At 65.8% G+C, this 53,515-nt stretch carries 60 protein-coding genes and 2 tRNA genes (2 of these 62 only partly in view); 37 read left to right on the plus strand and 25 right to left on the minus strand.

Annotated features, from left to right (window positions below; genetic code table 11):
* The 4 genes from rnr to rpiA all read left to right on the plus strand — a co-directional run.
* Window positions 1-1,295, plus strand: partial view of a ribonuclease R gene (gene rnr, locus SB764_RS30410; RefSeq protein ID WP_065063221.1) — the 3' portion only. 1,177 nt of this gene lie to the left of the window's left edge; only the last 1,295 of its 2,472 coding nucleotides appear in the window; its start codon lies off the left edge, out of view; the stop codon is at window positions 1,293-1,295.
* A 154-nt stretch (window positions 1,296-1,449) separates the two neighbouring features.
* Window positions 1,450-2,193 (plus strand): 23S rRNA (guanosine(2251)-2'-O)-methyltransferase RlmB, encoded by a 744-nt coding sequence (rlmB, locus tag SB764_RS30415; RefSeq protein ID WP_065063223.1) that lies wholly within the window; start codon window positions 1,450-1,452, stop codon window positions 2,191-2,193.
* 45 nt (window positions 2,194-2,238) lie between these two features.
* Window positions 2,239-3,144, plus strand: coding sequence for an N-acetylmuramoyl-L-alanine amidase (locus SB764_RS30420; RefSeq protein ID WP_410865895.1), 906 nt, complete (start codon window positions 2,239-2,241; stop codon window positions 3,142-3,144).
* Window positions 3,145-3,317: 173 nt separating this feature from the next.
* Window positions 3,318-4,013 carry a ribose-5-phosphate isomerase RpiA gene (rpiA, locus tag SB764_RS30425; RefSeq protein ID WP_065063226.1) on the plus strand — a complete coding sequence of 232 codons (696 nt, stop codon included), beginning with the start codon at window positions 3,318-3,320 and terminating at the stop codon, window positions 4,011-4,013.
* 307 nt (window positions 4,014-4,320) lie between these two features.
* Here rpiA and SB764_RS30430 read toward each other — a convergent pair whose 3' ends face one another.
* The gene (locus tag SB764_RS30430; protein ID WP_065063228.1) at window positions 4,321-5,055 is read right to left on the minus strand and encodes a Crp/Fnr family transcriptional regulator; all 735 of its coding nucleotides are present in this window, start codon (window positions 5,053-5,055) and stop codon (window positions 4,321-4,323) included.
* 841 nt (window positions 5,056-5,896) lie between these two features.
* Here SB764_RS30430 and SB764_RS30435 point away from each other — a divergent pair.
* From SB764_RS30435 to SB764_RS30445, 3 genes are all read left to right on the plus strand, one after another.
* Complete coding sequence (locus tag SB764_RS30435; protein ID WP_074984277.1) at window positions 5,897-7,483, plus strand: mannose-1-phosphate guanylyltransferase/mannose-6-phosphate isomerase; 1,587 nt, start codon at window positions 5,897-5,899, stop codon at window positions 7,481-7,483.
* 397 nt (window positions 7,484-7,880) lie between these two features.
* Window positions 7,881-8,603: a FadR/GntR family transcriptional regulator gene (locus tag SB764_RS30440; RefSeq protein WP_065063232.1), complete on the plus strand. Its 723-nt coding sequence runs from the start codon at window positions 7,881-7,883 to the stop codon at window positions 8,601-8,603.
* A 202-nt stretch (window positions 8,604-8,805) separates the two neighbouring features.
* A complete protein-coding gene (locus SB764_RS30445; protein ID WP_410865896.1) occupies window positions 8,806-9,783 on the plus strand; it encodes a Gfo/Idh/MocA family protein in 978 nt (325 codons plus the stop codon).
* A 66-nt stretch (window positions 9,784-9,849) separates the two neighbouring features.
* On the opposite strand, the gene SB764_RS30450 is transcribed toward SB764_RS30445, so the two are convergent.
* The 7 genes from SB764_RS30450 to SB764_RS30480 form a co-directional block, all read right to left on the minus strand.
* Window positions 9,850-10,509 carry an amino acid ABC transporter permease gene (locus SB764_RS30450; protein WP_065063236.1) on the minus strand — a complete coding sequence of 220 codons (660 nt, stop codon included), beginning with the start codon at window positions 10,507-10,509 and terminating at the stop codon, window positions 9,850-9,852.
* Window positions 10,510-10,667: 158 nt separating this feature from the next.
* The gene (locus SB764_RS30455; protein ID WP_065063238.1) at window positions 10,668-11,465 is read right to left on the minus strand and encodes a cystine ABC transporter substrate-binding protein; all 798 of its coding nucleotides are present in this window, start codon (window positions 11,463-11,465) and stop codon (window positions 10,668-10,670) included.
* Between the two features lie 153 nt (window positions 11,466-11,618).
* A complete protein-coding gene (locus SB764_RS30460) occupies window positions 11,619-12,653 on the minus strand; it encodes a quinone-dependent dihydroorotate dehydrogenase (RefSeq protein WP_065063240.1) in 1,035 nt (344 codons plus the stop codon).
* A 135-nt stretch (window positions 12,654-12,788) separates the two neighbouring features.
* A complete protein-coding gene (locus SB764_RS30465; RefSeq protein WP_110328016.1) occupies window positions 12,789-13,559 on the minus strand; it encodes an arginyltransferase in 771 nt (256 codons plus the stop codon).
* A gap of 282 nt (window positions 13,560-13,841) precedes the next feature.
* A complete protein-coding gene (gene aat, locus SB764_RS30470) occupies window positions 13,842-14,606 on the minus strand; it encodes a leucyl/phenylalanyl-tRNA--protein transferase (RefSeq protein ID WP_065063244.1) in 765 nt (254 codons plus the stop codon).
* Window positions 14,607-14,616: 10 nt separating this feature from the next.
* Window positions 14,617-15,162 carry an NUDIX hydrolase gene (locus SB764_RS30475; RefSeq protein WP_065063246.1) on the minus strand — a complete coding sequence of 182 codons (546 nt, stop codon included), beginning with the start codon at window positions 15,160-15,162 and terminating at the stop codon, window positions 14,617-14,619.
* 149 nt (window positions 15,163-15,311) lie between these two features.
* Window positions 15,312-15,388: transfer RNA gene (locus tag SB764_RS30480), tRNA-Met, on the minus strand.
* A gap of 249 nt (window positions 15,389-15,637) precedes the next feature.
* On the opposite strand from SB764_RS30480, the gene SB764_RS30485 reads away from it, so the two are divergent.
* Window positions 15,638-16,135: a heme-degrading domain-containing protein gene (locus SB764_RS30485; protein ID WP_065063248.1), complete on the plus strand. Its 498-nt coding sequence runs from the start codon at window positions 15,638-15,640 to the stop codon at window positions 16,133-16,135.
* A 4-nt stretch (window positions 16,136-16,139) separates the two neighbouring features.
* Entirely contained in the window at window positions 16,140-16,478 is a 339-nt protein-coding gene (locus SB764_RS30490; protein ID WP_065063249.1) for a DMT family transporter, read from the plus strand.
* A 50-nt stretch (window positions 16,479-16,528) separates the two neighbouring features.
* On the opposite strand, the gene SB764_RS30495 is transcribed toward SB764_RS30490, so the two are convergent.
* Window positions 16,529-16,741: a hypothetical protein gene (locus SB764_RS30495; RefSeq protein ID WP_065063251.1), complete on the minus strand. Its 213-nt coding sequence runs from the start codon at window positions 16,739-16,741 to the stop codon at window positions 16,529-16,531.
* Between the two features lie 205 nt (window positions 16,742-16,946).
* On the opposite strand from SB764_RS30495, the gene SB764_RS30500 reads away from it, so the two are divergent.
* The 3 genes from SB764_RS30500 to SB764_RS30510 all read left to right on the plus strand — a co-directional run bounded on the left by SB764_RS30500 (window position 16,947) and on the right by SB764_RS30510 (window position 19,207).
* A complete protein-coding gene (locus SB764_RS30500) occupies window positions 16,947-17,231 on the plus strand; it encodes a DUF1488 domain-containing protein (RefSeq protein ID WP_065063253.1) in 285 nt (94 codons plus the stop codon).
* A gap of 51 nt (window positions 17,232-17,282) precedes the next feature.
* Window positions 17,283-17,969: a TetR/AcrR family transcriptional regulator gene (locus SB764_RS30505; protein ID WP_074984274.1), complete on the plus strand. Its 687-nt coding sequence runs from the start codon at window positions 17,283-17,285 to the stop codon at window positions 17,967-17,969.
* 77 nt (window positions 17,970-18,046) lie between these two features.
* A complete protein-coding gene (locus tag SB764_RS30510; protein ID WP_321870458.1) occupies window positions 18,047-19,207 on the plus strand; it encodes an enoyl-CoA hydratase/isomerase family protein in 1,161 nt (386 codons plus the stop codon).
* 95 nt (window positions 19,208-19,302) lie between these two features.
* On the opposite strand, the gene SB764_RS30515 is transcribed toward SB764_RS30510, so the two are convergent.
* Window positions 19,303-19,728 (minus strand): hypothetical protein, encoded by a 426-nt coding sequence (locus tag SB764_RS30515; protein ID WP_065063257.1) that lies wholly within the window; start codon window positions 19,726-19,728, stop codon window positions 19,303-19,305.
* A gap of 270 nt (window positions 19,729-19,998) precedes the next feature.
* On the opposite strand from SB764_RS30515, the gene ssuD reads away from it, so the two are divergent.
* The 6 genes from ssuD to SB764_RS30545 all read left to right on the plus strand — a co-directional run bounded on the left by ssuD (window position 19,999) and on the right by SB764_RS30545 (window position 24,806).
* Complete coding sequence (ssuD, locus tag SB764_RS30520) at window positions 19,999-21,156, plus strand: FMNH2-dependent alkanesulfonate monooxygenase (RefSeq protein ID WP_074984272.1); 1,158 nt, start codon at window positions 19,999-20,001, stop codon at window positions 21,154-21,156.
* Window positions 21,157-21,223: 67 nt separating this feature from the next.
* The gene (ssuC, locus tag SB764_RS30525; protein ID WP_110328019.1) at window positions 21,224-22,075 is read left to right on the plus strand and encodes an aliphatic sulfonate ABC transporter permease SsuC; all 852 of its coding nucleotides are present in this window, start codon (window positions 21,224-21,226) and stop codon (window positions 22,073-22,075) included.
* Window positions 22,072-23,019, plus strand: coding sequence for an ATP-binding cassette domain-containing protein (locus SB764_RS30530; RefSeq protein WP_410865897.1), 948 nt, complete (start codon window positions 22,072-22,074; stop codon window positions 23,017-23,019). Before ssuC ends, SB764_RS30530 begins: the two co-directional genes overlap by 4 nt.
* Window positions 23,020-23,110: 91 nt before the next feature.
* Window positions 23,111-23,326, plus strand: a complete 216-nt coding sequence (locus SB764_RS30535; protein ID WP_028229590.1) for a molybdopterin-binding protein — start codon at window positions 23,111-23,113, stop codon at window positions 23,324-23,326.
* 172 nt (window positions 23,327-23,498) lie between these two features.
* The gene (locus tag SB764_RS30540) at window positions 23,499-23,741 is read left to right on the plus strand and encodes a hypothetical protein (RefSeq protein ID WP_065063265.1); all 243 of its coding nucleotides are present in this window, start codon (window positions 23,499-23,501) and stop codon (window positions 23,739-23,741) included.
* Window positions 23,742-24,080: 339 nt separating this feature from the next.
* Window positions 24,081-24,806 (plus strand): SOS response-associated peptidase, encoded by a 726-nt coding sequence (locus SB764_RS30545; protein WP_110328021.1) that lies wholly within the window; start codon window positions 24,081-24,083, stop codon window positions 24,804-24,806.
* On the opposite strand, the gene SB764_RS30550 is transcribed toward SB764_RS30545, so the two are convergent.
* The 3 genes from SB764_RS30550 to dusA form a co-directional block, all read right to left on the minus strand.
* On the minus strand, window positions 24,798-25,829 hold the full coding sequence (locus SB764_RS30550) for a glycosyltransferase family 2 protein (protein WP_410865898.1): 1,032 nt from the start codon (window positions 25,827-25,829) through the stop codon (window positions 24,798-24,800). The genes SB764_RS30545 and SB764_RS30550 overlap by 9 nt on opposite strands.
* Before the next feature lie 77 nt (window positions 25,830-25,906).
* Window positions 25,907-25,982: transfer RNA gene (locus SB764_RS30555), tRNA-His, on the minus strand.
* Between the two features lie 121 nt (window positions 25,983-26,103).
* Window positions 26,104-27,126 (minus strand): tRNA dihydrouridine(20/20a) synthase DusA, encoded by a 1,023-nt coding sequence (gene dusA, locus SB764_RS30560; protein ID WP_065060107.1) that lies wholly within the window; start codon window positions 27,124-27,126, stop codon window positions 26,104-26,106.
* A gap of 32 nt (window positions 27,127-27,158) precedes the next feature.
* On the opposite strand from dusA, the gene SB764_RS30565 reads away from it, so the two are divergent.
* Together SB764_RS30565 and SB764_RS30570 are read left to right on the plus strand one after the other, a co-directional pair.
* Window positions 27,159-27,359, plus strand: coding sequence for a hypothetical protein (locus SB764_RS30565; RefSeq protein ID WP_410865899.1), 201 nt, complete (start codon window positions 27,159-27,161; stop codon window positions 27,357-27,359).
* 247 nt (window positions 27,360-27,606) lie between these two features.
* Entirely contained in the window at window positions 27,607-27,864 is a 258-nt protein-coding gene (locus tag SB764_RS30570; RefSeq protein WP_065060106.1) for a hypothetical protein, read from the plus strand.
* A gap of 128 nt (window positions 27,865-27,992) precedes the next feature.
* On the opposite strand, the gene SB764_RS30575 is transcribed toward SB764_RS30570, so the two are convergent.
* On the minus strand, window positions 27,993-28,235 hold the full coding sequence (locus SB764_RS30575; protein ID WP_065060105.1) for a hypothetical protein: 243 nt from the start codon (window positions 28,233-28,235) through the stop codon (window positions 27,993-27,995).
* 271 nt (window positions 28,236-28,506) lie between these two features.
* On the opposite strand from SB764_RS30575, the gene SB764_RS30580 reads away from it, so the two are divergent.
* The 4 genes from SB764_RS30580 to SB764_RS30595 all read left to right on the plus strand — a co-directional run bounded on the left by SB764_RS30580 (window position 28,507) and on the right by SB764_RS30595 (window position 32,062).
* Complete coding sequence (locus SB764_RS30580; protein ID WP_065060104.1) at window positions 28,507-28,842, plus strand: RcnB family protein; 336 nt, start codon at window positions 28,507-28,509, stop codon at window positions 28,840-28,842.
* Window positions 28,843-29,043: 201 nt separating this feature from the next.
* Window positions 29,044-30,096 (plus strand): NADP(H)-dependent aldo-keto reductase, encoded by a 1,053-nt coding sequence (locus tag SB764_RS30585; protein WP_321902126.1) that lies wholly within the window; start codon window positions 29,044-29,046, stop codon window positions 30,094-30,096.
* Window positions 30,097-30,374: 278 nt separating this feature from the next.
* Window positions 30,375-31,463, plus strand: coding sequence for a permease (locus SB764_RS30590; protein ID WP_080180529.1), 1,089 nt, complete (start codon window positions 30,375-30,377; stop codon window positions 31,461-31,463).
* Window positions 31,464-31,639: 176 nt separating this feature from the next.
* Entirely contained in the window at window positions 31,640-32,062 is a 423-nt protein-coding gene (locus tag SB764_RS30595; protein ID WP_065060102.1) for a hypothetical protein, read from the plus strand.
* Window positions 32,063-32,073: 11 nt separating this feature from the next.
* Here the strand turns inward: SB764_RS30595 and SB764_RS30600 are convergent, their stop codons facing one another.
* Together SB764_RS30600 and nodI are read right to left on the minus strand one after the other, a co-directional pair.
* A complete protein-coding gene (locus SB764_RS30600) occupies window positions 32,074-32,910 on the minus strand; it encodes an ABC transporter permease (RefSeq protein WP_124261034.1) in 837 nt (278 codons plus the stop codon).
* A gap of 19 nt (window positions 32,911-32,929) precedes the next feature.
* A complete protein-coding gene (gene nodI, locus SB764_RS30605; protein WP_065060100.1) occupies window positions 32,930-33,838 on the minus strand; it encodes a nodulation factor ABC transporter ATP-binding protein NodI in 909 nt (302 codons plus the stop codon).
* 349 nt (window positions 33,839-34,187) lie between these two features.
* On the opposite strand from nodI, the gene SB764_RS30610 reads away from it, so the two are divergent.
* Window positions 34,188-34,655, plus strand: a complete 468-nt coding sequence (locus SB764_RS30610) for a universal stress protein (protein WP_065060117.1) — start codon at window positions 34,188-34,190, stop codon at window positions 34,653-34,655.
* Between the two features lie 95 nt (window positions 34,656-34,750).
* Here SB764_RS30610 and SB764_RS30615 read toward each other — a convergent pair whose 3' ends face one another.
* From SB764_RS30615 to lexA, 3 genes are all read right to left on the minus strand, one after another.
* Window positions 34,751-35,467, minus strand: coding sequence for a DUF2939 domain-containing protein (locus SB764_RS30615; protein WP_065060099.1), 717 nt, complete (start codon window positions 35,465-35,467; stop codon window positions 34,751-34,753).
* Window positions 35,468-35,636: 169 nt separating this feature from the next.
* The gene (locus SB764_RS30620) at window positions 35,637-35,996 is read right to left on the minus strand and encodes a hypothetical protein (RefSeq protein WP_065060098.1); all 360 of its coding nucleotides are present in this window, start codon (window positions 35,994-35,996) and stop codon (window positions 35,637-35,639) included.
* 63 nt (window positions 35,997-36,059) lie between these two features.
* On the minus strand, window positions 36,060-36,710 hold the full coding sequence (lexA, locus tag SB764_RS30625) for a transcriptional repressor LexA (protein WP_065060097.1): 651 nt from the start codon (window positions 36,708-36,710) through the stop codon (window positions 36,060-36,062).
* 269 nt (window positions 36,711-36,979) lie between these two features.
* On the opposite strand from lexA, the gene SB764_RS30630 reads away from it, so the two are divergent.
* The 6 genes from SB764_RS30630 to SB764_RS30655 all read left to right on the plus strand — a co-directional run bounded on the left by SB764_RS30630 (window position 36,980) and on the right by SB764_RS30655 (window position 43,226).
* Window positions 36,980-38,026, plus strand: a complete 1,047-nt coding sequence (locus SB764_RS30630) for a sulfate ABC transporter substrate-binding protein (RefSeq protein ID WP_065060096.1) — start codon at window positions 36,980-36,982, stop codon at window positions 38,024-38,026.
* A 113-nt stretch (window positions 38,027-38,139) separates the two neighbouring features.
* Window positions 38,140-39,054 carry a sulfate ABC transporter permease subunit CysT gene (cysT, locus tag SB764_RS30635; protein WP_110328091.1) on the plus strand — a complete coding sequence of 305 codons (915 nt, stop codon included), beginning with the start codon at window positions 38,140-38,142 and terminating at the stop codon, window positions 39,052-39,054.
* Window positions 39,051-40,031 carry a sulfate ABC transporter permease subunit CysW gene (gene cysW / locus SB764_RS30640; RefSeq protein ID WP_336752719.1) on the plus strand — a complete coding sequence of 327 codons (981 nt, stop codon included), beginning with the start codon at window positions 39,051-39,053 and terminating at the stop codon, window positions 40,029-40,031. Before cysT ends, cysW begins: the two co-directional genes overlap by 4 nt.
* A 2-nt stretch (window positions 40,032-40,033) precedes the next feature.
* Window positions 40,034-41,092 (plus strand): sulfate/molybdate ABC transporter ATP-binding protein, encoded by a 1,059-nt coding sequence (locus SB764_RS30645; RefSeq protein WP_074984256.1) that lies wholly within the window; start codon window positions 40,034-40,036, stop codon window positions 41,090-41,092.
* A 99-nt stretch (window positions 41,093-41,191) separates the two neighbouring features.
* Complete coding sequence (locus SB764_RS30650) at window positions 41,192-42,118, plus strand: CysB family HTH-type transcriptional regulator (RefSeq protein WP_065060092.1); 927 nt, start codon at window positions 41,192-41,194, stop codon at window positions 42,116-42,118.
* Window positions 42,119-42,185: 67 nt separating this feature from the next.
* Complete coding sequence (locus SB764_RS30655) at window positions 42,186-43,226, plus strand: asparaginase (protein WP_065060091.1); 1,041 nt, start codon at window positions 42,186-42,188, stop codon at window positions 43,224-43,226.
* 93 nt (window positions 43,227-43,319) lie between these two features.
* Here the strand turns inward: SB764_RS30655 and lysM are convergent, their stop codons facing one another.
* From lysM to gcl, 4 genes are all read right to left on the minus strand, one after another.
* Window positions 43,320-43,820 (minus strand): peptidoglycan-binding protein LysM, encoded by a 501-nt coding sequence (gene lysM, locus SB764_RS30660; protein WP_065060090.1) that lies wholly within the window; start codon window positions 43,818-43,820, stop codon window positions 43,320-43,322.
* Window positions 43,821-44,363: 543 nt separating this feature from the next.
* Complete coding sequence (locus SB764_RS30665; RefSeq protein ID WP_258365504.1) at window positions 44,364-45,470, minus strand: 2-hydroxy-3-oxopropionate reductase; 1,107 nt, start codon at window positions 45,468-45,470, stop codon at window positions 44,364-44,366.
* Window positions 45,358-46,155, minus strand: a complete 798-nt coding sequence (gene hyi / locus SB764_RS30670; protein ID WP_176079299.1) for a hydroxypyruvate isomerase — start codon at window positions 46,153-46,155, stop codon at window positions 45,358-45,360. The genes SB764_RS30665 and hyi overlap by 113 nt, the downstream gene beginning before the upstream one ends.
* 126 nt (window positions 46,156-46,281) lie before the next feature.
* Window positions 46,282-48,057, minus strand: coding sequence for a glyoxylate carboligase (gcl, locus tag SB764_RS30675; RefSeq protein WP_065060087.1), 1,776 nt, complete (start codon window positions 48,055-48,057; stop codon window positions 46,282-46,284).
* A gap of 167 nt (window positions 48,058-48,224) precedes the next feature.
* Here gcl and SB764_RS30680 point away from each other — a divergent pair, with 167 nt between their 5' ends.
* Window positions 48,225-49,136, plus strand: coding sequence for a substrate binding domain-containing protein (locus tag SB764_RS30680; RefSeq protein WP_065060086.1), 912 nt, complete (start codon window positions 48,225-48,227; stop codon window positions 49,134-49,136).
* A 21-nt stretch (window positions 49,137-49,157) separates the two neighbouring features.
* Here the strand turns inward: SB764_RS30680 and SB764_RS30685 are convergent, their stop codons facing one another.
* Together SB764_RS30685 and SB764_RS30690 are read right to left on the minus strand one after the other, a co-directional pair.
* Window positions 49,158-49,550 carry a cupredoxin domain-containing protein gene (locus SB764_RS30685; RefSeq protein WP_321856643.1) on the minus strand — a complete coding sequence of 131 codons (393 nt, stop codon included), beginning with the start codon at window positions 49,548-49,550 and terminating at the stop codon, window positions 49,158-49,160.
* A 64-nt stretch (window positions 49,551-49,614) separates the two neighbouring features.
* Complete coding sequence (locus SB764_RS30690; protein ID WP_110328128.1) at window positions 49,615-50,523, minus strand: metallophosphoesterase family protein; 909 nt, start codon at window positions 50,521-50,523, stop codon at window positions 49,615-49,617.
* A gap of 208 nt (window positions 50,524-50,731) precedes the next feature.
* On the opposite strand from SB764_RS30690, the gene SB764_RS30695 reads away from it, so the two are divergent.
* The 5 genes from SB764_RS30695 to rpsR all read left to right on the plus strand — a co-directional run.
* Entirely contained in the window at window positions 50,732-51,580 is an 849-nt protein-coding gene (locus SB764_RS30695; protein WP_321905766.1) for an RNA polymerase sigma factor, read from the plus strand.
* Window positions 51,570-52,502 carry an anti-sigma factor family protein gene (locus tag SB764_RS30700; protein ID WP_410865900.1) on the plus strand — a complete coding sequence of 311 codons (933 nt, stop codon included), beginning with the start codon at window positions 51,570-51,572 and terminating at the stop codon, window positions 52,500-52,502. The genes SB764_RS30695 and SB764_RS30700 overlap by 11 nt, the downstream gene beginning before the upstream one ends.
* A 225-nt stretch (window positions 52,503-52,727) precedes the next feature.
* Complete coding sequence (gene rpsF / locus SB764_RS30705; protein ID WP_028204897.1) at window positions 52,728-53,099, plus strand: 30S ribosomal protein S6; 372 nt, start codon at window positions 52,728-52,730, stop codon at window positions 53,097-53,099.
* A gap of 46 nt (window positions 53,100-53,145) precedes the next feature.
* Window positions 53,146-53,445 carry a primosomal replication protein N gene (gene priB, locus SB764_RS30710; RefSeq protein WP_028204898.1) on the plus strand — a complete coding sequence of 100 codons (300 nt, stop codon included), beginning with the start codon at window positions 53,146-53,148 and terminating at the stop codon, window positions 53,443-53,445.
* A 2-nt stretch (window positions 53,446-53,447) separates the two neighbouring features.
* Window positions 53,448-53,515 carry the 5' end (the start) of a 30S ribosomal protein S18 gene (gene rpsR / locus SB764_RS30715; RefSeq protein ID WP_028216787.1) on the plus strand. The gene runs 208 nt beyond the window's last position, so the window shows 68 of its 276 coding nt (coding positions 1-68); it begins with the start codon at window positions 53,448-53,450; the stop codon falls past the right edge of the window.

A 53,515-nucleotide genomic window follows, 5' to 3' on the forward strand; every position in this document is an offset into this window, starting at 1 on the left:
CCACGCTGCTGCCGCATCTGCAAAATCTCTATGGCGTCTACAAGTCGCTGTTCGCGGCGCGCCAGAAGCGCGGGGCGATCGACTTCGACACCACCGAGACCTATATCGTCTGCAACGCGCAGGGCAAGATCGAGCAGATCGTGCCGCGTCAGCGCAACGACGCGCACAAGCTGATCGAGGAGTGCATGCTCGCGGCCAACGTGTGCGCGGCGGACTTCATGAAGCGCAACAAGCACCCGGGTCTGTATCGCGTGCACGCGGGGCCGAGCGCCGAAAAGCTCGAAAACCTGCGCACTTTCCTGCGCGGCATGGGCCTCACGCTCGGCGGCGGCGATTCGCCGCACGCGAGCGACTACGCGGCGCTGATGGCGCACATCCGCGACCGGCCCGATGCGCAGATGCTGCAGACCATGCTGCTGCGCTCGATGCAGCAGGCCGTCTACAGCCCGGACAACATCGGTCACTTCGGTCTTGCGTATGAGGCGTATGCGCACTTCACGAGCCCGATCCGCCGCTATCCCGACCTGCTTACGCACCGCGCGATCTACGCGATCCTGCAGGGCAAGAAGTACCAGCCGGCCGCGCCGGACGGCGTCGAACTCAACACGGCGCTGTCGCCGCGCGCCCGCGCGCTGCAAGCCGAGGACGAAGAGAAGCGCGGCAAGCGCGCGCGTGGCGGCAACACGGCGATCTGGGAAGAACTGGGTCTGCACTGCTCGGCCAACGAGCGCCGCGCCGACGAGGCCTCGCGCGACGTCGAAGCCTGGCTCAAGTGCTATTTCATGCGCGACAAGCTCGGCGAAGAGTACGGCGGGATGGTGAGCGGCGTGACGTCGTTCGGCATCTTCGTGCAGCTCGATTCGCTGTTCATCGAAGGGCTCGTGCACGTCACGGAACTGGGCTCGGATTACTTCCAGTACGACGACATCAAGAACGAGCTGCGCGGCGAACGCACGGGCATCCGCTACCGCCTGTCGGACCGCGTGCGCGTGCAGGTGAGCCGCGTCGATCTCGACGCGCGCAAGATCGACTTCCGCCTCGTGCGCGATACGCCGATCAAGCCCGCGCTCAATCGCGGCGGCCAGGCTCAGCAGCACGAGCGCGGCGCGCAGGACGGCGGCCCGCGTGTGCGTTCGATGCCGCAAGGCGAAGAGTCGCGCCGCAAGAAAGCCGCACCCGCGCCCACGGCGGCCGTGAAGGAAGCCCGCGCGGCGCGTGGCGCCGCGAAAACCGCGAAGAAGCGCCCGGCGTCGAAGTCGGTGGCCAAGAAGGCGCCGCCGCGCAAGAAGCGTTGAAATCGCGTCGACGTCGTGGGCATTGCGCACCGGCGTCGCGCTGAAGCTGTTCCAGCAGGACCGCGCCGGTCACGACGACCGGCGCACTTATTTTTGTTCGCGATGCGCGCAGGCAGGCGCGTCGCGAGCCGTTCATCAGGGGTTGTAGCCAGTCATGTCACGTCTCAAGGTTCTTTACGGTTTTCATGCGGTGACCGCACGTATGCGGCACGACGCGTCCACGGTCGAAGATATTTACTACGACACGTCGCGGCGCGATCGCCGCATGCAGGAATTCCTGCACGCCGCGAAAGAAGCGGGCGTGCGCATCATTGCTGCCGACGAGACGCGCCTCTGGGGCCTCGCGCACACCGAGCGCCATCAGGGCGTGGTGGCGCGCGTGCACGACATGCCGCTCGCGCAGAACCTCGCGGAACTGCTCGACGGCATTCAGGGTTCGCCGCTGCTGCTGGTGCTCGACGGCGTGACCGATCCGCATAACCTCGGCGCGTGTCTGCGCGTGGCCGACGCCGCCGGCGCGCACGCCGTGATCGCGCCGCGCGACCGCGCCGTGGGCCTGAACGCCACGGCCGCGAAGGTCGCGAGCGGTGCCGCCGACACGGTGCCGTACATCACCGTCACGAACCTGGCGCGCGCGCTGCGCGAGCTCAAGGACGCGGGCGTGTGGATCATCGGCACGGCCGGCGACGCGCCCACGGGCCTTTATCAGACCAAGCTCGACGGTCCCGTCGCGCTGGTGATGGGCGCCGAAGGCGAAGGCATGCGCCGTCTCACGCGCGAAACCTGCGACGAAGTCATGCAGATTCCGATGGCCGGCACGGTCGAGAGCCTGAACGTCTCGGTGGCGTCGGGCGTCTGCCTGTTCGAAGCCGTGCGCCAGCGCGCGGTGGCGCGCTGATCGCGCATCGCGTTTCACCCGCGCCTGGATTCTGATCGACGCAGCATGACACTCTTGGGTTTGACCCGGCGATTTGCGCGGCATGGCGCGCCGTTCGCCGCGCTCGGCGCGGTGCTGGCGCTTGCCGCCTGCACGCCCGCCACGATGATCGACCGCGGCGGCTACGTCGCGGATACGCAATATCACGCGCGTAGCGCCGATTCGCGCATCCGCTTCCTCGTGCTGCACTACACGGAAGGCGACGAGCCGACCTCGCTCGAGGAACTCACGCGCGAGAATGTGAGCGCGCATTACCTCGTGCCCGAGCATCCGCCGCTGCGCGACGGCAAGCCCGTCGTGCTGCAGCTCGTGCCCGAAACGCAGCGCGCCTGGCATGCGGGCGTGAGCGAGTGGCAGGGCACGACCGAGCTGAATGCGGCGTCGATCGGGATCGAAAACGTCAATTCCGGACCGCACGATACGCCCGCCGGGCGCACGTGGGCGCCCTGGCCGCCCGATCAGGTGGCGGCGATCATCGCGCTCTCGAAGGACATCGTCACGCGTTACGGCATTCCGCCGACGCGCGTGGTGGGGCACAGCGACATCGCGCCCCAGCGCAAGATCGATCCGGGTCCGGCGTTCCCGTGGAAGCAGCTTTACGACGCGGGCGTGGGCGCCTGGCCCGACGACGCGACCGTGCAGGCGGATCTGGCGGGCCGCGCGCCCAATGCGGCCGCCGACGTGCGCGGCCTGCAGGTGAAGCTCGCGCGCTACGGCTACGAGGTGGCCACCGACGGCGTGCTCGACGAGCGCACGCGCCGCGTGTTCGCCGCCTTCCAGATGCACTTCCGGCCGAGCGACTATTCCGGCACGCCCGACGCGCAAACCGACGCGATCGCCCAGGCGCTGCTCGACAAATACGTCGACAAAACCGCGCCGGCGCTGCCCGGCACGACCGAAACGGCGCCCTGACGCCCGCGGCGATGCATGCCGCATGCCTTTCCGGCGCGCGGCACGACAGCCCGCACGACGGCCCGAATCCGGCGCATCTTCGCCGATAACCGCCGATCCCCGCAGGTCCAGGTCCGCAACTCCGGTAAACTAGGCGTTTTCCGCGTTTTTCTTTCCTCGGGCAGTTCCCCATCATGACTCAAGACGAACTCAAACAACTGGTCGGCCAGGCCGCGGCCGACTATGTCAACGCGAACGTGCCGGAAGGCGCCATCATCGGCGTCGGCACCGGCTCGACCGCGAACTGTTTCATCGACGCACTGGCCGCCAGCAAGGGCCGCTATCGCGGCGCGGTGTCCAGCTCGGTGGCCACCACCGCGCGCCTCGAAGCGCAGGGCTTCAAGATCTTCGACCTGAACGACATCGAATCGCTGCCCGTCTACGTGGACGGCGCCGACGAGATCGACGCGTCGGGCGCGATGATCAAGGGCGGCGGCGGGGCGCTCACGCGCGAGAAGATCGTGGCGTCGGTGTCGGAAGTGTTTGTCTGTATCGCCGATGCGAGCAAGCTCGTGGACGTGCTCGGCCAGTTTCCGCTGCCGATCGAAGTCGTGCCGATGGCGCGCACGGCCATCGGCCGCCGCGTGACGGCGCTCGGCGGCGTGCCGGTGCTGCGCGTGAAGCAAGACGGTTCGCCCTTCATCACCGACAACGGCAACGAGATTCTCGACGTGAAGGGTCTGCGCATCAGCGACCCGCGCACGCTCGAAGCGCATGTGAATGCGTGGCCGGGCGTGGTCACCGTCGGTCTGTTCGCGTCGCGCGGCGCCGATCTGTGCCTGCTGGGCGGCGCGCAAGGCGTCGAGCGCATCGAGTACCGCAAGGCTTGATCGCGATGTCCGGCTGATCGTCGGGATCGGCCGGCAGGGCGGTGGCGAGGCGTCAGTCACGCCGCCGTCCGCAAGATGGTGTTTTAGCGGTTCCGGCGGAGCGAAGTGTGCATCGATATGCGTCGATACGCGCCAGTTGATTCGGCATCCTGATGAATATGAGAGCAGCGGATGCGCGATCGTTGTGCCGTCAACATGCGGGGAAAAAACATGCGGGGAAAAAGGCGAAACGCGCCGTCCCGGGCACGTTTCGCGAAATCCTTCGGCTCACGAGAACCGCGCGCGGCCCGCGCCGCGCGCCCCTTCGTCACTCCACCGTTTCGGCCTGATGCAGACGCGGCAGCAGGCGGTCGAACTCGCGGCGCACGAGGCCGTAGCACTCGCACGCGCGGCCTTCGAGGCCCTTGCGGTCGAGGATGCGGATACGGCCGCGGCTATGGTGGATCAGGCCTTCGTCGTGCAGCTTGCCGGCCGCTTCCGTGATGCCTTCGCGACGCACGCCGAGCATATCGGCGATCAGTTGCTGCGTGACCGAGAGGTCGTTCGAGGCCACGCGATCGACTTCGATCAGCAGCCAGCGGCACAGTTGCTTGCTCAGCGAGTGATGACGATTGCAGGCGGCGGTTTGCGCGACCTGCGTGAGCAGTGCGTGCATGTACAGCAGCATCAGGCGACGCAGGAAGTCCGAACGCGCGAATTGTTGCTTGAGGCTTTGCGCGCTCATGCGGTAGGCGAAGCCCGCGCACTGCACCTGCACGCGGTTCGGCATGGTTTCGCCGCCCGTGAGCACTGGCACGCCGGTCATGCCTTCGCGGCCGACGGCGGCGATTTCCACGGAACTGCCGTCTTCCATCGTCGAGAGCATCGAGATGATGGCCGTGGTCGGAAAGTAGACGTGATGAATGCGCTGGCCGGAGTCACAGAGCAATTGTTCGGTGCGCAGATGAACGAGTTCGAGATGCGGTGCGAGAGCTTGCCATTCGTGCGACGGCAGGGCGCCGAGCAGGTGATTGCCGTGCAGGTCTGATTGAAGGGTCAACATGATTTGGTCCTCGTGCGAAGCGACTTTCGTCGCCCCATGTTTTTTCGTTCCGGCTGTCGAGCATGTTGTGTTTGCCGCTTCCCGTAGCGGCTCTGCGTTCGGCTTGCCGGCCCCATAGTCCCGAGTCGTTCGCGAGATCGTTGTCTGCGATACGCCTGTGTGGCGTACCTCTCAAAGCAGGGTGTGTGCCAGATGACCCCGAATCGTTCAGGCGCGTGGCTTTGCGGGCGATGCAATGCAAGAACGGGGGCATAAAGCGGGATTTTTGTTTCAATTCTGTACGACGACTACGCCTGCGCTTTGCGCGGTCCGCGCATTTTATATCGACGTAAATCCTTGAATTTATTGGGGTATTCGTGCTTCTGGCAGGGGGTGCGAAAAATGACTCCATGCTGAAACATGCGCGCATCGAAAAAGGGGGCGCGGCATCCGGGCGCAGGCAAAAGCGTGCGGATTTGATTCATCCGTGTTGCACCGCGAGGGCGGCGCGAGGAAACGTTCGGTCCTGAAACATGACCCGCGTAACGCCGCGTCACGTTACGTGGGCTAGCGCACATAAGCGCCTCGCATGCTGTGTGAGGCTCGCAACGTCTGCCATCTTTCTTCGTTCATTCATGACACGGACGCGCGGTTGCATGCGCAACGGCCTGACCGCCTCACGCGAACCGCGGCGATGGCATCGCCGGGTCATCAGCGCGCGATCAGTGTGGGTATGCGTACAGAATCGTCCGATGCGCTTTGTTCCAATGGAATCCGAAAACGGGGGTGCGAGGTGCACCCATAACCAGCGTTAACGGAAGTATCGGAACAACCGAAGCATTCGGAACGGGGAGCTTCTCGCATGAACCAGATCGTGACGCCGGCCGGCGTGATCGCCGCGGCCAATGAACCCGAAGTCGCGCTCGTCGTCCAGCCGGTGGTGCTGGCGGGCGGATCGGGCACGCGGCTGTGGCCGCTTTCTCGTGAGCACTGCCCCAAGCAGTTGATCGACCTGCTCGACGGCGAGTCCCTGCTCGAAGCCACCGTGCGCCGCCTCGACGGCCTCTATGCGCGCGCCGGCAGCAGCGTGCGCAAGGCCGCGCCGCTGGTGGTGAGCAGCGAAGAGTTGCGCCACATGACCGCCGACCGTCTTGGCCGCAGCGGCATGGCCGCGCGTGTCGTGTTCGAACCGGTTGCGCGCAATACCGCGCCGGCGTTGACCGTGGCCGCGCTGGCCGCCCACGCGACGCATGCCGCTCACGCCGCCAGTGCGGCGGCGACCGGCGCGGACGGTTCCGTCAGCGACAGCGATCCGATTCTCATCGCCATGCCGGCCGATCATCTGATTGCCGACCGTAACGCGTTCGCCGCCGCGCTCGAAGAGGCCGTGACCTACGCGGCGCGCGGTGCGATCGTCACGCTCGGCGTGCCGCCGACGCGCGCGGAAACCGGCTACGGCTATATCGGCGCCGGCGCGGCGCTGGGCGCGGGCGGCGCGCGCAAGATCGAGCGTTTCGTCGAAAAGCCCAGCGCGGACGTCGCCGAAAGCTACGTCGCGTCCGGCGATTACTGGTGGAACAGCGGCATCTTCGTCGTGCGCGCTTCGGTCTGGCTTTCGGCGATCGCGCATTGCCGTCCCGAGATCTCCGTGCATTGCGCGCAAGCCTTCGAGCGCGCGGCCGTCGACGCCGACGGCGCCGTGCATCTCGATGCGGCGACGCTCGCCGCCTGTCCGTCCGACTCGATCGACTACGCGGTAATGGAGTCCATCGGCGCCGACGCGCGTCTCGCGGGCGTGGTCGTGCCGCTCGTCGCGGGCTGGTCGGATGTGGGCGCGTGGGACGCCGTCTGGCAGGTCTCGCAGAAGGACGCGGCGGGCAACGTCGCGCGCGGCCGCGTGCTGTTCGAAGACTCGACCGAAACCTTCGCGCATTCGGACGGCCGGCTGGTCGCCTGCGTGGGCGTGCACGGCGTGGTGGTGGTGGAGACCGCCGATGCGGTGCTGGTCGCGGCCAAGGATCGCGTGCAGAACGTCAAGGCGATCGTCGGCAAGCTCAAGGCGCAGCGCGGCGAGGAAGCGCAGCACCATCGGCGCGTGGAGCGTCCGTGGGGCTGTTACGACTCGATCGATCGCGGCGAACGCTTCCAGGTCAAGCGCATCGTCGTGAAGCCGGGCGGCGTGTTGTCGCTGCAGATGCATCACCACCGCGCGGAGCACTGGGTGGTCGTGCGCGGCACGGCGCGCGTCACGCGCGGCGACGAGGTGTTCCTGCTTTCGGAAAACGAATCGACCTATATCCCGCTCGGCGTGAAGCATCGCCTCGAGAATCCGGGCAAGACACCGCTTGAAATCATCGAGGTGCAGTCGGGCGGCTATCTCGGCGAAGACGACATCGTGCGCTTCGACGATCAGTACGGCCGCGCGCCGGCTCTCGTCACGCGTAGCTGAGATTGAGCGGCGCACGCAACTCGCGTCGAGCAACGTGCATCAAGAAGGGCCCATGAATGAAGCCTCGCTGAGGACGGCGGCGCGCATCGCTGCATATGCACAGACGCGCGCCGCGTTGCCGCCCAGGTGTAAGCGAGTGCTTCATACAGACGACAGACGAAAACGACGACGAATAACTTCAAAACAAAACAATCGGGCAACCGAAGGGCCAATTGCAGTGTGCTTTCGAGATCTGGATCGAATAGGGCGTGAAACGTAGGCCTTTCATGTCAGGAAATATCCTGGCTGGCGAGATATGCAATACGCATGGCAACGTACGCTTGAGATCGACGCAGCTTGAGGGCCCGTGCAGTAACCGGCAAACAGGGCGATAACGCCGCATCGGGGGGGAGGGGTCATGGAACTGGGAAACAAAGAACGATCGCTGGTGAGCAAGGTCATGGATGGCCTGATCTCGGGCATAGTCGAGGAACGTTACGGCGCGATTCTGCCGCCGCAGGACGTGTTGTCGAAAGAGTTCGACGTAAGCCGCACCGTCATGCGCGAAGCGCTGTCGATGCTGCTCGCGCGGCACATGCTCGACGTGCGTCCGAAGATCGGCACACGCATACGGCCGATGCGCGACTGGCGCATGATCGACGAGGACGTGGTGAGCTGGCGCTTTCGCGCGAAGCCCGACAAGACGTTCTTGCGCGACGTGATCGAGTTTCGCGCGCTGATCGAGCCCGCAGCCTGTGCGCTGGCCGCCGAACGCGCGAGCGCCGCGGATCTCGCGGGCATTCGCGACGCCTACGAAGCGCTCAGCCAGACGAGTCCCGGCGACGCGGGCTGCCAGGCCGCCGACACGTTACTGCACACGCGCATTCTGGCGGCGAGCGGCAATCAGTTCTATCAGCAGATGGCGGCGATCATTCGCGGTGCGCTGTCGCTCGTGAATCCGATCGTCAGTGAACGCGACGGCGGCTGGGCGAACATCGTCGCCGGACATGGACGCGTGGTCGACGCGATCGAGCGGCGCGCGCCGCAGGAAGCGCAGGCCGCGGCCGCCGCGATGATCGAATTCACCGCCGACGAACTGCATCACGCGCTGACTCAGGAAGCGATCGAGCAGCCGCGCTGAACGCGGCCGTTTGAAGTTTCGCTTCACCTCGAACCCGGCCCCGCATCGCGCGGCCGGGTTTTGCGTCTTTTGCGTCTTTCCCGCGCGTGACATGCACGGCGCGTCGATTTGCTCTCCCGCGCGCGAGCCGGTATCGTCCTGAGCTTCGAGCGCGCGACATATCGACGCAGCGTTAGAGCGACAGAACGCGAGAGGGCGACGCATGAGCGAGATTCAGACGATCCGTTGGGGCATCGTGGGCGCGGGCCGCATTGCGCGGCGCTTCGCGCAGGGCGTGCAGCACGTGCGCGACGCGCGTGTGAGCGCGGTATGGTCGCGACGCGCGGCGCCCGCCGAAGCGCTCGCCGGCGAGTTCGGCGCAACGGCTTGCGAGAGCTTCGAGGCCTTGCTCGCGAGCGGCATCGACGCGGTCTATATCGCCACCATGCAGGACAGCCACGCGCACTACGCGATTGCCGCGCTCGAAGCCGGTGTGCCGGTGCTCTGCGAGAAACCCGCCACCGTGAACGTCACGCAGTTCGAGCGCGTGCTCGACGCCGCGCGCGCGGCCAGGCGTCTTTTCATGGAAGCGATGAAGCCGCCGTTCTATCCGCTGTATCGCGCCTTGCGCGCCCATCTGGAAGCGGATCCGATCGGTCCCGTCGGCCTCGTGCGCGCGGGCTGCTCGGTGGCCAACGTGCCCGCCGATCATCCGTCGTTCTCGTTCGAGCATGCAGGCGGCGCGCTGCTCGACATCGGCGTGTACGAGATGTTTCTCGCCGTGGACTGGCTCGGCGCGCCGCGCGAGGTGCAGACCTTCGGGCGGCTCGGCGCGACCGGCGTGGACACCTTCGCGAGCCTGAATTGCCAGCATGAAAACGGTATCGCGCAGCTTTTTTGCGGACTCGATCTGCACGGATACGGCGACGCGCTGCTGGCGGGCCCGCTCGGCAACGTGACGATCCACGCGAACTGGTGGAATCCGGTGCGCGCGACCATTCGTTACGTGGATGGCCGCGTGGCGGAGCTGGACGAGCCTTTCGACGGCGGCGGCCTCAACTACGAGACCGCGCACTTCTGCGAGCTGTTGCGCGAGGGCGCGCTGGAGAGTCCGATCCTGCCGCACGAGACGTCGCGGCGCATGATCGCGATGGCCGATTCGGCGCGCGCGGCGCTCGGCCTGAAGTTCGCCTGCGAGTGAGGCGAATGCGGAGGCGGGCGCGCCGCGCCGCGTGACATGCACGGCGCGTGCGTGTTGCGATGATCCTCAGTGCCGCGAAGGCAGCGCGAGGCGCTTTTCGTACCAGTGCTGGACCCATTCGAGGATCTGGCACAGCACCCAGTACACCGCGGCGGCGGCGAGATAGAGCGGCAGCGGCTGATAGGTCGAGGCGATGATTTCCTGCGCGCTGCGCAGCAGCTCCGTCACCGTGATCACCGAGACGAGCGAGGTGTCCTTGATCAGGCTGATGAGACTGTTCGAGAGGCTCGGCACGGCAATGCGCAGCGCCTGAGGCGCGATCACGTAACGCAGCGTCTGGCGGCGCGAGAGACCGAGACTGTACGCCGCGAGCCATTGGCCGTGATGAATGCCGAGAATCGCGCCGCGCATGCTTTCGGAGAGATACGCCGCGACATTCGCGGAGAGTGCGATCACGCCGGCCGGCGTCGGATCGAGCGAGATGCCGATGCTTGGCAATCCGTAGTAAATCACGAAGATCTGCACGAGCAGCGGGGTGCCGCGCATGATGCTCACGTACACGCGCGCGATCACGGGAAACGCGCGGTTCGTGCTGATGCCCATGAGCGCGAGCACGGCGCCGCCGATGAGGCCGAAGATCATCGACAGGATGGCGAATTTGATCGTCAGCACCGCGCCCTGCGCGAGCACCGGCAGCGACTGGATGATGAGCGTGTAGATGGGCATGGGGAAAACGCGCGCGAGACGCGGGTTAGGGGCGCGAGGAGCGCCGTGAAATAACAAGGGGCGGCATCGTGCGATGCCGCCCCGCGCGCATCACCTTGCGCACGATACCCGCGCGGCGAGCCGCACGTCGGGCACGTTGCGCAAGGCGCCGGACGCCGTTACTTCGTGACCGGTTTGGTCACGTCGATGCCGAACCATTTGTCGGAGATCTTCGCGAAAGTGCCGTCGGCTTCGAGTTGCGTCATCGCGTCGTCGATCGCCTTGGCGAACTTCGGATTGCCCTTCTTGAACGGAATGCCCGACGGGTTGCCGTCACCGACGATCGAACCCGTGCGCAGCGGCAGCTGCGAGTTCTTCAGCAGGTACGCGAGCATCAGGCGGTCGTTGAGCGCCGCGTCCAGACGGCCGGCGGCCAGGTCGCGCAGATACTCGGGCGCGCCCGGATAGGTCTTCACGTCGATGCCCGGCACCGACTTGGCCATGTCCATGTAGTTCGTGCCCAGACCGACCCCGAGCTTCTTGCCCTTGAGGTCGTCGAGCGACTTGAACTGGCGCGTGTCGTCCTTGCGCTGGATGAGCTGCGCCGCCGAGTACGTGTACGCCGGCGAGAAGTCGAGCACGGCCTTGCGCTGGTCGGTGATGCCGACCTGGTTGACGATCACGTCGAACTTGCCTGCCTGCAGACCGGCGATGATGCCGCTCCACTCGGTCGTGACGAACTCGGGCTTCAGGCCCATCTTCGCGGCCACGGCGCGCGCGATGTCGACGTCGTAGCCGACCAGCTCGCCGTTGGGCGCCTTCGAGTTGAATGGCGGGAAGGTGCCTTCGAGGCCGATGCGCAGCGTGCCGCGCGCCTTCGCCTGGTCGAGCAGGTCCTCGGCGTGGGCGCTCGCCGCGACAAACGAAACACCGACGAGAGCGACGGCAAGGAGCTTCTTCAGCAAGGATGCTTTCATTGTTTTCCTCTTGTTTTGCTGCGATGTGGCGGCCTTCCCGGCGCTGGATGGCGCGCGCCTGGCGAGGCGATCGGGAGGGCTGCCGCTTTCAGGCCGGGCGACGCCTCCGAAGCGCCGCGCATGGCCGGAAATACTGAGTCAGAAACTATAGCCTCAGGCGCGGCCCGAGGCCAGCGCCCGCGCGCATTCGGCAACGAGCGCCGGACCGCGATAGATGAAGCCGGTGTAGACCTGCACGAGCGCGGCGCCCGCGGCGATCTTCGCGCGCGCGTCCTCGCCCGAGAAAATGCCGCCCACGCCGATAATCGGCACCTGCTCGCCGAGTTCGGCGCGCAGCTTGCGGATCACCTCGTTCGACGCGTCGAACACCGGACGGCCCGACAGACCGCCGGTTTCGGCGGCGTTCGGCAGGCCCTCGACGGCCGCGCGCGAGAGTGTGGTGTTGGTGGCGATCACGCCTTCGATCTTGTGGCGCAGCAGCGTGTCGGCGATCTCCTTGACCTGTTCGTCGTCGAGATCGGGAGCGATCTTGAGTGCGAGCGGCACGAGCTTGCCGTGCATGTCGGCCAGACGCTGCTGCTTGTCCTTGAGCGCCGCGAGCAGGGCGTCGAGTTCGCCGCCGCCTTGCAATTGACGCAGATTCTTCGTGTTCGGCGACGAAATATTGATCGTCACGTAGCTCGCGAACGGATAGACGCGTTCGAGGCAGAACAGGTAGTCGTCGGCGGCGCGCTCGATCGGCGTATCGGCGTTCTTGCCGATGTTCAGGCCGAGAATGCCGCGATAACGCGCGGCCTGCACGTTCTTCACGAACTGCTCGACGCCGTGGTTGTTGAAACCCATCCGGTTGATGATGCCGCCCGCCTCGGGCAGACGGAAAATGCGCGGACGCGGATTGCCCGGCTGCGGACGCGGCGTGACCGTGCCCACCTCGATGAAGCCGAAGCCCAGCGCGGCGAATCCGTCGATGGCGGCGCCTTCCTTGTCGAGACCCGCGGCGAGACCCACCGGGTTGCGGAACGTGAGACCCATCACCGTGCGCGGCGAATCCGGGACGCGCGGCGCAAGCAGGCCGGCCATGCCGGTGCGGCCCGCGGCGCCGATCATGCGCAGCGAGAGGTGGTGGGCGTCTTCGGCGTCCATGCGGAAGAGCTGGTCGCGAACGAACGGATAAAGGGTACTGAACACGGGAGGAAGGCGCGCGCGCCGGAAAATGGGAACCCGCTATTTTAGCGAGAAAGCCGGGCGAGGGAGGCGGCTGAACGGGCGCAGGGCGCGCGTGGCGGCGAAAACGCGCGCGCGAGGCCGCGCGGCGGCCATCTCCTAACGCTCGGGCAGCGGATCGAGCGCGCGCCAGACGCCGTCGAAAAGCCCTTCGAGCGGCTGAAAACGCGCCTTGTACGCCATCTTGGGACTTTCGCGAATCCAGTAGCCGAGGTAGACGTAAGGCAGTTGAAGGCTGCGTGCCTGCTCGATCTGCCAGAGGATGTTGTAGGTGCCGTAGCTCGCGTGCGGATCGTCGGGCTCGAAGAACGTATAGACCGACGAGAGGCCGTCGCCGAGGATGTCGATCATGCTGACCATGCGCAGCGTGCCGGGCTCGTCGGGCTGTTGCGGATCGGGCTCGCGAAACTCGACGAGGCGCGAGTTGATCCGGCTTTGCAGCAGGAACTGCTCGTACTGGTCGCGGCTGTCGCGGTCCATGCCGCCGCCCGCGTGGCGCGCCGACTGGTAGCGCATGTACAGCGCGTAGTGCGCTTCGTCGTAATGCAGCGGCGCGACGGTCGCGACGAGCGCGCCGTGCTGCTTCCAGGTGCGCCGCTGCGTGCGGCGCGGCGTGAAGCGCTCGACCGGCACGCGCACCGGCACGCAGGCGCGGCAGCCGTCGCAATAGGGCCGATAGGTGAAGACGCCCGAGCGGCGAAAGCCCGCTTTCACGAGATCGGTGTAGACGTCGGAGTTGATCAGGTGGCTCGGCGTGGCGACTTGCGAGCGCGCGATGCGCCCCTCCAGATAACTGCAGGGGTAAGGCGCCGTTGCATAGAATTGCAGCGCGGAAAGCGGTGAAAGCGGCAGCTCGTTGGGATGCGTCACGTTGGCAGCTCTCGTAGCGGTTCGGATCGTCGCGGATCGGCGTGATTGCCGCGCGCGGGCGCAGGGGAGGCGCAGGACGCCGGGTTGCCGTGCCGGGCGCGCCGCAGAGCCGCGCAGCGTCTCGTTCTGCGGGCCGCGGATGCGACGTGTTCTGCTTGCATACTAACATCGACGCCAGGCGGGAATCCATCGAATTGCGCGGCGTTGTGCGAGGCGGACCGCGTGTTCGTCCGCTTGTTCGCGTGCTTCTCCGGCTTGCGCGAAAAGAGGGCGCGCGCGGTCTCAGACGGCCGGAACGGCGGACTCGGGCGCGCTGCGATGGCCGGTCCAGTCGGCGAGCACCTGCTTGTCGAAGCGCCAGCCGATGGCCGGCGCGCTCACGGTCGCGCGCACGTGCGCGAGGAAGCTCTTGCGGGCGATTTCGTGGCCGCCGAGCGAGGCGAGATGCGCGGTGTTCTGCTGGCAGTCGATCAGTGCGACGCCGCTGCGGCGCAAATGCGCGACGAGCGCCGCGAGCGCGATTTTCGAGGCGTCGGTCATGGCGGCGAACATCGACTCGCCGAAGAACATCGTGCCGAGCGAGACGCCGTACAGACCGCCCACGCGGCGGCCCTCGAACCAGGTTTCGACGCTATGCGCCTCGCCGATCCGGTGCAGCGTGGAATAGGCGTCGATCACATCGTTGGTAATCCAGGTGCCGCGCTGGCCGTGACGCGGCGCGCTGGCGCAGGCGCGCATCACGGCGGCGAAATCGTCGTCGACGCGGACTTCCCAGGCCGGATCGCGCAGCACGCGCTTGAGGGTTTTCTTGAACGACGGCGAGACCTTGAAGTCGTCCGGACGCAGGATCATGCGCGGGTCCGGGCTCCACCAGAGCACCGGCTGGCCGTCGGAATACCACGGAAAAATGCCGTGCCGATAGGCGTCGACGAGCCGCGAGGGCAGCAGGTCGGCGCTCGCGGCGAGCAGGCCCGGCGCGCCGCTCGACGCGCCAAGGGCGCGTTCGACGGGCGGAAACGGTTCGTCGGGCGAAAGCCAGGGCACCATGGCCGCGGGCTCAGCCGTCGCGCAGCGAGCGCAGGACGTCGCCGGTGTGCAGGCCGTAGCTGCCCGACTGGCGATCGGCGAAGAAAAAGCGCAGGGTCTGGCCGACCGTCGGAAAGGCGATGTCGTCCCAGGGAATTTCGTGCTCTTCGAAGAGGCGGACTTCGAGGCTTTCCTCGCCCGCCGCGATGTCGAGATCGAGCAGACGCGCGAGATAGAACAGATGCACCTGATGCACGCGCGGCACGTTCAGCAGCGAAAAGAGGCTCTGCACCTCCACGCGCGCGCCGGCTTCCTCTAGCGTTTCGCGTGAGGCGGCCTCGGCGGTCGTCTCGCCCATCTCCATGAAACCCGCGGGCAGCGTCCAGTAGCCGTAGCGCGGCTCGATCGCGCGCCGGCACAGCAGCACCTTGTCTTCCCAAACGGGAACGGTGCCCACTACGTTGCGCGGATTCTGATAGTGGATAGTGCCGCAGTGCGAGCAGACGTAGCGTTCGCGGTTGTCGCCGGGCGGAACGAGCAGGCTGACCGCCTGACCGCAAGTCGAGCAGAATTTCATGGGCACGATAGGGGGATGGGTGATGCGAGTGTATCACCGCCGCGTGCGATGACGGGGGCGCGAACCGGAGGGGAAGGGAGCGACAAAAACAAAAAAGGGTTACACGCCAATGCGTTGTAACCCTTGTTTGTTTCCGACGAACAGCTTGCTGGTTGCGGGGACAGGATTTGAACCTGTGACCTTCGGGTTATGAGCCCGACGAGCTGCCAGACTGCTCCACCCCGCGTCCGTCAGAGAAAGCTATTATGAGGGCTAGGATCGAAGCTGTCAACAGAAAATAACGAAAAGCCTGCCAGACGATTGCGGAAAGATTGCGGGGCCTTTGCGCAGGCCGCTTCAGGGGACCGGCGAGGCTCGGCGAAAGCGCGCACCCAAAGGCGCATTTGGACAAATCGAGGTGCCGCTAGCCACATCCAGCGCGCCAAACCGCCAGGCTAGAATCAGCGCTCAATTCCCTCAGTCTGACTCGCCCCCTATGGATATCGCCCACGATCTGCAAACGGTGACCGCGCAAGAGCGCGCGCTGGTGTTTCCCCGCTTCGACGCCGATCGCGCCTGGCAACTCGGCGCTCATCTGCGCGAGCTGGCCGTGGCGCGCTCGCATGCCGTCGCCATTGACGTGCGCACCTTCGGCCACACGCTGTTCTTCTGCGCGCTCGCCGGCACCTCGCCCGACAACGCCGACTGGGTGCGCCGCAAGTCGCGCGTCGTCGATCACTTCCGCCGCAGCTCGTACGCGATCGGCCTGCGCATGCAGCAAGCGGGCACGACGCTCGCCGAGAAACACGGTCTGCCGCTTTCCGAATACGCGACGCACGGCGGCGCGTTTCCGATCACTGTCGACGGCGTCGGCGTGATCGGCTCGGTGACCGTCTCGGGGCTGCCGCAGCGCAAGGACCACGAACTCGTCGTCGAGGCGCTGTGCGCGCAGCTCGGCGCCGACTACAGCCAGCTCGCGCTCGCGACGGTCTGACGCGATGCGCTCCTCTCCCTGGGTCCTGCTCGCGATCGCCATCGTCGCCGAAGTCATCGCCACGTCCGCGCTGCGCGCCTCGAACGGCTTTTCGCGGCTCGTGCCGTCGGCGGTCGTGGTGGTCGGCTATGGCGTGTCGTTTTACTGCCTCTCGCTGACGCTCAAGAGCCTGCCCGTGGGCATCGTCTATGCGGTGTGGTCGGGCGTCGGCATCGTGCTGATCACGCTCGTCGCGATGCTGTTCTTCAAGCAGGTGCCCGATCTGCCCGCGTTGCTCGGCCTCGGTCTGATCGTGGCTGGCGTGCTCGTGCTGAATCTGTTTTCGAAGATGCAGGCGCACTGATCAGCGTATCGATGCGCGCGCCCGCCGCATCGCGCTGTCTCGCGTGCCGCTCAGACCTCGGGCGGCACGATGCGGATTCCACATCCCGCCACCGTCGCGCGGCTTGTCTCGCCGTCGAGCGTGGCGGCGTCTTCCCAGACGCTGATCGCGCGCGCCACGTCGATGCCGTGCTGCTGTGCGTAGCTGAACCAGCGGTTCGCCGCCTGCGGTTCGGGTATCTCGTGGTCGTCCACGAAGTATCGGCCGTTCAGATGCGGTGCCATGTCGTGTCTGCTTGTCGGTTTGCCTGCTTGCGAAAGTGAAAGGGTGCGAGCGGCAAAGCGCGCCCCACCGCGGAGTGTTGGCAATTTTCGCACGTGCACCGTGCACGCAGGTGTCGAACCCGCTGCGCCACGAGTAACATAAAGCGCTCTTCCGTTTTCTGCCGGAGCGGATTTTCTTCTGCAAAATCGTCGAGCGGGGCCGCTTATGGATATCCGATTTCCCGGCGACGCGCCAGTCTGGCGCGACGCCAATCTCACCGTGGTGTTTCCCGCGCTGGTCGACGGCGCGCGCGTGCCGTGCGCGATTTCCGTCGAGGCGCTCGAGGATCACTTCGGCGCGAACGCCGCCGTCCGCGAAGCCTGGATGGAGGCGTTCGACGCGGGCCGCCCGCGCATCGAAGCCGTGGCGCGCGCGCATCTCGAACTGAGCAACGGCACGCCCGTGCTGCTCAAGAGCGGGCACTTTCCGCCGGGCAGTTTGCTGTCGTGACAGGGTCCTCCGGCAGTCCTGAATAGTTTCGCGCGCAGGAGGATCGGGCCGATGGGCCTCACCGAACCGAAAGTTCGCCGCGCCGCCGCGCAGCGTCTCGAACTGCGCGAACGGATTCTCGACGCCTCGCGCCGCATCGTGATGCGCGAGGGCCTGGCCGCGCTGTCGATGCGCAAGATCGCCGACGCCATCGGTTATTCGCCCGCGTCGCTCTATCTGCACTTCGCGAATCGCGACGATATCGTGCGCGCGCTGGGCCGCGAAGGCCACGCGCACCTGCTCGCGCATCTCGCGCCGTTTGCGCGTATCGACGATCCGCGCGCGCGTCTTGAGGCGCTCGCGCACGGCTACGTCGCGTATGGCTGCGATCATCCGCAGGCGTACCGGTTGATGTTCAGCGAAGCGGAAGCGGCGGCGACGGAGGCGGATCTCCCCAGCGAGCGCGCGCCGTCGTTGTTCGCGCCGACGCTGCAGACGCTCGCGGACGCGCAGCAACGTCGTATCGATTCCACATCGCTCGCGTGTGCGCTCCAGGCGATGCTGCACGGCGTGGTCGCGCTGGCGTCGCGCGATCCGGCGTTGGCGAGCGAGGCGCAGCGCAGGCAAACCGTCGACGTCGCGCTCGATGCGTGGTTCGGTCCGCGCGAGCCGGAACAGCACGACGGGCAGAACGGGCAGAGCGATCGCGACAGCGCCGCCGCGCCTGCCCGCAAGCCGACGAAAGCCGGCGCGACGTGATAGCCTCGCGAGGCGCTGCCGCGTGTCCGGATGGCCGCGCGCGTCATTTCTTCGTGCTTTCCGTGTTGCCGATCACCATGTCCCAGCCCAGCCCGTCGTCCAGCCCTGTTTCCGCCGATCACGAACAGCACGTGCGCACGCACGTCGCGAACCGCATCGGCTATATCGAACTCGATCGCCCGCAGGCGCTCAACGCATTGTCGACCGCGATGGTCGATGCCATGCAGGACGCGCTCGACCGCTGGCGCGATGACCCCGATGTGCTCGCAGTCGTCGTGCGCACGCCGCATCCGCGTGCGTTCTGCGCGGGCGGCGACATCCGTTTTCTCTACGAGTCATTTCGCGCGGGCGATCAGGCCGCGCTCGACACGTTCTTCATCGACGAATATCGGCTCGATCACACGATCTTCAGCTATCCGAAGCCGTATATCGCCTTGCTCAATGGCGTCGTGATGGGCGGCGGCATGGGCATTTCGCAGGGCGCGCATCGCACGGGCGGGCTGCGTCTGGTCGGCGCGACGACGCGCATGGCCATGCCCGAAACGCGCATCGGCCTCTTTCCCGACGTGGGCATGGGCTGGCTGCTCGCGCGCACGCCGGGCGCGCTCGGCCGCTATCTCGCTGTGACGGGCGAAACGATCGACGCGGCCAGCGCGCTTTACGCCGGGCTCGCCGACCTCTTTCTCGACGAGTCCGCGTGGCCCGCGCTGCTCGACACCTTGCAGACCGAGACGTTCGTGACGGGCGCCGACGTGGTCGAGCGCATCCGGCGCGCGGCGTTGCCGGCGCAAGAGGCGCAGCGGCGGGCGTCGGAGTCGGCGCTGGCGATTGCGCGTGCGTGGATCGACCGGCATTTCTCGCAGCCGGATGTGGGCGCGATCCTCGCCTCGCTCGACGCCGCGAGGCAGGCGGGGAAGGGCTCGGAAAGCGAGTGGGCCGAGCAGACGATCGGCGTGTTGCGCGAGCGCTCGCCGTTATCGATGGCGGTCTCGCTGGAGGCGGTGTCGCGCGCCGAAGGTTCGATGGCCGACGTGCTGCGCCGCGATCTCGATCTCACGCGTTCGAGCTTTGCGCGCGGTGACGTGATGGAAGGCATCCGCGCGCGCATCATCGACAAGGACAATCGTCCGAACTGGCGCTTCGCGCGCGTGGAAGACGTGCGGGCCGAGGACGTGAACGCGATGTTCGAGAGTCCGTGGAGTTTGACGGACCATCCGTTGCGCGCGTTGCCGGATTGAGTCCGGCGAGCCGGCGGAGCGGCCAAGGCAGGTAACGTAACAAAAGCCGCGAGACGAGCGAGCGGCGCGCGATGCGCCGCATACGACGGCGAGGCTCAGTCCTCGTCGGTTTCGCTCATGAAGGCGCGCATGAAGACGAGCGCGCCCCATCCCCAGACGGCATTCGACGCAAAGCCCGTGGCGAGGCGCGGCAGCATGTTGCCGCTCGGCCAGATGCCACGCAGCGGATCGATCGCGAACACCATCGCGGCCGTGAGCACGATGCCGCCGAACACGAACGCCTGCACCCAGGGCGCGGGCCGCGACGGCGACACACGCAGCAGCCACGCCATCAGGATCGCCCAGCACGCGCTGAAAATCGCATTGACGAGAAACTCGGGCAGGCCGAGCGGGGCGAACGGCTCGGTCGAGAAACCGGTGATGTCGACGACCTGTGCCGCGTGCAGCAGCGCCAGCGTGGCTTCGCGAAAGAACAGCGACGCGAGAAAGCCGGAAACGAACGGCAAAATCAGTTTTTGCATGTGAACGGGCGAGAGTGGCTGAGCCGCGCCAGGCACGCGTAAGGCGCACCGCACGGCTTGATTCTTGATCGCGCCATTATATCGGCGCGCGCTGCGCGACCGTATGCCGCGTACGCTAAAGCGTCGCGTAAAGCACGAAAGTGGAAAAACTAAGCTCAAAAAAATCGTTCGCAACCCCAGGGCCGATCCCTAGACTGAGTCCCCATGTAGACGGCGCGGCCGTCGTAATCCCTTTCGACTCACGTCTCGAACGATTAGCAGGAGCTTCGCATGAATGTGTTCTGGTTCATCCCGACCCACGGTGACAGCCGCTATCTGGGCACCACCGAAGGCGCGCGCGCAACGGATCTCGCTTACTTCCAGCAGGTCGCGGTCGCGGCCGACTCGCTCGGCTACGAAGGCGTGCTGCTGCCGACGGGACGTTCGTGCGAAGACGCGTGGGTGGTGGCATCGAGCCTGATCGCGGCCACGCGGCGCCTGAAGTTTCTCGTCGCCGTGCGCCCCGGTCTGTCGTCGCCGGGTCTGGCCGCGCGCATGGCCGCCACGTTCGACCGGCTGTCGAACGGGCGTCTCCTGATCAACGTGGTGACGGGCGGCGACACGGCCGAACTCGAAGGCGATGGCGTGTTCGTCGATCACGACACGCGCTATGAAATCACCGACGAATATCTGCACATCTGGCGCAAGCTGCTCGCCGCTTCGCATACCAACGAGGCGATCGATTTCGAGGGCAAGCATCTGCAATCGAAGGGCGGCAAGGCGCTCTACCCGCCGGTGCAGCATCCGCATCCGCCGCTGTGGTTCGGCGGTTCGTCGGCGGCTGCGCACGAGATCGCCGGCGAGCACATCGACACGTATCTGACGTGGGGCGAGCCGCCCGAAGCGGTCGCGAAGAAGATCGCCGACATTCGCGAGCGCGCGGCGCAGAAGGGCCGCAAGATCCGCTTCGGCATCCGCCTGCACGTGATCGTGCGCGAGACCGAAGAGGAAGCGTGGGCGGCCGCCGACAAACTCATCAGCCATCTCGACGATGAAACCGTCGCGCGCGCCCAGGCCGCGTTCGGCCGGATGGATTCGGAAGGGCAGCGCCGCATGGCCGCGCTGCACGGCGGCAAGCGCGGCTCGCGCAAGGATCTCGAGGTCTATCCGAATCTGTGGGCGGGCGTGGGCCTCGTGCGCGGCGGGGCCGGCACGGCGCTGGTCGGCAATCCGGAACAGGTGGCGGCGCGCATGAAGGAGTACGCGGATCTCGGCATCGAGACCTTCATTCTTTCGGGTTATCCGCATCTTGAGGAATCCTACCGCTTTGCCGAGCTGGTGTTCCCGCTGCTGCCGGGACGTCAGGCGAAGCAGTCGGACGGTCCGCTGTCGGGTCCGTTCGGCGAGGTGGTCGGCAATCACTATCTGCCGAAAGCCAGCCAGAGCTAAGGCCGTTTTCCGCGCATTAACCAGCTTCAATCGCGTTGCGGCGCGATGCAACAAGGAGAACGTTCCGATGACTCAATCCGCTGCAACCGCAACGGTGACCGCAAGCGTCGCGCCGCGCGGCGCGCGCGCCAATACCGCGCTGCTGCGCAAAGTGTTTGCGCGACTCGCGCCGTGGCTGCTGCCGCTCGCGATCCTCGCGGCCTGGGAACTGGCCGCGCGTGTCGGCGTGCTGTCGACGCGCGTGCTGCCCGAGCCGCTCGCGGTCGTGAAGGCCGCGTGGTCGCTGATCCAGTCGGGCGAAATGCTGCAGGACGTGCGCGTGAGTACGTGGCGCGCGGTCTCGGGTTTCGCGATCGGCGGCGGCATCGGTCTCGCGCTCGGACTCGCCACGGGCCTGTTCAAGCCGGTCGAAACCGCGCTCGATTCGACCATCCAGATGATCCGCAACATTCCCGCGCTCGCGATGATTCCGCTCGTGATCCTCTGGTTCGGCATCGAAGAGGAAGCGAAGGTGTTTCTCGTCGCGCTGGGCGTGTTCTTTCCGGTGTACGTGAATACGTTTCACGGCATCCGCTCGGTCGACCAGAACCTCGTGGAGATGGCGCGCAGTTATGGCCTCAAGGGTTTCGCGCTCTATCGCGAAGTGATCCTGCCGGGCGCGCTGCCTTCGATTCTCGTCGGCGTGCGCTTCGCGCTCGGGCTGATGTGGGTCACGCTGATCGTCGCCGAAACGATTTCCGCGCAGTCGGGCATCGGCTACATGACGATGAACGCGCGTGAGTTCCTGCAAACCGATGTGGTGGTGGTCGGCATTCTGCTGTACGCGGCGCTCGGCAAACTCGCCGACTGGCTCGCCAAGTGGCTCGAGCGCGTGGCGCTGCGCTGGCACCCCGCCTATCAACGAGGAAGCGACGCATGAACGCAAGTACCTTGACGTCCGGTCTGAGCGGCATCGCCGGACGCGATCTCGAAGCGGAGATCGAACAGCCGCGCGTACAGGCGCGCGAGGCGAACGAAACGGCACAGGACTTCGCGCGTGAAGCGACGGTGACGGCGCGCACGCAGACGCAGCCTCAGGATGCGTCGGTCGAATTGCGCGGCGTGGGCAAGCGCTACGGCGATCGCGTCGTGCTCGACGATTTCAATCTCTCCATCGAGCGCGGCAGTTTCGTCGCGATCGTGGGCCGCAGCGGCTGCGGCAAGTCCACGCTGCTGCGTCTCGTGGCCGGACTGGAGCAGCCGGATGCGGGCGAGCTGACGCGTCGCGGCGAAGCGGGCGCAGCGCTCGATACGCGCATCATGTTTCAGGACGCGCGTCTGCTGCCCTGGAAAACGGTGCAGCAGAACGTGATGCTGGGCCTTGGCCGTGGTGCTCGCGACGACGCCCGCGCCGTGCTCGACGAAGTGGGCCTGCTCGCGCGCGCCGACGAATGGCCCGCGCGTTTGTCGGGCGGCCAGCGTCAGCGTGTGGCACTGGCGCGTGCGCTGGTGCATCGCCCGAGCCTGCTGCTGCTCGACGAGCCGCTGGGCGCGCTCGATGCGCTCACGCGCATCGAAATGCATGCGCTGATCGAGCGTCTGTGGCGCGAGCATCGCTTCACGGCGTTGCTGGTCACGCACGACGTGCACGAAGCCGTCGCGCTCGGCGATCGCATTCTGCTGGTCGAGCAGGGGCGTATCGCGCTCGATCAGAACGTCCCGCTCGAACGTCCGCGTGCCCGCGCCGATGCGCGCTTCGCGGCGCTCGAAGAAAGCGTGTTGCAGCGTGTGCTCGGCAGCACGCCGGGCGCGGCGGCGCAGCTGCCGCAGGCGAACGCGCGACCGCACGGACTGCATCCGACCGACGTGCGCTGGGCGCTGTGAAGCCTTTGGGCCCGTTGAACCGGCTGAATCTGTCGAATCGTTTGAACCTCAATCACCCGTCATTTCAGAACGAACTTTTGGAGTCGAATTCATGAGCATTTCCGCCATCAACGTGCGCAACCAGTTCCGCGGCAAAGTGAAGGAAATCATTCGCGGACCCGTGGTGTCCGAAGTCGACGTCGACACGCCGTTCGGCGTGGTGACCTCGGTGATCACGACGCGCTCGATCGACGAGCTCGACCTCAAGGTGGGCTCGGAAGTGGTCGCGCTGGTGAAGTCGACCGAGGTGTCGATCGCGCGTCTTTGAGCGCGACGTGATCACTTCGGTGATCGCCGCAGTTGTCGTTCGTGTGTGATCGTTCCGGGCGGCTCGCGCGGGCATTGGTTTGTCTGCGTGAGCGCGAGCGTCGCGGGGCCTGGCCGGAGTGGAAGTGCTAGCATGGATCGGCCAGCCACGACAGCCACGAGGGAGAACGATCATGGAGCCGAAGGGCATCGACATGGGCGACTACGAGGAACGCTACAACGGCTACGACATCGAAGTGGCCGTCGAGCAGATCCTCACGGGCGTGAAGGCGCACTATCGCGTGCTCAAGGACGGCGCCGTGCGCAAGGATTGGGAACTGGTCCACATCGAGCGGCTCTGGCCGACCGAGCACGCCGCCGCCGAAGCGGGTTTTGCCGCCGCGCGCGCCTGGATCGACAGCGGGGCAGCGGCATAACCGCTCGCGCGGGTAGCCGAGACCGCGCACATCAACGAATTCTTCCGATTGCCCGGATGCGCAACCGCGCAAAAAAATGCCGCGCCCGCAAACGGGCACGGCCGAGTAAAAGCAGAGGGCAACCAGCAACGCGAGCGAAACTGGGGAGAGGCCCTTGCCTTCGATCAGGTTACAAAGTACCAAATCGCTCGCTCGCTGTATATAGACAGATATTTCGAATCGTTACTATCGGGTAATTACTACCGATAGGCGGATCGCTGTCTGACAGCGAAATTCCTGCTCGACGTGCTCCCATGCCGCACAGCGACTAAGATGGGCCGATCCGAAGGAGAGCCGCCCATGTGTACGAACTACGCCGCTGCGCGCCGCGATCGACTGTTCCGGCATTTCGGCGTCGAGCCGCCCGATAGCCCGTGGCGCGACGACATCTACAAGGACTACGCCGCGCCGATCATCCGCAGGATCGACGGCGCGACGCAAGCGAGTCTCGCGACCTTCGGCATGGTGCCGCGCAGGCACATTCCGCCCGGCGTGCGCGTGTTCGACACGATGAATGCGCGTGCGGAATCGGTCGGCGAAAAGCGTTCGTTCAGCGGCGCGTGGAAGCGCCAGCAACGGTGTCTTGTGCCGTGCGAGGCCTTTTTCGAGCCGAATTACGAGAGCGGCAAGGCGGTGCGCTGGCGCGTCGCGCTGGCGTCGGGCGAGCCGTTCGCGATTGCGGGGCTCTGGCGTGAGTGGGAGGAGGCGGCGGAGGAGGGCGAGACGCCGCGTCGCGCGGTTTCGTTCACGATGCTCACGGTGAACGCCGATTCGCATCCGCTGATGAGCCGCTTTCACAAGCCGGGCGACGAGAAGCGCTCAGTCGTGATCGTGCCGCCGCAGGAATACGAGAACTGGCTGGCTAGCCGCTCGACCGACGAGGCGCGTTCGTTTTTTACGCTCTATCCGGCGGAGTCGATGATGGCCGAGCCGTTTCCCGCGCCACCGCGCGCCGCGAAACCGCATGAAGCCGATACGGACATTCCTTCTCTAGAACCCGGTTTCGGCGACGCGGCCTCAAACTGACGCCGTGGCGTTCGCGCGGATCGCGGGCCGCAGGCGTCGCAGCATTTTCAATCCGCGCCACGAGGTCTCGCCGGTTTTGCTTCGCATCACGAACAAAACGGCGTGGGCTGTGCTGGAGACCGCGCGCCGGAACGCCTTGAGATCCTTGTGCGCAATCGACGGCAACTGCTCGCCATGCAGCATCGAAAACAGCGTGAACTGCTGGCCGATGGCGTGCAGCTGGCGCTTGCGACCTTCGGCGCGGCGTTGCGTCGAACTGGGGGTGTTCGCTGCGACGGCGGGCGACGCGTTCGCCGAGGCGTTGGCGCGCGTCACGCGCTTGGGCACGGATGCGCCGACGGCATTGTTGTCGTGCTGCCGATACTTGATGTGCGGTTTGTCGACGTGCGTGATCGCGCCGAACGAGGCGACCACCATCGCGAGCCACCAGTCGTGCATGACGATGCCGGCCGGAAACGGCGTGGCCAGTTCGATGGCCGCGCGATTGAGCAGCATTGAGCAGCCGGGAATATGGTTGCTCAACAGAAAATCGCGCAGGCGCGAGGCGTCGCGCGATTTGCCGTTCTGGTCGAAGTACGACTTCGAGATGCGCGACAAGGTGTGATCGACGACTTCGATGTCGCAATACGCGAGCATCGGCAGCGCGTGACCGCGTTGCGATTCCTGGGCGCGAAGGGCGCGCACCATGTCCTCGATCTTGTCGGCGGACCAGACGTCGTCCTGATCGGCGAGCGCGACGTAGGCGCCTTCGCAGCCCGCGACGGCGCGGCCGAAATTGCCGACGATACCCAAACGTTCGCCGCTCGAGACGATGCGGATGGTCAGCGCGCCGCGCCAGTTGCGCAGTACGTCGAGCGTGTCGTCGGTGGAGCCGTCATCGGAAACGACGAGTTCGAGACGCGGCCACGTCTGCGATTCGATCGAAGCGAGCAACTCGGGCAGGTAGCGGGCGCCGTTGTAGGTGGCGAGTGCGATGGACACAAGCGGAATACTGTCGGACGCCACCATGCCGGATGACGTCATCCCCGTCGAACTTTGCATTGGTCTTGGATATGGACGAAAAAAAACCGCATCGTACGATGCGGTTTTCTTGAATTCTTTGGGGTGGCTGATGGGACTCGAACCCACGACGACAGGAATCACAATCCTGGACTCTACCAACTGAGCTACAGCCACCACTGTTACTACGTTCGTTACTGCGTTTTTACTGCTTGCTTGTTAGCGCTGCTTCGTGAGCGGCGTCAATCAAGAAGCAAGATTATAGACATGCCCTCATGGGCTTGTCTAGCCCCTTTATTCAAATATTTTCAGGAGAAAGCTCGGCGTCGGCGTCGAGCGGGGCGCGTAGATGCGCACGCGCCTCGTCGAAGATCGCGAGATCGCCTTTTTGCAGCTTGCGGCTGTCCGACAAAACGCGGCGCCAGCCGCGCGCCCCCGCTTCGCCGCGATAGAGGCCCAGCGCGTGGCGCACGATCGCGCCGAGATACGTGCCGCGCTTCAATTCCGCCGCGCAATACTCGATGAGCTTCGCCTCGACTTCGTCGCGCGTGAGTGCCGGCGCGCTCGCGCCGTAGAAGCGCGCATCGACGTCCGCGAGCACGTAGGGATTGTGATAAGCCTCGCGGCCGAGCATCACGCCGTCGACATGTTCGAGATGCGTCGCCACTTCGTCGAGCGTCTTGATGCCGCCGTTGATGATGATTTCGAGATTCGGGAAGTCGCGCTTCAGGCGGTACGCGTAGTCGTACTTGAGCGGCGGGATTTCGCGATTTTCCTTCGGGCTGAGCCCTTTGAGGATCGCATTGCGCGCGTGGACGATGAACACCTCGCAGCCTGCGTCCGCGATCGTGCCGACGAAGTCGCGCACGAATGCGTAGTCCTCGACTGCGTCCACGCCGATGCGGTGCTTGACCGTCACCGGCACCGACACCACGTCGCGCATCGCTTTCACGCAATCGGCCACGAGTTGCGGCTCGTTCATCAGGCACGCGCCGAACGCGCCGCGCTGCACGCGCTCCGACGGGCAGCCGCAGTTGAGGTTGATTTCGTCGTAACCCCATTGCTCGCCGAGTTTCGCCGCGCGCGCGAGGTCGCCCGGCTCGCTGCCGCCGAGCTGGAGCGCGACGGGCGCTTCGGCGGGCGTGAAGGCGAGGTGGCGCGGCACGTCGCCGTGGAGCAGGGCGCCGGTCGTCACCATCTCCGTATACAGCCACGTGTCTCGGGAAATGAATCGATGCAGCGAGCGACAGTGACGGTCAGTCCAGTCCATCATCGGCGCGACGGACACGCGGCGGGGGCTGGCAATACGGGTGGCGGACATGGCAGATGAGTGCGCGACAAGGCGCGGCAGGCGTGAATCAACCTTCTATTTTATCGCATGACTCGAAGGGCGCTGACGGCGATTTTGCGGTGCGGCACGCGAGGCTGCGGCAGAAAAATCAGGGCCGCAATGAACGTTTTCTGTCATATCGCCAGCAAACCGCCATCAAACTGCCCGTATGGAAGCGTTTCCATCTTTCCCTTTTACCGAAAGACCCTTCGCGCATTATGTAATCCCGTCGCCAAATGCTGCGTCGCAGAAAAAAGTTTGGGACGTCTTTTTAGGGTCTGTTCGTCGCTCAGCCAAGCCTGGTTTGGCTCACAGCATTGTTTCTGGAAGCGGAATAGTCAATTCGGTTTATCGCGATTATTTTCCGATAGTAGGTGTATACACTGAGTCTCACTGACGCGGCTCATGGGTCTGACCTCCCAGGCGCGGCGCCATTCCCGAACCGCAATTGAACCTGATTTGGAGTCCACCATGAAGACCAAACTGATCGCAGCGCTGCTGGTCGCAGCTTCCGCTTCTGTTGCCGCTCCGGCGTTCGCCAGCGGCTACGGCCCGGCACCTTTCTATCGCCCGAACGTCGGCGCACCGGCTTCGCAGCAAGGCCAGAGCGCACAGACCGTCGCGGCCGAGCGCGCACAGCAGCAAGGCGTCGACGCGGCCTACGGCGGCGTGACCGGCTCGGCTTCGCAATCGGGCGCGCACGGCTCGCAGTCGTCGCAAGCGCAATAAGTGCTGTCCGGCGGCCAGGCTTCGCGCCTCGGCCGCTCTGCACCGGCCGCCCGTCTGACGGGCGGCGTGAACGCCGGGTGTCTTCACGACGCCCGGCGTTCTGCTTTTCGGGCGTCTGAAAGGCCTCGTCAGGAGGCCGCGCGCACGCGCTGATCGATCGCTTCGCGGATGCGGTCGAATGCGGCGTCGAACGCGTTGTCCTGAGTGGGGAAGCGGCCGGAGGCGACGCCGTCGACGGGCACGTTGGCGTGGCTGTCGTCGGTGAGGCTGCGGATCGTCTGGGTCGTGACGAGAAAGCCCACGTTGTGATCGCCGTCCACGCCGGCGGTCATGTCGAAGCCCATGTATTCGTAGCTGCGCTGGTTTTCCATGCCGTGTTCTCCTCAAACGCACGCGACGATTCTGGCACGTCTGCGCCATTCGGGCGTGCGGCGGGGCAAATACCGAAGCCGATACCGCAGTCGATGCTGCAACACATGCCGCAGCAGGCGCGCGGCGTGCGGACGCGCTCGCGCCGGTCTCGTTGCGCGCTGTACTACCATGAATCGCGAGGTGAGCGCGCCTGGCGGCTTCGGGCGCGACGTGGTCGGATCGACTCGACTGTCTTCGTCCGGTTTCGACTCGCTAACCAGGAGGTGAACAATGCAGAAACGCTTCGTGCTTCTCGCTGCGCTGGCTTTGCCGGCCATGCTGGCATCGGTATCGACGTTCGCGCAGCAGCCACCGCCCCGTCCGGGCCCGAATGAGTATCACGGCGGGCCGCCGCCCGACCGTCCGCCGCCCGATGCGCCGCCGCCGCACGCGTGGCGCAAGGGCGACCGTCTGCCGCCCGAGTATCGCGATCGTCAATATGTGATCGACGACTGGCAGCAGTATCGTCTCAAGCCGCCGCCGCGCGGTTATCACTGGGTCGGCGTGAGCGGCCAGTATTATCTGGTGCGCAATTCGAGCTGGGCCGTGGAGCGCGTCGGGCCTTAAGCGGACCAGTCTTCGCGACAACCTTCGCAACCCGCGCGATCCGAGCCGGACCGGTTTTACCGGCTCCGGCTTTTTCGTTTTTCGCTTCGATGGTTTCGACGGCTCTGACTCCGCGCCGCGCGAATTCAGCGCTTCCTGAAAAATTTCGGCCGGCGTGATAGCGTCGCCGTTCTCCCGCAACCTGATGATGGAAACGCTTCGATGGAATACCGCACACTCGGCGATACGAACGTCAAGGTCAGCCTGATCGGCCTCGGCACGATGACATGGGGCGAACAGAATACGGAACAGGACGCCCACGAACAGATCGACTACGCGCTCGACCAGGGCGTCACGCTGATCGACGCCGCGGAGATGTATCCGGTGCCGCCGCGTCCCGAAACGCAAGGGCAGACCGAGCGCTTCATCGGCACGTGGCTTGCCCGCAATGGCGCGCGCCGCGACCAGTTCGTGCTCGCGACCAAGATGACGGGGCCGGCGCGCCAGCCGCACAATCCGCGTCATATCCGTGGCGAAGGCAATCAGTTCGACCGCAAGAATCTGACCGAGGCGCTCGACGGCAGCCTCAAGCGCCTGCAAACCGATTACGTCGATCTGTATCAGCTGCACTGGCCCGACCGCAGCACGATGACCTTCGGCCGCAGCAACTATCCGTGGATCGACGACGCCTACACGGTGCCGATCGAGGAAACGCTCGCGGTGCTCGCCGATTTCGTGAAGGCGGGCAAGGTGCGCCATATCGGCGTGTCGAACGAGACGCCCTGGGGCGTCGCCCAGTTTCTGCGCGCCGCCGAAAAGCTCGGCTTGCCGCGCATCGTCAGCATCCAGAATCCGTATAGCCTCGTGAATCGCACCTTCGAACTCGGTCTGTCCGAGTTCACGCACCACGAGGGCATCGGCCTGCTCGCGTATTCGCCGCTCGCGTTCGGCTGGCTTTCGGGCAAGTACGAGGGCGGCGCGCGGCCCGAGGGCGCGCGCATCACGAAGTTCGAGCGCTTCCAGCGCTACAGCAAGCCGCAGGCGATCGCGGCGATTTCGCGTTACGTCGCGCTCGCGAAAGAGCACGGTCTGTCGCCCGCGCAGTTTGCGCTCTCGTTCGTGAACAGCCGCCCGTTCGTGACGAGCAACCTGATCGGCGCGACGTCGATGGCGCAGCTCAAGGAGAACATCGCAAGCGTCGATGTGAAGCTCTCCGCGGACGTGCTCGCGCGGATCGACGCGCTGCACGAACTGCAGCCGAATCCGGCGCCTTGATCGTGCGCTGACCTGATGGTCGCTGACTGAAGGCGGGGCGGGGCACGCTCCGTCCCCCGACAGTCCGCCGTCCACGCGCACGACGGCTCGCGAATCGCCCAACGCCGGACATTGGCGATTCGCGAGTCATGCACTACGATGCTGCGCACGCCCTGCCGCGCGCCGAAAGCGCGCTTGCAGGTTCGGCCCGGGGCCGCAGTCGCACGATCCGCCCCGAGCCGGTTTCCTCCGTTTTCCCTGTTTCGCATTCCATTCGCCTTTCGCGGAGTCACACCATCATGACCAGCGCACCCGACGCGCCTTCGTCCCGTCCGCCGCAACTGCCGTCCTCGGCGCCCGGCTGGGGCTGGCCCGTTTTTCTTCTGCTGGCGGTCGCCGGGCTGTTCTACGTGAAGTGGTTTCCGTATTACCACCGCGCGTTCACGGCCGAAGCCACGCACTCGATCGGCAAGTCGATCCTGACGGGCGGCGCGGCGAGTGCACCGGTGCCGTCGCTCGCCGCCGCGCTCGACTACGCTTTGGCCTATGGCAAGGCGATCTGGCAGGCGATGGTGCTCGGGCTGCTGCTCGGCTCGGGCGTGCAGGCGCTGTTGCCGGGGCAGTGGGTCGCGCGCGTGCTTGGCCGGCGCGGCTTCGGCAGCGTGGCGGCGGGCGGTCTGCTCGCGGTGCCCGGCATGATGTGCACGTGCTGCGCGGCGCCCGTCGTGGCGGGGCTGCGCGCGCGCAATGCGTCGACGGGCGGCGCGATCGCGTTCTGGCTCGGCAACTCGGTGCTCAATCCGGCGACGCTCGTGTTCATGGGCTTCGTGCTCGGCTGGCAGTGGAGCGCGCTGCGTCTCGCGCTGGGCCTCTTGATGGTGTTCGGCCTCGGCTGGCTCGCTAACCGCATGGTCACGCCCGACGAGGCGCGCGCCGCCGACGACCGTCTCGCACTGTTCGCGCGCCAGCAGGCCGAGGGCGGCAACGCACTGGTGCGCTGGGCGCGCCTGTTCCTGCGCATGGCCGTGCGCCTCGTGCCTGAATACATCGTGCTCGTGCTGCTGCTGGGCGCGGCGCGCGCGTGGCTGTTCCCGCACATCGGCCCCGATGTGACGAGCAGCCTCGGCTGGATCGTCGCCTTCGCGGTGGCGGGCATGCTGTTCGTGATCCCGACCGCGGGCGAAGTGCCGATCATTCAGGCGATGCTCGCGCTCGGCATGGGCGTGGGCCCGGCCGGCGCGTTGCTGATGACGCTGCCGCCCGTGAGCGTGCCGTCGTTCGCGATGCTGGCGCGCTCGTTCCGGCCGCGCGTGCTCGTTTTGGTTGGCACGGTGGTCGTGCTGTTCGGCATCGTGGCGGGGCTGGCGACGGTGGCGCTCGGTTTCTGACGTCGCGGCGTCGCGCCGTATCGACGCCATATCGACGCCATGTTCGAAGAATCGGGGTCAATTGAAGCCAAAACGTCGCGGGCGCAATGCTACGATGGCGTCATAAGGATCAGGCATCAACGACGGACGGCGGCGGCGCCGTCCGCACAGACGAGGGCTTTGGCCCGGGAACCGGCATGGCACAGCAAAAAACCAATCCCAAACTCGAACAGGCGCTGACGCGCGGCGACCTCGCGATCCGACAGGCCAATTCGGCCCGCGCGACGGCGGTGTTGCGCGCGCTCGGCAAGATGATCATCGAGGCGTCGGCGACCATCGGGGTCGAGGCGAACGTCGCGATTCCCGATGGCGATCGCATCTACGATCCCGCCGACGGCCTTTGGCCGCAGCAGTTGCTGATCTCGCTCGACGGCCCGGTCGAGGACGCCGATCCCGAGGAAATCCGCACCGTGCGCCTGCTCGCGCAGACGCAGGGGACGATGTTCCGCGTGGAATGGCATCGCGCCGACGGCAAGATCGGGCGTCAGGAAGGCGGCCCGTTCGCGACGGTCGCGTTTATTTCGGACGTCGACATTCCCTGGGGCGACGACGAAGACTGACGCCGCGCGTCCTAGCGCATCATGCGCCGGCGGAACAGGATCGACGCGATCCCGAATGGCACCAGCACGTAGAACACAAGCACGGCCAGATGCAGCGCCGCGTGCTCGACGGGACGCCCGAGCATGGCCGGGCGGATCAGTTCGACGGCGTGCGCGAGCGGCAGCATCAGCGTGATGTGCTGCGCCGCCGCAGGCAGTTGCGCGATCGGGAAGAACACGCCCGAGAGCAGCAGCATCGGCGTGAGCACCAGCGTCTGATAGAACATGAAGAAGTCGTAGGACGGCGCGAGCGCGGTGACGATCATCGCGCAACTCGCGAACGCGAGGCCTGCGAGCGCGATCACGGGTAGCGCGAGCAGCATCGACGGAAAGCTCGCATAGCCGAGCGCGCCCGCCACGATCATGATGGCCGCGCCCGAGAGCATCGACTTGCTGGCGGCCCACATCACTTCGCCGAGCACCACGTCGCCGAGCGACAGCGGCGTGTGCATGATCGCCTCCCACGTGCGCTGCACGTGCATGCGCGAAAAGCCCGAATACATCGATTCGAAGCTCGCCGACATCATCACCGACGACGACACCGTGCCCGCCGCGAGAAAGGCGATGTACGAGACGCCGTCGACGTGACCGACCATCAGCCCGAGCCCGAAGCCCAGACCGAACAGATAGATCATCGGATCGGCGAGATTGCCGAACATCGACGCGAGCGCGAGCTTGCGCCACACGAGATAGTTGCGCCGCCACACGGCGATCCAGTGCGTCGCGTTCGAGGGCAGCGCCGCGCGCGGCTCGCGCAGGGGCGGCTGGGCGCGGTCCGTGTCGGGCGGAGTGTGAGTGCGTGTCTGCATGGTGTCGGTCGTGGGCGGCTCAGTCCTGCATCTCGCGGCCCGTGAGCCGCAGGAAAACGTCTTCGAGATTCGCGGGCCGGTGCAGATAGCGCAGGTCCGAGCGGGGACGCAGCTGCGCATGCACGGGCGCCGGGTCGTCGACGTAGCAGAACAGCGTTTCGCCGCTGATTTCGGTGCGCTTGGCGTAAGGCGCAAGCTCGTCGCGCAGCGCGGCCGGTTCCGGTCCGTAGACCTCGATCACGTCGCAGCCGATTTCGGTTTCGATCAGCGCTTTCGGCGCGCCCTCGGCGATCTTGCGGCCTTCCTCGATCACGCAGACGCGATTGCACAATCGTTCGGCCTCCTCCATGAAATGCGTCGTGAGGAGAATGGTCTTGCCGCGCGCGAGCAGCGAACGCAGCCGCTCCCAGATCAGATGACGCGCCTGCGGGTCGAGGCCCGTGGTGGGTTCGTCCATCACGAGCACGTCGGGATCGTTGACGAGCGCGCGCGCGAGCGTAAGCCGCCGCCGCATGCCGCCGGACAGTTCGCCCACGCGCGCGTCGGCCTTGCTTTCGAGCCGAGCGAATTCGAGCAGCGGCGCAACGAGATCCTGAGTCTGCCGCGCGGAGAGCCCGAAGTAACGGCCGAACACGAGCAGGTTTTCGCGCACGGTGAAATCGGGATCGAGATTGTCGAATTGCGGCACCACGCCGACGCGGGCGCGCGCATGACGGGCGCGCGCGGGGACGGGTTCGCCGCACAGGCTGATGCGGCCCGCATCGGGCGAGACGATGCCAAGCAGCATGCGCAGCGTCGTGGTCTTGCCCGCGCCGTTCGGACCCAGCAGTCCGAAACATTCGCCGGGGACGACGTCGAACGACAGACCGTTGACGACCGTCCTGTCTCCATAGTGTTTGATGACCTGCTCGAATTCGATGGCGGGCATGGTTGAGCGATGTCGGTGAGCGCGCAGGTGGTGCACGCGCAAGGCGGCCTATTCTAGAGCATTGCGGCGCGCGAGGTTGGTGCATGCCGATCGCGCGCGCGAGCGCGATGGCTCACACGGAAGCCTCGGCGCGCGCCTGGTGTGCACATGCAGGCGCAGGTGCGCATGCCGCGTCAATCGCTGACGCGGCAATCATTGTCCTTGTGCGCAAATCCAGTGCCGGCGGGTGTTGCGCGCGGTTTGAGAGCTGCCGCGCACCTGGCGTTTTCCAGCCCTTGCATGTGCAATTGCGGCGCACCATGATGCAGGTACGACCTGCGTTTTCGCGTGGGTGTTGGGGGAAATGATCATGGCGAGCTACAAGAAAATCCTGCTCTGTTACGACGGCTCGCGCGAAGGCCGCAAGGCGCTGCGTTGCGGGGCCGATCTGGCCTTGGATCTGCACGCCGAGACGCATCTGCTCTCGGTCGTGGACATGCGCTCGACCATCGCCCAGAGCGCCGGCCTGCTGACCGATGTGGCGTGCGGCCGCTTCGAGGAAACGGCGCGCGAGATTCTGCAGGAGGGCGTCGACTGGCTCACCGAACGCGGCGTGCGCGCGCAGGGCCACTTCGCGTTCGGTCATCCGATCGACGAAATCGCGAATCTCGCCAACGAACTGCAGGCCGATCTCGTAGTGGTGGGGCATCGCTGCCGCACAGGTCTGTCGCGCTGGTGGATGGGCGCGGGCAATACGCCGCTGCTCGATCGTGTGTCGTGCAGCATTCTCGTGGCGTGTTCGTCGCCTGCTGAAGACAAGCAGCAAGCGGCCGCGTAGGGCGCGTGCGCGGGGCTGGCATGCGTTTAACGTCTTGCCGGCCCGCCGCGCAATGATTGCCGCCTTGATGCAGACGATCAGCCATTCGCGCCCGATCAGTTCGGCGTGTTCGCGCCGCTGCCCGAATCGGGTTCGTTCAATTCCACCGCCGCGAGCTTCCACGAGAACAGGCCGTGCCGCTCCAGGATGGCGGCATAGCGCTCGCTGTGCGCGCTGCGCTGCCATGTGACCGCGAACTCATTGATGCTGCGATAACCCGCCGTGGCTTGCGATCGGGGTTGCGCTTGAGCGGGCTCGGCCAGTGCGCCGGGGTTGGCGGGCGCTTCGGCTGACGCGCCACTTGGCGGCGCGGATGGCGGCGCGTTTTCTGCGGGCGGAGCCGGCGGCGGCGCGGCGGGTTGTTCGCCGGGCTTGCCGGTGGGCGGCATACCGTTGAGCAGCGCGGCGACGCCTTCAGGCGTGGCGTAGGCGTCGACGAGCGGGCCGATCAGCGCCGAGCCGATCACCGCGCCAAACAGCAGTAACGGATTGCTGCTGTGCTCGGCCTGAATGCGCCGTTGCAGCATTTCCCCGGCCTGTTGCTTGAGACTCGCGCGCAACGCGGGGTAATCGACGTATTCGCTCAGCGAGGCCGCGTCGCGTGCGTCGGCGGCCTGTTTGAGATGATTCAGCGCGATGTACGGCGAGGCGTAGCCGTAACCGAGCGCGGCCACCACGGCCACCGCCGCAACGGCGATGGCGACGGGCTTCTTCCAGTTCGAGGACTTGCCGGCGCGAGAGCGAGAAAGCTTGGGTGTATCGATATCGGTCATCGGAGAGCAGGCGCGCTGCGCGAGCAGCGCAAGGGTTCAGATAGCGGTTCAGTAGGAGTAGTTGAGTCGGCGATTCAATCACAGTGTTGACCACACGTGCGCCAAAACGATCCCTACACCCGCAAGAACCTCCGCCGACACGCTATTTCCCACCTTCCGATTTCACACCTTACTTCGCGAGCGCCGCCGCCAGATCGCTTTGCTGTTCGGCGATGCAGCGGTCGATGGCACGGCACACCGCGTCCATCGTGCCGACCATGATGAGACGCGACTGACCGTGATACACGCGCACCGGCGCGCGGCGGTCCGGCTGTTCCGTATTCAGCGTGCTGTTCAGCGACACGCGGGCGAAGGCCGGTTGCGCCGACGGCAGCGGCGGCAGTTCCGGCGTTTCCAGCTTCTCGAAAAGCGAGCCATTGAGCGCGGCGGCTGAGGCGCGCGCTTCACGCATTGCGCACGAGGCGATTCCGCGCAGATGGCGCAGACGGCCGAATTGACGGAAGGGCAACAGGCGGGCAAGGCGTTCCATGACTCTCTCCAGAGAAGTGCGCCACGAGGCGCAAAACCAGCGCTGACAGGCGCGGATGGATTCTTAGAATTCGGTGGGCCGGATCAGACCGACGGCAATGCCTTCGAGCGCGAAGTCGGCGCTGCCGGCCTGCACGAAGATGTTGTCGTAGTCGGGGTTCTCCGCGATCAGTTCGATGCCGTTGGGCTGGCGCTTCAGACGCTTCACGGTGACGTCGTCGCCCAGACGCGCCACGATGATCTGGCCGTCTTTCGCTTCGGCCTTCTTCTGCACGGCGAGCAGGTCGCCGTCGAGGATGCCGGCGTCGCGCATCGACAGCCCGCGCACCTTCAACAGATAGTCGGGGCGGCTGGAGAACAGCGCCGGGTCGCAGGCGTAGTTCTGCGAGATATGTTCTTGCGCGAGGATCGGGCTGCCTGCCGCGACGCGCCCGACCAGCGGCAGCGAGAGCTGCATGATGCTGGCGTGCGGCAGCGTGAACTGGTGCGGCAGGTCGTCGGGGCCGGGCATCAGACGGATGCCGCGCGAGGCGCCCGCCGCAAGCTCGATCACACCCTTGCGGGCCAGCGCGCGCAAATGCTCTTCCGCCGAGTTGGCCGAGCTGAAGCCCAGTTCGGCAGCGATCTCGGCGCGCGTGGGCGGAAAGCCGGTGCGCTCGATCGCGCGGCGGATCAGATCGAAAACCTGCTGCTGTCGTGCGGTGAGTTTGGTCATGTCGACACTGTATGTTTGAACAGGTAACTGTATTTTTATACAGTATTCGCCGCTTTTCAAGTGTTACTTGAACTTTGTCGTTTGGGTGCCGCCACAGCAGCGTTTCCCGGCGATCTGACGGACGAAAACACGCTCCAACGTCCGATTCCTCCGCCCTTACCACTTTTGCGTATTAAAGAATGAAAAAACATCATTTTTAATAATGTAAGCGGATCGCTAGACTGGCCTTCATCGATCGCAAGCACCACACGACAAAACGGAGAAAGTGGATGAATCAAGGCAATACGGGGCGCGCAGGCTGGCTGACTTCGCTGGCTGCAAAACTGGTCATCGGCATCGCACCGCTCGTCGGCATGGTGGCGATGGCGCCGGCTGCGCACGCGGATACCTCGCTGCTGAACGTGTCGTACGACCCGACGCGCGAGCTGTATCAGGAGATCAACGAAGCCTTCATCAAGCAGTGGAAGGCGAAGACGGGCGAAACGCTCACCATCAAGCAGTCGCACGGCGGCTCGGGCGCACAGGCGCGCTCGGTGCTCGACGGCCTGCAGGCGGACGTGGTGACGCTGGCGCTGGCCTGGGACATCGACGCGCTCGCCAACAAGGGCATCGTCGCGAAGGACTGGCAAAAGCGCCTGCCCGACAACGCCTCGCCGTACACCTCGACCATCGTGTTTCTGGTGCGCAAGGGCAATCCCAAGCACATCAAGGACTGGGACGATCTGACGAAGCCGGGCGTGTCGATCGTCACGCCGAATCCGAAGACCTCGGGCGGCGCGCGCTGGAACTACCTCGCGGCCTGGGCGTACGCCGAACATCAGCCGGGCGGCAACGACCAGAAGGCCAAGGAGTTCGTGACGAAGCTCTACAAGAATGCGGGCGTGCTCGATTCGGGCGCGCGCGGCGCGACCACGAGCTTCGTGCAGCGCGGCATCGGCGACGTGCTGATCGCCTGGGAAAACGAGGCCTTCCTGTCGCTGAAGGAATTCGGTCCGGACAAGTTCGAGATCGTGGTGCCGTCGGTGAGCATTCTGGCCGAGCCGCCGGTTGCCGTGGTCGACAAGGTCGTCGACAAGAAGGGCACGCGCAAGCAGGCCGAGGCGTATCTGCAGTTCCTCTATAGCGAGGAAGGTCAGGAGATCGCCGCGAAGAACTTCTACCGTCCGCGTTCGGACAAGGTGCCGGCGGCGCTGACGGCGAAGTTCCCGAAGCTGAAGCTCTACACGGTGGACGACACCTTCGGCGGCTGGGCCAACGCACAGAAGACGCATTTCGCGGATGGCGGCGTGTTCGACTCGATCTACCAGCCGCAATAAGCGCAGTCGCGGTTGTGCAGTAGCAGTATCGACGTAACGATAAAAACAAGGCGCGCCCTATGAGGCGCGCCTTTCGGCGCAACAGACGCGCAACCCATGTGAAGAGATCCAGCATGACGACGTTCCGATTACGCAAGCCAGGCGCGCTGCCGGGATTCGGCGTGACGCTCGGCATCACCGTGGCTTATCTGAGCCTCGTGGTGCTGATTCCGCTCGCGGCCACCTTTCTCAAGACCGCCACGCTCGACTGGGCGCAATTCGTGCGCGCCGTGTGGTCGCCGCGCGTGATCGCGTCGTACCGCCTGACGTTTACCGCCGCGCTCGGCGGCGCGCTCATCAACGCGGTGTTCGGCTTTCTGCTCGCGTGGGTGCTGGTGCGCTACACGTTCCCGTTCAAGCGCGTGATCGACGCGCTCGTCGATTTGCCGTTCGCGCTGCCGACCTCGGTGGCCGGCATTTCGCTCGCGGCCGTGTACGCGGGCAACGGCTGGATCGGCCAGTATCTGCAGCCGCTCGGACTCAAGATCGCCTTCACGCCGCTCGGCGTGCTGGTCGCGCTGACGTTCATCGGCCTGCCGTTCGTGGTGCGCACGGTGCAGCCCGTGCTCGAAGAGTTCGAGCGCGAGCAGGAAGAGGCGGCCGCGTGCCTCGGCGCGTCGCGCTGGCTGACGTTCCGCCGCGTCGTGCTGCCGGCGGCGTTTCCCGCGCTGCTGACCGGCTTCGCGCTGTCGTTCGCGCGCGCGCTGGGCGAGTACGGTTCGGTCATCTTCATCGCCGGCAACGTGCCGATGAAGTCCGAAATCACCTCGCTGCTCATCATCACCAAGCTCGAGCAATACGACTATGCAGGCGCGACGGCACTGGCCGTGGTGATGCTGTGCGTGTCGTTCGTGATGCTGCTGCTGATCAACACGCTGCAATGGTATTTGCAGCGCCGCACGAGCCGCGGTGGCGGCGCGCCGCGTGCGCCGAATGCAACGCAAACCACGACGCAAACCACGCAAGCCGCCGCCGGAGGTGCGCAATGAGCACGAACGCACGCCGTATTCCGGCAGGTCGTCCCAACCCCGTGACCGAAGCGCCGTGGGTGCGCTGGCTGCTGACGGGCATCGCGCTGGCGTTTCTCGCGCTGTTCCTCGTGGTGCCGCTCGTCGCGGTGTTCTGGCAGGCGCTCTCGAAGGGCATCGGCTTCTATTTCGAATCGCTCGCCGATCCCGACGCGCTCGCCGCCATCAAGCTCACGCTGATCACGGCCGCGATCGCGGTGCCACTGAATCTTGCCTTCGGCCTGTGCGCGTCGTGGGCGATCGCGAAGTTCGATTTCCGCGGCAAGGCGCTGCTCACCACGCTGATCGACCTGCCGTTCTCGGTCTCGCCGGTGATCTCGGGCCTCGTCTACGTGCTGATGTTCGGCGCGCAGGGCTGGTTCGGTCCGTGGCTCGAAGACCATAACGTGCAGATCATCTTCGCGGTGCCGGGCATCGTGCTCGCGACGATCTTCGTGACCTTCCCGTTCGTCGCGCGCGAGCTGATTCCGCTGATGCAGGCGCAGGGCACCGACGAAGAAGAAGCCGCGCACGTGCTGGGCGCGTCGGGCTGGCAGATGTTCCGCCGCGTGACGCTGCCGAACATCCGCTGGGGTCTGCTGTACGGCGTGATTCTCTGCAATGCGCGCGCGATGGGCGAGTTCGGCGCGGTCTCGGTGGTCTCGGGTCACATTCGCGGCCAGACCGACACCATGCCGCTGCACGTCGAGATTCTCTACAACGAATACAACTTCGCGGCGGCCTTTGCCGTGGCGTCGTTGCTGGCGCTGCTCGCGCTCGTGACGCTGGGGCTCAAGCTGCTTGCCGAGCGCCACATGTCCGCCGAACTGCGCGACGACGACGTGCCGGCCCACGCCGGTCCGCCGCCCGCTTATGCGGCCGCGTCGGGCAATCAACCTCATTCGCAACCCGCGCCCCGCACCGGCGCCGCGCGTCAATCGCTTCAACAGGAGCTGTAATCATGGGCATCACCGTCAGCAATCTGCACAAGCGCTTCGGCGACTTCACCGCGCTCGACAACGTCTCGCTCGATTTTCCGGCGGGCGAACTGGTCGCGTTGCTCGGGCCGTCGGGTTGCGGCAAGACCACGCTGCTGCGCGTGATCGCGGGCCTCGAATACGCCGATGAAGGTCAGGTCGTGCTGCAAGGTCAGGACGTGGGCGAGGTGGGCGCGCGCGAGCGTCAGGTGGGCTTCGTGTTCCAGCATTACGCGCTGTTCCGTCACATGACGGTGTTCGAGAACGTGGCGTTCGGCCTGCGCGTGAAGCCGCGCAACGAGCGGCCGTCGGAAGCGGTGATCCGCGAGAAGGTGCATGAACTGCTCAAGCTCGTGCAGCTCGACTGGCTCGCGCAGCGCTATCCGTCCGAGCTGTCGGGCGGCCAGCGTCAGCGTATCGCGCTGGCGCGCGCGCTCGCGGTGGAGCCGAAAGTGCTGCTGCTCGACGAGCCGTTCGGCGCGCTCGACGCGAAGGTGCGCAAGGAATTGCGCGGCTGGCTGCGCCGTCTGCACGACGATCTGCATATCTCGACGATCTTCGTCACGCACGATCAGGAAGAAGCGCTCGAAGTGGCCGACCGCATCGTCGTGATGAATCACGGTCACGTGGAGCAGGTGGGCAGCCCGCAGGACGTCTACGATCATCCGCAGACGGCGTTCGTCTACGAGTTCCTCGGCGCGGCGAACCGTTTGCGCGGCAGCGTGACGGCGAGCGGTTTTGTCGCCGATGGCGCGGCGCAGGCGATCTCGGTGCAGGCGGGTTTCGAAGGTCCGGCGCTCGCCTATGTGCGTCCGCACGATCTGGTGCTGCATCGCGACGCGGCGCAGCATGGCGACGGCATCGTCGTCGACGTGCGCCGCGTGGTGACGCTGGGCGGTTCGGTGCGTGTGGAACTCGAAAGCCGCACGGGCGGCGCGCTCGAAGCGCAGCTCGACCGCGAGGCGTGGCGCGCGCTCGATCTTTCGGTCGGCGACGGCGTGACGGCGGTGCCGCGCGGCCTGCGCGTGTTTCCGGCGCAATAAACCCAATCAGCACAATATCGGCGCAACGATGCGCGGCTAGCCGCGCATCCACTACACTAAAAACATCAATAAACGGTCGGCAGTTCCGGAGAGAAGAACATGAATTTTCAGCAGTTGCGTTTCGTGCGCGAGGCCGTGCGGCAGAACATGAACCTGACCGAAGTGGCGAACGTGCTGTACACGTCGCAGTCGGGTGTGTCGAAGCAGATCAAGGATCTGGAGGACGAGCTGGGCGTCGACATCTTCATTCGACGCGGCAAGCGCCTCACGGGTCTCACGGAGCCGGGCAAGGCCGTGCATCAACTGATCGAGCGCATGCTGCTCGACGCGGAGAACCTGCGCCGCGTGGCGCGCCAGTTCGCCGATCAGGACAGCGGCCACCTCGTCGTGGCGACGACTCACACGCAGGCGCGCTACGCGCTGCCGAAGGTCGTGCACCAGTTCCGCGAGGTGTTCCCGAAGGTGCATCTGGCGCTGCGCCAGGGCAATCCGCAGCAGATCGCGCAGATGATCATCAACGGCGAGGCCGATATCGGCATCTCGACCGAAGCGCTCGATCGTTTCCCCGATATCGTGACGTTCCCGTGCTATTCGTGGCATCACGTGGTGGTCGTGCCGAAGACGCATCCGCTCGTGGGCCGCGAGAATCTCACGCTCGAAGACATCTCCGAATATCCGATCATCACCTATGACCAGGATTTCACGGGCCGCTCGCACATCGACCAGGCGTTCGCGAAAGCGGGCGTGGTGCCCGATGTGGTGCTGACCGCCATCGACGCGGACGTGATCAAGACCTACGTCGAACTCGGCATGGGCGTGGGCGTGGTCGCGGCGATGGCCTACGATCCGAAGCGCGATAGCGAACTGGTCGCGCTCGACACCCAGCACCTGTTCGAGGCGAGCACGACGCGCGTGGGTCTGCGCAAGGGCGCGTTCCTGCGTCAGTACGCGTACCGGCTGATCGAGATGTTCGCGCCGCAACTGACCGAGCAGCAGATCGCGAGCCAGTTGCGCGAAGTGGTCTGAGGCGTGTTGATTGGCCCGGCTAACGGGCCAGATGGCGGCGGCAGTCGGATCGCTTAAAATCGCCGCCATGACTACTTCCTCTTCTTCCCAGAACGCGGCCGGCGCTTCGGCGCTGCCGCGCATCGCGGTGCTCGCCACGGGCGGCACCATCGCCGGTTCCGCGCCCGACGCGGCCAATACGGCGGGCTATCAGGCCGGCGTGATCGGCGTGGCGCAACTGCTGGCCGCCGTGCCGGGCCTCGACGCGGTCGCGCAGATTCACGCCGAGCAGGTCGCGAGCGTCGACAGCAAGGACATGTCGTTCGCGCTCTGGACCACGCTCGCGCAGCGCGTGAATGCCTTGCTCGCCGACGACGACATCGACGGCGTGGTGATCACGCACGGCACCGACACGCTCGAAGAAACCGCCTATCTGTTGCATCTGACCGTGAAGAGCGCCAAGCCGGTGATCCTCACGGCGGCGATGCGTCCGGCGTCTGCGCTGTCGGCCGACGGTCCGCTCAATCTGCTCAATGCCGTGACGGTCGCGGCGAGCGGCGCGGCGGCCGGGCAGGGCGTGCTCGTCGCGTTCAACAACCGCATGCATTGCGCGCGCGACGTCGCGAAGATCAGCACCTATGCCGTCGATGCGTTCCAGTCGCCGGAAATTGGTGCGCTGGGCTGGGTGCAGGACGGCCGCGTGGACTTCCAGCGCCGCGCGCTGCGCCCGCACACGCTCGATACGCCGTTCGCGGTGGTCGACGACGCGGCGCAGTGGCCGCAGGTCGACATCGTCACGAGTTACGCGGGCGTCTCGCGCATTGCCGTGGATGCGCTCGTGAGCGCGGGCGTGCGCGGCATCGTCGTGGCGGGCACGGGCAATGGTTCGATCCACGCCACGCTCCAGCAGGCGCTCGCCGACGCGGCTGCGCAAGGTGTGGCCGTGGTGCGCGCCTCGCGCGTGGGTTCGGGTCACGTGATGCACAACGGCGCGGCGAAGGACGACGCGCTCGGCTTCGTTTCCGCGGGCACGCTGAGCCCGTACAAGGCGCGTGTGCTGCTGATGCTCGCGCTGGCCGCGGGCAACACGCAGAAGGACGCCTTGCAGCGCGTGTTCGATACGTATTGATCGCTGACTCGCGCAGCACGAGAATCAGCATGTAAAACGGGCCTTGCGGATCGCTCCGCAAGGCCCGTTTCCGTTCCGGCCGCAGGTTTTACTTTACTGCAGCGGCGGAATGACGAGCACCTGACCCGGATAGATCTTGTCCGGGCTCTTGAGCATCGGCGTGTTGGCCTGGAATATGACGTCGTTCTTCGCGCCGCTGCCGTAGTACTTTTCGGCGATCTTCCAGAGGTTGTCGCCCGCGACCACCGTGTGGTGCTGCGCTTCCGGTGCGGGATTCGTGACGGTCAGCTGGTCGTCGACCTTGTCGACGTTCTGGACGTTGCCCGCGGCCACGAGGATTTTTTCCTTGGTGGGCTGATCGGCGGCGTTGCCCGTGACGGTCACGGTGTGCGAGACGCCGTCGTAGGTCACGCCGAGGTTGTCGGCGTCGAGGCCCTGCGAGCGGATATAGGCCGCGATCGCGTCGCCGGCCTTCTGGTTCAGGTCCGCGAGATTCGCAGCCGGTGCGGCGGCGGGTTCGGCGGCTTGCGCCGGCGCGGAGGCCGAGCCGAACAGTTTTTCGCCGGCTTCCTTGATGAAATTGATAATGCCCATCGATCACACTCCTCACGTGCTGGGGGTTGATTGAGTGACCACGCAGCCAGTTGCGCGTTGACCTGCGCGTTCACCTTGCGCTGCCGGCGTGACACACGAATGAAAGCACGATTCTAGAAACGCGGACGCGAACGCGTCCAGCGCGAGGAGGTAAAAGATTGTGAAATGCCGCGCGGGCGTTGCGCGTGGGCAGTGCGGGAATTGAAGGGCGCGGCCATCCGACAGGCGGACACCCGGAGACGACGTCTGACCGACCAAGGCTTCCCCGTCGTCGCCGAGTGCCGCTTTCGGACCCCACTGGCCGCCCTCAGCCCAGAGCGGCCCCGATTTGCCTCGCAGCGGTTGCCGCCGCCACGAAGCGCCCCACCGATGGCCGTCGCGTCGCGCGCGCCGGCCTGAATGCGTGAATACGTGAATACGTGAAGGTGTTTCTTATCGTTCGAACGCCGCTGGATGGAACCGGCGATGCGATGCGTGTGCCTTGCTCGCACGCATCGCCGATTCGTCCATCGCTACAGCGGCTTGCGCTACGTTTAGCGTCGCTTACGCGGCCTTCGCCTGCGCTTCCGGCGCCTGCGCGATTTCGAAATTCGCCATGATTTCGAGAGCGCGGATCATCGCCGAGTGATCCCACGCCTTGCCGCCGTTCGCCGCGCACACGCTGAAGAGCTGCTGCGCGCTCGCCGTATGCGGCAGGGCGATGCCCAGCTTGCGCGCGCCGTCGATCGCGAGATTCAGGTCCTTCTGGTGCAGCTCGATGCGAAAGCCCGGATTGAACGTGCGCTTCGTCATGCGCTCGCCGTGCACTTCGAGAATGCGCGACGACGCGAAACCGCCCATCAGCGCCTTGCGCACGCGCTCCGGATCGGCGCCCGAACGCGCGGCGAACAGCAGTGCCTCGGCCACGGCTTCGATGTTCAGCGCCACGATGATCTGGTTCGCGACCTTCGTCGTCTGGCCCGCGCCGTTGTCGCCGACGAGCGAGATGTTCTTGCCCATGATCTCGAACAGCGGCTTGGCCTGGTTGAAGGCCTTTTCCGGGCCGCCGACCATGATCGAGAGCGTGGCGTCGCGTGCGCCGACTTCGCCGCCGGATACCGGCGCGTCGAGATAATCGCAGCCGAGCGCGTTGATCTGCTTCGCGAACTGCTGCGTTTCGAGCGGCGAGATCGAACTCATGTCGATCACGAGCTTGCCGGCCGAGAGACCCTTGGCCACGCCGTCGTCGGCGAACAGCACGTTCTGCACGTCGGGCGTATCGGGCACCATCACGATCACGATGTCCGACGCCTGCGCGACGGCGGTCGAGTCGGCGACCACGGTCGTCTGCGTGCGCAGATCGTCGGGCACCGGATATTTGCCGTTGACGGCCAGCGTGTGGCCGCCCTTCAGAAGGTTGCGCGCCATGTGCGCGCCCATGATGCCGAGGCCGATAAAACCAATCTTTGCCATCTGTGTTGTCTCCAGTTGAGTCGAATGCGGTTCGATAAGTCGATGCGTGCGGTACGCGCGGCGCGGACGTCGGCGCTGCGTGAAATCAGGCGAGTTCGGCGGCGCGTTGCTGCGCGCTGCGCAACCAGCCGAGGCCGTCGACGGTGGCCGCTTTGGGCTTGTATTCGCAGCCGATATAGCCTTCGTAGCCGAGCGAATCGAGCAGATCGAACAGGAACGGATAGTGGATCTCGCCCGTGCCCGGCTCATTGCGGCCGGGGTTGTCGGCGAGCTGGATGTGAGCGATCTTCGCGAACTGCTTCTTGATGGTCGCGGCGAGTTCGCCTTCCATGCGCTGCATGTGATAGATGTCGTATTGCAGGAACAGATTGTCGGAGCCGACCTGCTCGATCACGCCGAGCGCTTCGGCCGAACGGTTCAGCGCGAAGCCCGGAATGTCGTAGCTGTTGCACGGCTCGACCAGCAGGCGGATGCCTTCGCGCTTCAGTTCGCCCGCCGCGTAGCGCAGGTTCTCGACGATGGTCGCAAGCGCCGTATCGCGATCGACGCCCGCCGTCGGAATGCCGACGAGGCAGTTCAGTTGCGGCACGCGCAGCGCGCGGGCGTACTCGATCGCACGTCCCACGCCTTCCTTGAATTCGCTCTTGCGATCGGGCAGACAGGCGATGCCGCGCTCGCCGGCTTCCCAGTTGCCGGCCGGCAGGTTGTGCAGCACGAGCTTGAGGCCGTGCGCGTTCAGGCGCTCGGCGAGTTCGGCGGCCTTGTACGGATAAGGAAACAGGAATTCCACGGCATCGAAGCCCGCCTCGGCAGCCGCGGCAAAGCGGTCGAGGAACGGCACTTCGTTGAACAGCATGGTGAGGTTCGCGGCGAATTTCGGCATGAGTGTCTCGCGGGTCGGTCAGGGTGGGAGCGTCCGCTTTTCGCGCATCAGGGCTGAGCGCGAAAAGCGGGTGGAAGCACTACACAAACACTAAGGCAATACGACGAATACTGTTTCGTCGAATCATCAGGATTGCAGGGCGATCGCGGTCGGCGCGTGTTCCGGCTTGTCGGCGAGTTCCTCGAACTCGTTGATCGCGTCGATCTCTGCGCCCATTGCAATATTGGTCACACGTTCGAGAATCACCTCGACGACCACCGGCACGCTGAACTCCGCGGCCATCGATTGCGCCTGCTTGAGCGCCGGTGCAATCTCCTCGGGCTTGAACACGCGCAGCGCCTTGCAGCCGAGACCTTCGACCACGGTCTTGTGATCGACGCCATAGCCGTTCACTTCCGGCGCGTTGATGTTCTCGAACGCGAGCTGCACGCAGAAGTCCATGTCGAACTGGCGCTGCGCCTGGCGGATCAGGCCCAGATACGAGTTGTTCACGAGCACGTGCACGTAGGGCAGCTTGAACTGCGCGCCCACGGCCAGTTCCTCGATCATGAACTGGAAGTCGTAGTCGCCCGAGAGCGCCACGATCGGGCGCGACGGATCGGCCGCACGCACGCCCAGCGCCGCCGGAATCGTCCAGCCGAGCGGGCCGGCCTGGCCGCAGTTGATCCAGTTGCGCGCCTTGTAGACGTGCAGGAACTGCGCGCCCGCGATCTGCGAAAGACCGATCGTGCTCACGTAGCAGGTGTCGCGGCCAAACGCCTTGTTCATTTCTTCGTAGACGCGCTGCGGCTTGATCGGCGCGTTGTCGAAATGCGTCTTGCGGTGCATCGTGGCCTTGCGCTGCTGGCAGTCGGCCACCCACGCGCTGCGATCCTTGAGCTTGCCGGCGGCCTTCCATTCCTGCGCGATTTCGACGAACAGTTCGAGCGCGGCCTTCGCATCCGAGACGATGCCGAGATCCGGACCGAACACGCGGCCGATCTGCGTCGGCTCGATATCGACGTGCACGAACTTGCGGCCCTTCGTATAGACCTCGACGCTGCCCGTATGGCGGTTGGCCCAGCGGTTGCCGATGCCGAGCACGAAGTCGGAGGCGAGCATCGTCGCGTTGCCGTAGCGGTGCGAGGTTTGCAGCCCGACCATGCCGGCCATCAGCGGATGGTCGTCGGCGATGGCGCCCCACGACATCAGCGTCGGAATCACGGGCACGCCCACGGTTTCCGCGAATTGCACGAGCAGGTCTTCGGCCGCTGCGTTGAGCACGCCGCCGCCCGAAACGATCAGCGGCTTCTCGCTCGCGTTGAGCAGTTCGAGCGCGGCTTCGATCTGCTTGCGCGTCGCCTTCGGCTTGTAGACCGGCAGCGGTTCGTAGGTGTCGATGTCGAATTCGATTTCGGCGAGCTGCACGTCGATCGGCATGTCGACCAGCACCGGACCCGGACGTCCCGAGCGCATCAGATGAAACGCCTGCTGGAACACGCGCGGCACGAGCGCCGGCTCGCGCACGGTCACGGCCCACTTGGTGACGGGTTTGGCGATCGATTCGATATCGACGGCCTGGAAATCTTCCTTGTAAAGACGCGCGCGCGGCGCCTGGCCCGTGATCGCGAGGATCGGAATCGAGTCGGCCTGGGCGGAGTAGAGGCCCGTGATCATGTCGGTGCCCGCCGGGCCCGAGGTGCCGATGCACACGCCGATATTGCCCGGCGCGGCGCGCGTGTAGCCTTCGGCCATGTGCGAGGCGCCTTCGACGTGACGCGCCAGCACGTGCGTGATGCCGCCGGCTTTCTTGAGCGCCGAGTAGAACGGATTGATGGCGGCGCCCGGCACGCCGAACGCGGTGTCGATACCTTCTTTTTCGAGCACCAGCACGGCGGCGTCGACGGCTCTCATTTTGGCCATGAAATGTCTCCTGAATGTCGCGGCGGCCTGAACAGGCCGAGGGATACAGCGCTTGAGAGTCACTGTAGGCTTGCAGGAAAGGTTTGATAAGATCAGTCCGGGTCGCTTATTTCGATACAAAAAGTATGGAATGACCGGGCGACGAGAGAAACGGAAGGAGACAGACGATGGATCGCTTCAAGCAGATCGAGACCTTCGTGCGCGTCGCGGAGGCGGGCAGTCTCGCGGCAGCGGCGCTGGAGGAGGGCGTGTCGCCCGTGATTCTCGGCCGCCGGATCGACGCGCTCGAAAAGCGCCTCGGCGTGAAGCTCATGTACCGCTCGACGCGGCGGCTCGTGGTCAGCGAGGAAGGCGCCGCGTTTCTGGAGCGCTGCCGCGGGCTGCTGGCGGAATGGGAGCAGGCGGAGAACGAGCTGTCGGTGGGGCGGCGCGTGGTGAACGGGCATCTGATCGTCTCGGCGCCCGCCGCGTTCGGGCGCAAGCACGTCGCGCCGCTCGCGCCCGAATTTCTCGCCGACAAACCCGAGTTGCAGGTGTCCTTCAACCTGACTGACCGCGTGGTCGATCTGGTGCGCGAGGGCTACGACCTGTCGATCCGCATCGGCGGCTCGGTCGATCCGAATTTCGTCGCCGTGAAGCTCGCCTCGAACCGGCGCGTGGTGTGCGGCACGCCGGACTATTTCCGCAAGCACGGCCGGCCGAAATCGCTCGAAGATCTGCCGAACCACAATTGCCTCGCGTTCAATCTGCAAGGCGGACAGAATCGCGGCTGGTATTTCCGCCGCAACGGCAAGCTCGCGACCGTGCGCGTGGGCGGCAATCTCGACTGCAACGACGGCGAGTTGCTGCACCGCTGGGTGACGGAAGGGCTCGGGCTCGGCTGGCGCTCGACCTGGGAGATCGACGCGCAGCTCGCGCGCGGCGAACTGGAAACCGTGCTCGACGAGTACGCGCTGCCCGATTACGACATCCTCGCCGTGTATCCGCAGCAGCGCTATGTGCCGGCCAAGGTGCGCTATTTCATCGATTATCTGAAGGCGATCTATTCGCGGCCGGGCTATTGGACCGACGACGTTTGAGCCGCCGGTCCGCGGCTTCGCCTACCCGACCGTGATCACGCCGTTCATCGTCTCGTGGCCCGAGCCGCAGAAGATGTCGCAGAGAAACTGCACCGTGCCCGCGTCGCCCGCCGTGGCCGCGAGTTTGACGACGCTGCCGGGCGGCACGTCGGCGCGCACGCCGTATTGCGGAATCGAAAAGCCCATCGTCGTGTCCTGCGACGTCAACTCGAATATGACGCTTTCGTGCGGCGCGAGCGCGATATGGTCGGGCGTGAACACGAAGCGGCGCGCGTGAACCTTGATGACGCGCGGCGCGGCCTGTGCGTCCACGCGCATCAACGCGCCTGTGCCCATGGCGGCGGCCGCGAGCGCGAGCCAGCGGCGGCGCGCAAGGCGCGGCTCGCGGGCGCGCAAACGATGAAGCTTCAGCATGGTGGTCTCCTGGTTTTGTGCGAATTGTGTGCGCGTTGTGTGCGCTTCGGTCCCGTGACAACGTTCACCCGATCTCGCGGATCGGCACCTCGGTCAGCGCAAACGCGCCGGGCGCGCCATCGACATCGACGCTGCGCCAGCCGAGTCCCTTGTACGGCGCGGCCGCGTCCCACGGCACCGGCAGGCGCTTGGGCTGCGACATCGGCGCGGGCAGCGCGAACATCAGCGAGCGCGCGGCGTGGTGCGAGACCGAGCCCGTCATCGTGTGGTTCTCCTGATGAATGTGGCCGTAGAACACCGTGACGTTCGCGTGTTTCTGCAACAGCGCGATGGCCTGCGCGCCGTCGCGCGTCGCCCAGTCCCACTGCGGCGCGAGATCGAACAGCGGCCGGTGCGTGAAGACGACGATGCGCGCGTCCTCGGGCTGGCGGCCGAGATCGTCGGCGAGCCAGGCGAGTTGCGCGTCGCCGATACGGCCCGCCGGGTCCGAGACGTTGTCGAGCACCACGAAATGCACGCCGCGATGATCGAAGGTGTAGTGCGTCGCGCCGAAGATCTCGCGAAACGCCTCGCCGTTGTCGAGACTCGCATCGTGCTCGCCGGGCATCAGATAGAGCGGCTTCACGCGCAGTCCCGCGACGATCTGCTGGAACTCGCGCATGCGCGCGCGGCGCACGGCCGGATCGTCGGTCGTGTGCGTGAGGTCGCCCGTGAAGACGACGAAGTCGGGCGTGGCGGGCAGCGCGTTGACGGCGGCGATCGCCTTGGGCAGCGTGCCTTTCGCATCCGGATTGATGGCCGCCCCTTCGAAGCCCCAATGGGCGTCGGAGAGCTGGACGAAGAAAAAATCGGCGTGGCCGGCCGCCTGGCCCGAGGCCCAGCCGGGCAGCGCCGAAGCGAATACGGCGCCGCCGCCGAGCGCGGCCAGCTTCAGGAAGTGTCGGCGCGAAAGAGGCGCGGGGGTGGTCGGCATGTCGGTCTCCTCGTGGAGGGTGGGGCGCGTCTGCTTGTCGGCTTTGCATCGGCGCATGACTGCCATACCGGTGTCGGCATCGTTCCATTCCCGATTTATTTTTGATTTCGCGCGGGATTCGCGGGAATAAACTGCCCGTGAAGCCAGTCATGCCGATGTGGGACGAACGTTGGCATGAAGGTGGCGCACTAGGGCGCGAGGGGACGACGTGGGCGAAACCGCGAACGGGCAGCACGGCGAGACGCAGCGCGATGCACAGGACGTGCAGGACGCGCGGGCGCGCAATGCGCGCTTTCAGGCGCTGGCGCTGCCGCATCTGGACGCCGCGTACAACCTCGCGCGCTGGTTGTCGCGCAATCCCGGCGACGCCGAGGACATCGTTCAGGACGCGTTTTTGCGCGCGTTCCGCTTCTTCGATACGTTTCGCGGCGATCAGGCGCGGCCGTGGCTGCTCGCGATTGTGCGGCGGGTCTGGTACGACGAGTGGCGGCGACGGGCAGGCGCGGAAGAAGTTGCCCCGTTCGACGAGCTGCGTGACGACACGCCGCCGGACGGCTGGGAAACGGGCAGTGTCGATCCGGAAACGCTCGCGATCCGCGCCGAGGACGCGCGCCGCGTGCAGGACGCGCTGCAGCGTCTGCCGGTCGAGTATCGCGAAGTGCTGGTGCTGCGCGAGCTGGAGGAAATGGGTTACCGCGAGATCGCGATGGTCATCGACGTGCCGGTCGGAACGGTGATGTCGCGTCTCTCGCGTGGCCGCAAACGGCTCGCGGCGATGCTGGCGGCGCAACACGCGCGGGGCGCGGCTGATGGTGCGAGAGGCTGTGCGCAGACACAAATACCGCCGTCATCGCCGATAGCCGCAAGGCAGGATGGCAAGACCGATTTCGGGGGCAACAGCAAGGCGTGGAGACCATCCGGTCGGGGGCCAGACGGCCGGTTCCGCGAGGAGCCGGCCGTCGACGGCGGAAGTGCTGTGCCGTCGATGTCGCCCGGGGTCGCGCCGACCTCGAATTCCACGGTGAGCCGCACGACGGAGGCGCCTGATGAACTGTGATGAAGCGCGCCCGCTGCTCGATGCGAGCGTCGATCGGGAACTCTCCGCCGCGGACGAATGGCGCGTGCGCGAGCATTTGAACAACTGCGCGCCGTGCCGCGAGGCGGCCGATACCGCGCAGGCGATTTCGCGGGCCGTGCGCGTCGCGCCTTATCATCGCGCGCCGTCGGGACTGGCCGCGCGCATCGTGGCGGCCTTGCCGCCGCTCGAGGCGGCGAGTTCGGAACCGGCTCCGCTGCGGGGCGACGATGGCGTGCGCACCGAGCGCGCTCCGCAATCGCCGTCTGCGGCCGGCGGGAAATCCGGTGGGAAGGCGGGCCGGCTCGCGGGCTGGAGGTGGCCGTCCCTCGTTGGCTTCAGTGGTTCGGGCAATGCGTCGGGCGCGCGCGCGCCGGCGTTCGCCTGGTCGGCGCTGGGCGTGCTCGCGCTGTGTGCGCTAGGCGTCGTCGTGGCGCTGCATCTGCGTCAACCGGTCGCATCGGACGCTTTCGTCGACGAACTCGTGGCGAGCCACGTGCGGGCGCAGATCTCGGGCCGCGATCTCGACGTGATCTCGACCGATCGCCATACGGTGAAGCCGTGGTTCAACGGCCGCATCGACTACGCGCCGCCGGTCGAGGATCTCGCCGCGCAGGGCTTTCCGCTCGTGGGCGGCCGGCTCGACTACGTGGGGCGCGAGCGCGTCGCGGTGCTGGTGTACCGCTTCCGCAAGCACGTGATCGACGTCTACGTGTTCCCGCCGGGCGTGTCCGGCCCGCAGGCGGACGCCGCCGCGCCGCCGCGCGACGACGGCTACGCGCTCGCACACTGGCAGGCGGGCGGCATGACCTGGTGGGCCGTCACCGACGCCGGGCCGGATGCGCTCGTCGGCCTGCGCGCCGCGCTCGACGCCCGGCTCGCGGGCGGCGGAAGTGGGGGCTAGGGCGCGTTTTTCGCCGCTTTGGGTCCGCTTTGGGCCGGCTTTGGGCCTGCTTGGCGCGTATCGCGCCGCCGTGCGCACCACGCAAGTCCTTGAAAACACGCCTGATTCAGCACGTCACTGCATGATTTGGCTTGCGCGCGTAGCGTGGCCGCGCTACAATCTTCGGCTTCTCACTTGCCGCACCGGTTCCGACGCCCGGGTGGCTTTAATCCACAAGGAGTGAATATGCGTCATTACGAAATCGTCTTCATCGTGCACCCCGATCAAAGCGAGCAAGTGCCCGCGATGATCGAGCGTTACAAGGGCACGATCACGTCGCACGGCGGCCAGATCCACCGCATCGAAGACTGGGGCCGTCGTCAACTGGCCTACATGATCGAGAAACTCGCGAAGGCTCACTACGTCTGCATGAACATCGAATGCGACCAGACCACGCTCGACGAACTCGAACACGCGTTCAAGTTCAACGACGCTGTGCTGCGTCACCTCATCGTCAAGATGAAGAAGGCCGAAACCGGCCCGTCGCCGATGATGAAGGAAGTGCAGCGCGAAGAAGCCAAGAAGGCGGCTGCTCAGCCGACCGAAGCGCAGGCTTAATTACACAAGCCATCAGGATTCGAGCTCACTTGCTTAAGCACACTGCGTGAACAGGCTGCAACTCACGGCTAGCGTCGTCGAACGCGAACCGGTGCGGTATACCCCCGCCGGCGTTCCGATTGCCAGCGTCACGTTGCAGCACCGCACGGAGGTCGTCGAAGCGGGCATTCCCCGATTCGTCGAGCTCACGATGCCCGCGGTGGCGGCAGGCAAGGCCTGCGGTCTGGTCGAAAGCTGCGAGATGGGCGTGGAAGCGCTCTTCACCGGTTTTCTGGCGAAAAAGCACCGCAACGCGCGAACCCTGGTGTTTCACATCACCGAAATGCAAGGTACAGGAAAGGACTAATCATGCCCCGCCCGACTGGTAAGAAATTCGACAAGCGTCGTCAACAGCAAAACCCGCTCTTCAAGCGTAA

Source organism: Paraburkholderia sp. SIMBA_027, from assembly GCF_046535315.1.
GTDB classification, from domain to species: domain Bacteria; phylum Pseudomonadota; class Gammaproteobacteria; order Burkholderiales; family Burkholderiaceae; genus Paraburkholderia; species Paraburkholderia tropica.

Excerpts from the sequence above, each read along its gene's own strand:
- rlmB (WP_065063223.1), top strand. The coding sequence starts at position 1,450 with ATGTCACGTCTCAAGGTTCTTTACGGTTTTCATGCGGTGACCGCACGT.
- SB764_RS30445 (WP_410865896.1), top strand. The coding sequence starts at position 8,806 with ATGAGCGAGATTCAGACGATCCGTTGGGGCATCGTGGGCGCGGGCCGC.
- dusA (WP_065060107.1), bottom strand. The coding sequence starts at position 27,126 with ATGTCCGCCACCCGTATTGCCAGCCCCCGCCGCGTGTCCGTCGCGCCG.
- SB764_RS30580 (WP_065060104.1), top strand. The coding sequence starts at position 28,507 with ATGCAGAAACGCTTCGTGCTTCTCGCTGCGCTGGCTTTGCCGGCCATG.
- SB764_RS30685 (WP_321856643.1), bottom strand. The coding sequence starts at position 49,550 with ATGCTGAAGCTTCATCGTTTGCGCGCCCGCGAGCCGCGCCTTGCGCGC.
- SB764_RS30530 (WP_410865897.1), top strand. The coding sequence starts at position 22,072 with ATGAACGCAAGTACCTTGACGTCCGGTCTGAGCGGCATCGCCGGACGC.
- rpiA (WP_065063226.1), top strand. The coding sequence starts at position 3,318 with ATGACTCAAGACGAACTCAAACAACTGGTCGGCCAGGCCGCGGCCGAC.
- SB764_RS30550 (WP_410865898.1), bottom strand. The coding sequence starts at position 25,829 with ATGACGTCATCCGGCATGGTGGCGTCCGACAGTATTCCGCTTGTGTCC.
- SB764_RS30600 (WP_124261034.1), bottom strand. The coding sequence starts at position 32,910 with ATGCAGACACGCACTCACACTCCGCCCGACACGGACCGCGCCCAGCCG.
- SB764_RS30620 (WP_065060098.1), bottom strand. The coding sequence starts at position 35,996 with ATGGAACGCCTTGCCCGCCTGTTGCCCTTCCGTCAATTCGGCCGTCTG.
- SB764_RS30510 (WP_321870458.1), top strand. The coding sequence starts at position 18,047 with ATGTCCCAGCCCAGCCCGTCGTCCAGCCCTGTTTCCGCCGATCACGAA.
- aat (WP_065063244.1), bottom strand. The coding sequence starts at position 14,606 with ATGGTGCCCTGGCTTTCGCCCGACGAACCGTTTCCGCCCGTCGAACGC.
- lexA (WP_065060097.1), bottom strand. The coding sequence starts at position 36,710 with ATGACCAAACTCACCGCACGACAGCAGCAGGTTTTCGATCTGATCCGC.
- SB764_RS30595 (WP_065060102.1), top strand. The coding sequence starts at position 31,640 with ATGGCACAGCAAAAAACCAATCCCAAACTCGAACAGGCGCTGACGCGC.
- SB764_RS30490 (WP_065063249.1), top strand. The coding sequence starts at position 16,140 with ATGCGCTCCTCTCCCTGGGTCCTGCTCGCGATCGCCATCGTCGCCGAA.
- SB764_RS30570 (WP_065060106.1), top strand. The coding sequence starts at position 27,607 with ATGAAGACCAAACTGATCGCAGCGCTGCTGGTCGCAGCTTCCGCTTCT.
- SB764_RS30615 (WP_065060099.1), bottom strand. The coding sequence starts at position 35,467 with ATGACCGATATCGATACACCCAAGCTTTCTCGCTCTCGCGCCGGCAAG.
- SB764_RS30475 (WP_065063246.1), bottom strand. The coding sequence starts at position 15,162 with ATGAAATTCTGCTCGACTTGCGGTCAGGCGGTCAGCCTGCTCGTTCCG.
- SB764_RS30420 (WP_410865895.1), top strand. The coding sequence starts at position 2,239 with ATGACACTCTTGGGTTTGACCCGGCGATTTGCGCGGCATGGCGCGCCG.
- ssuD (WP_074984272.1), top strand. The coding sequence starts at position 19,999 with ATGAATGTGTTCTGGTTCATCCCGACCCACGGTGACAGCCGCTATCTG.
- SB764_RS30500 (WP_065063253.1), top strand. The coding sequence starts at position 16,947 with ATGGATATCCGATTTCCCGGCGACGCGCCAGTCTGGCGCGACGCCAAT.
- SB764_RS30585 (WP_321902126.1), top strand. The coding sequence starts at position 29,044 with ATGGAATACCGCACACTCGGCGATACGAACGTCAAGGTCAGCCTGATC.
- SB764_RS30450 (WP_065063236.1), bottom strand. The coding sequence starts at position 10,509 with ATGCCCATCTACACGCTCATCATCCAGTCGCTGCCGGTGCTCGCGCAG.
- lysM (WP_065060090.1), bottom strand. The coding sequence starts at position 43,820 with ATGGGCATTATCAATTTCATCAAGGAAGCCGGCGAAAAACTGTTCGGC.
- cysW (WP_336752719.1), top strand. The coding sequence starts at position 39,051 with ATGAGCACGAACGCACGCCGTATTCCGGCAGGTCGTCCCAACCCCGTG.
- SB764_RS30515 (WP_065063257.1), bottom strand. The coding sequence starts at position 19,728 with ATGCAAAAACTGATTTTGCCGTTCGTTTCCGGCTTTCTCGCGTCGCTG.
- SB764_RS30540 (WP_065063265.1), top strand. The coding sequence starts at position 23,499 with ATGGAGCCGAAGGGCATCGACATGGGCGACTACGAGGAACGCTACAAC.
- SB764_RS30645 (WP_074984256.1), top strand. The coding sequence starts at position 40,034 with ATGGGCATCACCGTCAGCAATCTGCACAAGCGCTTCGGCGACTTCACC.
- SB764_RS30700 (WP_410865900.1), top strand. The coding sequence starts at position 51,570 with ATGAACTGTGATGAAGCGCGCCCGCTGCTCGATGCGAGCGTCGATCGG.
- SB764_RS30545 (WP_110328021.1), top strand. The coding sequence starts at position 24,081 with ATGTGTACGAACTACGCCGCTGCGCGCCGCGATCGACTGTTCCGGCAT.
- ssuC (WP_110328019.1), top strand. The coding sequence starts at position 21,224 with ATGACTCAATCCGCTGCAACCGCAACGGTGACCGCAAGCGTCGCGCCG.
- SB764_RS30630 (WP_065060096.1), top strand. The coding sequence starts at position 36,980 with ATGAATCAAGGCAATACGGGGCGCGCAGGCTGGCTGACTTCGCTGGCT.
- cysT (WP_110328091.1), top strand. The coding sequence starts at position 38,140 with ATGACGACGTTCCGATTACGCAAGCCAGGCGCGCTGCCGGGATTCGGC.
- SB764_RS30590 (WP_080180529.1), top strand. The coding sequence starts at position 30,375 with ATGACCAGCGCACCCGACGCGCCTTCGTCCCGTCCGCCGCAACTGCCG.
- hyi (WP_176079299.1), bottom strand. The coding sequence starts at position 46,155 with ATGCCGAAATTCGCCGCGAACCTCACCATGCTGTTCAACGAAGTGCCG.
- SB764_RS30455 (WP_065063238.1), bottom strand. The coding sequence starts at position 11,465 with ATGAAAGCATCCTTGCTGAAGAAGCTCCTTGCCGTCGCTCTCGTCGGT.
- SB764_RS30495 (WP_065063251.1), bottom strand. The coding sequence starts at position 16,741 with ATGGCACCGCATCTGAACGGCCGATACTTCGTGGACGACCACGAGATA.
- SB764_RS30610 (WP_065060117.1), top strand. The coding sequence starts at position 34,188 with ATGGCGAGCTACAAGAAAATCCTGCTCTGTTACGACGGCTCGCGCGAA.
- SB764_RS30435 (WP_074984277.1), top strand. The coding sequence starts at position 5,897 with ATGAACCAGATCGTGACGCCGGCCGGCGTGATCGCCGCGGCCAATGAA.
- rpsF (WP_028204897.1), top strand. The coding sequence starts at position 52,728 with ATGCGTCATTACGAAATCGTCTTCATCGTGCACCCCGATCAAAGCGAG.
- SB764_RS30650 (WP_065060092.1), top strand. The coding sequence starts at position 41,192 with ATGAATTTTCAGCAGTTGCGTTTCGTGCGCGAGGCCGTGCGGCAGAAC.
- SB764_RS30655 (WP_065060091.1), top strand. The coding sequence starts at position 42,186 with ATGACTACTTCCTCTTCTTCCCAGAACGCGGCCGGCGCTTCGGCGCTG.
- SB764_RS30680 (WP_065060086.1), top strand. The coding sequence starts at position 48,225 with ATGGATCGCTTCAAGCAGATCGAGACCTTCGTGCGCGTCGCGGAGGCG.
- SB764_RS30485 (WP_065063248.1), top strand. The coding sequence starts at position 15,638 with ATGGATATCGCCCACGATCTGCAAACGGTGACCGCGCAAGAGCGCGCG.
- SB764_RS30575 (WP_065060105.1), bottom strand. The coding sequence starts at position 28,235 with ATGGAAAACCAGCGCAGCTACGAATACATGGGCTTCGACATGACCGCC.
- SB764_RS30535 (WP_028229590.1), top strand. The coding sequence starts at position 23,111 with ATGAGCATTTCCGCCATCAACGTGCGCAACCAGTTCCGCGGCAAAGTG.
- nodI (WP_065060100.1), bottom strand. The coding sequence starts at position 33,838 with ATGCCCGCCATCGAATTCGAGCAGGTCATCAAACACTATGGAGACAGG.
- SB764_RS30690 (WP_110328128.1), bottom strand. The coding sequence starts at position 50,523 with ATGCCGACCACCCCCGCGCCTCTTTCGCGCCGACACTTCCTGAAGCTG.
- gcl (WP_065060087.1), bottom strand. The coding sequence starts at position 48,057 with ATGGCCAAAATGAGAGCCGTCGACGCCGCCGTGCTGGTGCTCGAAAAA.
- SB764_RS30440 (WP_065063232.1), top strand. The coding sequence starts at position 7,881 with ATGGAACTGGGAAACAAAGAACGATCGCTGGTGAGCAAGGTCATGGAT.
- SB764_RS30505 (WP_074984274.1), top strand. The coding sequence starts at position 17,283 with ATGGGCCTCACCGAACCGAAAGTTCGCCGCGCCGCCGCGCAGCGTCTC.
- SB764_RS30430 (WP_065063228.1), bottom strand. The coding sequence starts at position 5,055 with ATGTTGACCCTTCAATCAGACCTGCACGGCAATCACCTGCTCGGCGCC.